Genomic DNA, 55718 nt, shown 5'->3' with positions numbered 1-55718 from the left:
GACGATGCGCTCGCCGCGCATGACCTTCAGATTGATATCGCGCAACACATGGAAGTCGCCGTACCACTTGTTCATGTTGATCATGTTAACCGCGACCTCGGTCTCGGAAACGGTCATTTTCTTCGATTGGGCTTCAGCCATTTTGTATTTCCCTCAATTCTTATCGCTTGTGGCCGGTGTCGAGATGGCGCTCCACAAAACCTGAATAGCGCGACATGCCGAAGCAGAACAGCCAAAAAATGAAGCCGGCGAAAATCAGACCCGTCACCGGCGTCACCGCCGAGGCCCAATTCGCATCCGAGAAGTTCTGGCGGACGATGCCGAGCAGATCGAACATCCCGATGATCGCCACCAGCGACGTGTCCTTGAACATGCCGATATAGGTGTTGACGATGCCGGGAATGACCAGCTTGATCGCCTGCGGCAAAATGATCAGCCGCATCTTCTGCCAGTAGCCAAGGCCGAGCGAGTCGGCTCCCTCGAACTGGCCCTTCGGTATTGCCTGAAGACCGCCGCGAATGACTTCGGCCATGTAGGCCGATGTGAAGATCGCAATACCGACCACGGCGCGCAGCAGCTTATCCACCGTCCAGCCCTGCGGCATGAACAGCGGCAGCATGTAGCTGGCCATGAACAGCACCGTGATCAATGGCACGCCGCGGATGATCTCGATGAAGATCACGCAGAGCATGCGGAGAACGGGCAATTTCGAGCGGCGCCCCAGCGCGAGCAGGATGCCGAATGGGAAGGAGACCGCGATTGCGACGAAGGCAATGACCAGCGTCACCATCAGGCCGCCCCATCTCTCCGTTTCCACGGTCTCGAGGCCGAAGCCGCCATGGAGCAGGAAGAACGAGATAACCGGCAATACGAAGAATGCGATGATCGCATTCAATCCCTTTCTGGGAACCGATGGCATCAGCAGCGGTGCGAAGCCAAGGACCATCAGGATGGCGACGAGGATAGGCCGCCAGCGTTCTTCCGGCGGATAAAGGCCGAACATGAAGACGACGAATTTCGCGCGAACGAAGGCCCAGCAGGCAGCGTTCCAGCCGTCCGGCTGCGTCCCGCCTTGTACCTTCGTGGCGCAGAATGTGCGGTCGGTCCCGTCCCAGACCGCCTGTATGAACAGCCAGTTGACCAGATGCGGGATCGCCCAGACGAGGAAGACGACCGCAAGCAAGGTCAGAACGATGTCCTTTGGCGTGGCAAAGAGGTTCTTCCGCATCCAATGCCACACGCCCTTTTCGCTGGCGGGAGCAGGTTGGGCGGAAAGAAGCGACTTGCTGACGAAGTGTTGATCTACGCTGGCCATCTTATCTCTCCACCAGAGCCATCTTGGCGTTGAACCAGTTCATGAACAGCGACGTTATGATGCTCAGGACGAGATAGATGATCATCCATATGATGACGACTTCGACGGCACGGCCGGACTGATTGAGAATCACGCCGCCGACGGCGACGAGATCGGCATAACCAATGGCGATGGCGAGCGAGGAGTTCTTGATGAGGTTGAGATATTGGCTCGTCAGCGGCGGAATGATGATCCGCATCGCCTGCGGGATGACGACAAGCCTGGTGATGACCGAGGCCCGAAGGCCAAGCGCGCCCGCCGCTTCCGACTGCCCCTTCGCGACACCGCGAATGCCGGCGCGCACGATCTCGGCGATATAAGTTGCGGTATAGAGGGAAAGGGCAAGGAGAAGCGCTATGAACTCCGGCCCCACGACCGTCCCGCCGGTCAGGTTGAACTTGCCGGCGACCGGATAGTCGAAGGAAAGCGGCATGCCCGTCACCAGGAAAACGATCAACGGCAGGCCGATCAATATGCCGATCGATACCCAGATCGTATGAAATTGCTGGCCGGTCGCCGCCTGGCGCTTGTGGGCCCAGCGCGCCACGAAAAACACCGCGGCTATGGCGATGAGAAAAGCAATCCCCACGGCCCACATGCCGGCGCCGAAAATCGGGCTGGGGAAGGCGAGGCCGCGATTGCTGAGGTAGCTCGAGAACGGCAGATGCACGGCATCGCGTGCCTGCGGCAGCAACACCAGAACGCCGCTGTACCAGAAGAAGATGACGAGCAGCGGCGGGATGTTGCGGAAGAGTTCGACATATGCCTGCGAAAGCTTCGCGATCAGCCAGTTGTTCGAAAGTCTGCCGATGCCGATGATGAAGCCGACGATCGTCGCTGCGACGATGCCCACGACCGAAATGAGGAGGGTGTTGAGGACGCCGACGATCAATGCGTCTAAATTGGTGGAGTCGCTGGAATAGGGAATGAGAGCCTGGCCCAGATTGAAGCCAGCGCGACCTTCGAGAAAGCCAAAACCGAAGGAGCGGTTCAAGTCGCTCAGATTGCGAGCGGTATTGCGGATGAGGAACCAGCCGATACCCGCAAGAATGAGAATGGTAAGGGCCTGATAGACGATGCCCCGGATTTTGGGGTCGTACAGCGCCGATATGGATGAGCGCTCGCCTTCAGGCGAATTCGTAGTGATTGCCATACAGAGTTTTTCCCCAATGTGCCTGTTTCAGGCTTGTTTTCTTGAGGTGAGAAAGGCGGTTCGCCGCCTTTCTCCGAAATTTGGGCGTGTCGCTTAGCGGACCGGAGGCGCGTACTGGATGCCGCCCTTGTTCCACAGCGCATTGATGCCGCGGGAGATCTTCAGCGGGCTGCCTGCGCCGATGTTGCGGTCGAAGACTTCGCCGTAGTTACCGACGCCCTTGATGATGTTGTAGGCCCAGTCGTTGGTCAGGCCCAGATCGGTACCGATGGTGGAGCCCTGTTCGGCGCCGAGGAAGCGCTTGATATCCGGGTTCGCAGAGTTCTTCATCTCATCGACGTTCTTCTGCGTGATGCCGAATTCTTCAGCGTCCACGAGTGCATAGGCTGCCCAGCTGACGATGTTGAACCACTGGTCGTCACCCTGGCGAACGGCCGGGCCAAGCGGCTCCTTCGAGATGATTTCGGGCAGAACAACGTTGTCGTCGGGGTTCTTCAGCGTCAGGCGCAGTGCGTAGAGGCCGGACTGGTCGGTCGTGTAAACGTCGCAACGGCCTGAATCATAGGCGGTGTTGACTTCCTCGAGCTTGTCGAAGACGACCGGATTGTACTGAAGGTTGTTGGTCTTGAAGTAGTCGGCGAGGTTGAGCTCGGTCGTCGTGCCGGACTGCACGCAGATGGCTGCGCCGGAAAGCTCGAGCGCCGACTTCACGTTCAGTTCCTTGCGAACCATGAAGCCCTGGCCGTCATAATAGGTGACGGGACGGAACTTGAGGCCGAGTGCGGTGTCACGGTTGATGGTCCAGGTGGTATTACGAGACAGCACGTCGATTTCACCCGACTGCAGCGCGGTGAAGCGGTCCTTGGCGCTGAGAGGGGTGTACTTCACCTTGGTCGGATCGCCGAATACGGCAGAAGCTACGGCCTTGCAAAAGTCGATGTCGAAACCGGCCCAGTTGCCGGAGGCATCTGGCTGTGCGAAGCCGAGAAGGCCCGTATTCACGCCGCACTGAACGAAGCCCTTGGCTTTTACATCGCTCAGCGTCGAGGCAGAGGCACCCGACGCGGTGTAAGCCAATGCTGCGACTCCGAGAAATGCGGAGAGAGCAAACTTTTTCATCTTTCCCAACCTTTTTCTATTTGTTTTATAGTTAAAATTTATCGCTCCCGAAGCAGGTTCCTGGAGAACCGCGCTCCTTCCCTTTCCCGGTGCGACTGGTCCTATCACAGTCGCAAATGGTGTAACGGTCAAGAGATCGCCCAGATTATTGCGGATTTATTCGGCATTTTTGCCCGACGCGGTCGAAAAATGGGCATTTGGCGTCGAAATGAGCGGTATTTTGCCAAAAAACTGCGCGAAAATGGGGTTTCTGTCGCTATTTTTGTTAGTTTAGCCTTCTAATAATATGTGATGTTGGGACGAGCGGGGTTGACCCCACTGGACTTGGCCGCCACAAATCCAGCTTCCTACAGCGCCAAAGGCATATCCGGACATGAAAGACAAAGACACATTCCTGCAGAACGCCGGCATCAACACGCGTTTGTCCCATATCGGCAATTCGCCCTTTGATTTCCACGGCTTCGTCAATCCCCCCGTAGTGCATGCCTCGACGGTGCTGTTTCCCAATGCGCGCGTGATGGAGACGCATGATCAGAAGTACACTTACGGCACGCGCGGCACGCCGACGACGGATGCGCTGTGCGAGGCGATGGACGCGCTGGAGGGATCGGCCGGAACGGTCATCGTGCCGTCCGGGCTTGCGGCGGTCACCGTGCCGTTTCTCGCCTATCTGTCCGCCGGCGATCACGCCTTGATCGTCGATTCGGTCTACGGGCCGACACGCTTCTTCTGCGACACCATGCTGAAGCGCCTCGGCATCGAGGTCGACTATTACGATCCGCTGGTCGGCGCCGGCATCGAACAGTTGTTCAAGCCGAACACCAGGCTGGTCCACACCGAGGCACCGGGTTCCAACACTTTCGAGATGCAGGATATTCCGGCAATCTCCGCGGCGGCTCACCGGCACGGCTGCGTCGTGACCATGGACAACACCTGGGCGACCCCGCTCTATTTCAAGCCGCTCGATCACGGCGTCGACGTTTCCATTCATGCGGTGACGAAATATCCGGCCGGCCATTCCGATATCGTGATGGGAACCGTTTCGGCCAATGAGGCGCACTGGGGGCGGTTGCTCGACGCGCACGGCCAGCTCGGCATCTGCGGCGCGCCGGACGATGCCTATCAGGTGCTGCGCGGTTTGCGCACCATGGGCATACGCCTGGAGCGCCATCAGGAGAGTGCGCTTGCCATCGCCCAATGGCTCGAGGGCAGGGAGGACGTCGCCCGGGTGCTGCATCCGGCCTTGCCGAGCTTCCCGAGCCACGCGATCTGGAAGCGCGACTTCAAGGGAGCGAGCGGGATCTTCTCGTTCGTCCTCGCCGTCGACGATCCGCAGAAGTTCAAGGCCAAGGCGCACGCCTTCCTCGATGCCTTGCGTATTTTCGGCCTCGGCTATTCCTGGGGCGGCTTTGAAAGCCTTGCCCTGCAGGTCAACCTCAACGACCGTCGCGTCACCAAGGCTCCGAAAGAGGGCCCTGTCATCCGCCTGCAGATCGGTCTGGAAGATGTCGCCGATATCAAGGCGGATATCGAAAAGGGCTTTGCTGCCGTCCGGCAGGCGTAATCAGCCGATCGCGCGATAGCCGTAAATCCAGTCCATATCCGCCGCGAGCCTTTGCGGCGGACGAAGGGAGAGAACGAGATTGCGCGCGATGCGGACCGGGCCGCGGGCGTGATAGGCGAATTGATTGAAGGCGGCGCGCTGCTTCAGGCGCGCAATCCGTGGTGCCCGGCGCTTTTCATAAAGCTCGAAGGCTTCGACAGGCGAGTGCGCCGCAAGCATCCCAGCAAGTTCGAAGGCGTCCTCGATCGCCATGGCTGCCCCTTGCGCGGCAAACGGCATCATCGCATGCGCGGCATCGCCGATCAGAATAGTATCGCTGCCGTTGTGCCATCGCCCGGCCTTCATCTCGTAGAGAGGCCAGAAGCTCGCCTGTTCTTGGGCTTCCAGCATTCGACGGATCGCACCGTTCCAGCCGGAAAAGCCGCGCAGCATCTGCTCGCGCTGCGCTTTGTTGCCGGCAACGCCCCAGTCACGGCTGGAACTGAATCCGGAAACGATAGCGACGATATTGAACGCCGCATTTTCCCGGATGGGATAGCAGACGAGATGGCTGGATGGGCCGAGGAACGCCGTTACGCTTGTCTTCTCCAGCATTGCCGGAGCCTGCGTTTCGGCAATGGAGAAGCGCCAGGCAATATTGCCGGAAAACAGCGGCGAGGGAGCTCCGGGCACCATGGCATGCGCCTTCGACCATACGCCGTCGGCCCCGATGACGATATCGAGCTTCCTTCCGGCAATCTCCTCCAGCGCCTGCTTGTTCTTGATGTCGATGTGTCGGCCGAGATGCAGCTTGCAGAGCGCGTTGGCTGTCACGGCATCGAGGAGCGCCTTCTGCAAGGTCGCGCGATGCGCGGTTCCATAGGGCGCGCCCCATCGCTGCAGGGCAAAAATTCCGCAGGGAACGGATGCGATCGGTCGTAGGGACGAGCCGGAGACAAGCCGGATTTCTTCGGGCTCCAGCCAGACCGGCCGAAGTGTATCGAGTACGCCGAGCGTGTCGAGGATACGGGAGGCGTTCGGTGAGATCTGCAGGCCGGCGCCGACTTCGGTCAGCACGTCCGCCTGCTCGAAAATCTCGGATGCGATGCCATGCCTCGCCAACGCCAGCGCCGCCGTCAATCCGGCTATTCCGGCGCCGATGATTGCGGCTGTTTTGATCGGCATTCTTTATGTCCGATCGGACGCTATGGCGTTACGCCGCCTTGAAGTGGAAGACGCAGCCGGCTGGGTTGGTCTGGTCCGCCTTCAGCGACGGATTGTAGCGGTAGAGCGTCGAGCAGTAGGAGCACACCTTCTCGCTCTCGTCGCCGATATCGATGAAGATATGCGGGTGATCGTAGGGGACCGAGGCGCCGGTGCACATGAATTCCTTCACGCCGATTTCGATGACGCGATGTCCGCCGTCGTTCTGGAAATGGGGAATATTGTGGCCGGCCATGATGATCTCCGAATGCGTCTTGCCGTAAGGGGCATGAATGTTGCGCCAGACTTGGTAGCCCCTCTTTATAATTCTTCTTGCTGATTGTGTAGTGCGAAAGTCCTGCTTGATGCAGAGATTTTCGCGGGCGTAGGGTTCATTTGATATCGCCGATAAAATATGGTCCGGCGCCAACAGGACCCGGTTTGTAAAGACGAAGCCATGAATTTGAATGCTCCCCCCATATCTCATTTTGTCAAAAACGGATTGAAGCTCGCCTTTTTCGATGACGGTGATCCGAGCGGCCCGCCGGTACTGCTGATTCACGGATTCGCGTCGACCGCGATTGCGAATTGGGTCAATCCGGGATGGCTCAAGACGCTCGGCGACGCGGGCTATCGCGTGATTGCCATCGATAACCGCGGCCACGGCTCCAGCGACAAGCTTTACGATGCCGATGTCTACCATCCCTGGATCATGGCCGAGGACGCCGTTGCTCTCCTCGACCATCTGGGCATAGCCGAAGCCCATGTCATGGGTTATTCCATGGGTGCGCGGGTTGCGACCTTCATGGCGATCGCGCATCCGGATCGCGTCCGCTCGCTGGTGCTGGGCGGCCTCGGCATCGGCATGGTCGAAGGTGTCGGCGACTGGGATCCGATTGCGGATGCGCTGGTTGCGCCGTCGCTCGACGATGTCACCCATGCCCGCGGGCGCATGTTCCGCGCCTTTGCCGAGCAGACGAAAAGCGACCGGCAGGCGCTGGCCGCCTGTATCCAGGGCTCGCGCGATCTGGCCTCGAGGGAGGATGTGGCGAGGATCGAAGCGCCGACTTTGATCGCCGTCGGCACCAAGGACGATATTGCCGGTTCGGGACAGGAACTCGCGGCGCTGATGCCGAATGCCAAGGCAATCGACATTCCGAACCGCGACCATATGCTCGCCGTCGGCGACAAGATCTTCAAGGCGGCGGTTCTTGAGTTCTATCAGCGGCTCGACAAGCGTTAGGCCGCGGGTCACTTACCGGTGAAAAGCGGCTTTCTCCGCTCGGCAAAGGCGGCGCGGCCCTCGATATAGTCGGCGCTGTCGAAGGTCTCGGCGCCGATCACCTCCGCCTCGCGCAATAGGTCGCGATCCTGCTCGATGACGGCGCGGATCGCGAGTTTCGAGGCATGCAGTGCGATCGGCGCGTTCACGGCGATCGCATGGGCGAGGGCGGATATCTCGTCCTCGAAAGCAGTCGCCTCGATTTCCTCCAGCAGAAAGCCGGCAGCAACCATCTTCTCGCTCGACATGGGCGCACCGGTAAACAAGGCGACCTTGGCCATCTGGGCTCCAAGCGCGTTGACGATATCCTGCACGGCGTCGGCCGGGTAGGCGATGCCGAGGCGAACGGCGGGCACGGAAAATCGCGCGCCCCGTTCGGCGATCCGCAGATCGCAGGCGGCCGCCAGCCCGAAGCCTCCACCATAGCAGATGCCGCGGATCGCCGCGATCGTCGGCACGCGGCAGTGGCGGATAGCCTCGAAAGCCTGGCTGTTCAGGGCTTCATAGACGACCGCCGTTTCGGAGTTCTTGCGCACGGTGTCGAATTCACGGATATCGGCGCCCGCCGAAAAATCCGCGTCGGTGCCGCGCAGGATGATCACATGGGCATGCGCTTCATCGGTCAGAATGCGCACGGCCTGCGGGATCGCGCGCCACATGGCGGCCGTCACGGCATTCTTTCGGTCGGGGTTGTTGATGGTGATCGTGCCGATCATATCTCGGCACGTCGCGCGAATGAGACCGCCGGCAAAGTCATGATCGAAATTCATGGGCGACCAACCATTTGTCTTGTGTGGCATTTATTCTATATAATGCACCCCTGACAGAAAATCGGGAGACCGCCAATGGTCGCAGCAACGGACATTCGCCCCTTGGAGGGCTTGGGCGCAGTTAAGGTCATGGACCCTATCTGGGACAGCATGCGCGAGGAGGCTCGCGCCGCTGCCGAGCGGGATCCGCTGCTTGCCGCCTTCCTCTATTCGACGATCATCAATCACCGTTCGCTGGAAGAGTGCGTCATCTATCGCATCTGCGAGCGTCTCGACCACCCCGACATGCAGGCCATTTTGTTGCGGCAGACCTTCGAGGAGATGCTTGGCGACTGGCCTGAATGGGGATCGATTCTCCGGGTCGACATCCAGGCGGTCTACGATCGCGATCCCGCCTGCCTGCGTTTCGTCGAGCCTGTGCTCTATTTCAAGGGCTTCCATGCGCTGCAGACGCATCGTCTCGCGCACTGGCTCTATAATCGCGGCCGCCGCGATTTCGCGCTCTATCTGCAGAGCCGTTCCTCCAGCGTCTTCCAGACGGATATCAATCCGGCCGCACGCATCGGCAAGGGGATCTTCCTCGATCACGCCACCGGCCTCGTCGTCGGTGAAACGGCCGTGATCGGCGACAACGTTTCGATCCTGCACGGGGTCACGCTTGGCGGCACCGGCAAGGAAGGCAGCGACCGCCATCCGAAGATCGCCCATGGCGTATTGATCGGCGCCGGAGCCAAGATTCTCGGCAATATCCAGATCGGCCATTGCTCGCGCATTGCCGCCGGCTCCGTCGTGCTGAAGGAAGTGCCTGCGAAGACGACCGTTGCCGGCGTGCCGGCCAAGGTCGTCGGCGAAGCTGGCTGTTCCGAGCCGTCCCGTTCGATGGACCAGCTCCTTGCCGAACAATTGGTCGTGGATCAGATCATGGGTGCCGGAATCTAGGGGAAACCAGCCTGACTTTCGGAGGCTTGCGCTGTCGCTGGGGAAGTATGCGCGGTTCCGGTCTTTACACTGCCGCTTTTCCTATGCAAGAAGCGGCCAACCGAGATCCTCACGGAGAAGCATTGTGAAGCCTGAAGAAATCAAGAAACTCGACGCCTATTTCAAACGCACGTTCAACCCGCAGATCGTGGTGAAAGCCCGCCCGCGCAAGAACGATTCGGCGGAAGTCTACCTTGGCGAAGAGTTTCTGGGCGTCGTCTATATAGACGACGAAGACGGCGACCGCTCCTATAATTTTTCGATGGCTATCCTGGACGTCGATCTTTAATTCCGCCGATCTCAATTCGCGATCGAATTGCCGGGCCGTGTTTCATTGAAATGCGGCCCTTTTCTTTGCCTTTGCCGCGGGTGAGCTGCGCCTCGCTTCGCGCCGTGCGGATCAGACCAGCGTTTTTCTGGGCTTATTGCCGATATTTTAGTCAAAGCCTGCGGTTGCAGGGGACATGATATATATTAGGAAAAACAGAATGATGCAGTGCACTCATTGCTGTTGACATTGCGCCGTCATTGAAAATGCAACCCAGGGAAGATATTGCGTCGCACAAGACTACTTGACTAATTGTGCGTCGCATTTAAGCTTTGGCCCTGAAAACCGGCCACCGGCCGGCCAACAAGGGACGGAGAAGCATGTTCAATTTCGATGACGCGAACAAGAAGGGCAAGGAAGCCATCGACACGGCGCTGAAGAGCTATTCCGATGTCACCAAGAGCTTTCAGGCGATTGCTGCCGAAGCCGCTGAATACTCCAAGAAGTCTTTCCAGGACGGCGTTGCACACTTCGAAACGCTCGCCGGCGTCAAAAGCTTCGAGGCCGCCTTTGAGCTTCAGAGCGGTTATGTGAAGTCTTCCTACGAAAACTTCGTTGCCGAAGCCACCAAGCTCGGCGAAATGTATGCCGACCTCGCCAAGGTTGCCTACAAGCCTTACGAAGCGCCTGTCGCGGCCGCAACGAAGGCCGCCAGCAAGGCAGCAGCAACGGCAACTGCCGCTTAAATTCTTGCCTGAGGGCAAAACTTCCTGAAGGACCGGCTGCGCGACGCGCGGCCGGTCCTTTGCGTTTTCGAGCGTCGATCCCCATCTAGGGATATGCAGCGACTTTTTTGGTCGCAGCCCCGTTTGTCAGCGAATTGTGATTGCAGTGTCCCGCAAGGGGCTTAAAATCGCGTCGATATGAACTAAGTTAGAGGTTCGGATATCTGGCCCGACCGAGTGAAGAAACAACCAGTGCCAAGTCGGAATGCGATAGCTTCTGCCGGATGATTTGAGGAATGAACGAAATGATCGCTGAGCCGATCCGGATGCAAAACAACAGCGAAAGGAACGGGGAAAACGGAAATCGCGGGACCTCGGTGATTACACGCACCAAGCCCAAAACCAAAAAGCCCAACCTATACCGCGTGCTGCTTCTGAATGACGACTATACGCCCATGGACTTCGTGATCCACATCCTGGAGCGTTTCTTTCAAAAGGATCTAGAAAGTGCCACCCGCATCATGCTTCATGTCCATAACCACGGCGTGGGCGAGTGCGGGATATATACATATGAAGTAGCCGAAACGAAGGTGAGCCAGGTGATGGATTTTGCCCGGCAGCACCAGCATCCGCTGCAATGTGTTATGGAAAAGAAGTGAGGATCTGAACGTGCCAACATTTTCGCCTAGTCTTGAGAAGGCGCTGCATCAGGCACTGACCTACGCGAACGAGCGGCATCACGAGTATGCCACGCTGGAACATCTGCTCTTGGCGCTGTTAGACGACGCCGATGCCGCAGCTGTCATGGGCGCGTGCAATGTTGATCTCGACGCGCTCCGTAAGACTCTGACTGAATACGTCGATAATGAACTCTCCAACCTGGTCACGGGCTATGATGAGGACTCGAAGCCGACTTCCGGCTTCCAGCGAGTCATCCAGCGCGCCGTGATCCATGTACAATCTTCCGGCCGCGAGGAAGTGACGGGCGCCAATGTTCTCGTCGCGATTTTCGCGGAACGTGAAAGTCATGCTGCCTTCTTCCTGCAGGAGCAGGAAATGACCCGCTACGACGCGGTCAACTACATTTCTCACGGCATCGGCAAGCGCCCGGGTTCCTCCCAGACTCGCACGCCGCGCGGTGCCGAGGATACCGAATCCGAAAGCAAGCCGACCTCCCGCGGCGAGCAGGAGGAAGGTAACAACAAGAAGCAGCAGGATGCCCTGAAGGCCTATTGCGTCAACCTCAACGAGAAGGCCAAGAACGGCAAGATCGATCCGTTGATCGGCCGTCACTCCGAGGTTAACCGCACCATCCAGGTACTGTGCCGCCGCTCGAAGAACAATCCGCTCTATGTCGGCGACCCCGGCGTGGGCAAGACGGCGATTGCCGAAGGCCTTGCCAAGCGCATCGTCGAGGGCAAGGTTCCCGAAGCCCTGGCCGATGCCACGATCTTTTCGCTCGATATGGGCACGCTGCTTGCCGGCACTCGTTATCGCGGCGATTTCGAAGAACGCCTGAAGCAGGTCGTCAAGGAGCTCGAAGAGTATCCGGGCGCCGTGCTGTTCATCGACGAGATCCACACCGTCATCGGTGCGGGCGCCACCTCCGGCGGCGCCATGGATGCATCGAACCTGCTGAAGCCGGCTCTTTCCTCGGGTGCGATCCGTTGCATCGGTTCGACCACCTACAAGGAATACCGTCAGTTCTTCGAGAAGGATCGGGCGCTCGTCCGCCGCTTCCAGAAGATCGACGTCAACGAGCCGAGCATCGAGGATGCCATCGAAATCATGAAGGGCCTCAAGCCCTATTTCGAAGAGTATCATCACCTGCGCTACTCGAACGACGCCATCAAGTCGGCTGTCGAACTGTCGGCTCGCTATATCTCCGACCGCAAGCTGCCGGACAAGGCGATCGACGTCATCGACGAAACCGGTGCCGCGCAAATGCTGCTGCCGCCGTCGAAGCGTCGCAAGCTGATAACCGAGCGTGAGATCGAGGTTACGATCGCGACCATGGCTCGCATTCCGCCGAAGACTGTTTCCAAGGACGACGAGATGGTTCTCGCCAACCTTGAGCAGGAACTTCGTTCGGTCGTCTACGGCCAGGATACGGCGATCGAAGCGCTCTCGACCTCGATCAAGCTGGCTCGTGCCGGCCTGCGCGAACCGAACAAGCCGATCGGCTGCTACGTCTTCTCCGGCCCCACGGGCGTCGGCAAGACGGAAGTCGCCAAGCAGCTTGCATCCTCGCTGGGTGTCGAGTTGCTGCGCTTCGACATGTCGGAATATATGGAGCGCCATACGGTCTCCCGCCTGCTCGGTGCACCTCCCGGCTATGTCGGCTTCGACCAGGGTGGCCTGCTGACCGACGGTGTCGACCAGCATCCGCACAGCGTCGTCCTGCTCGACGAAATCGAGAAGGCGCATCCGGATATCTTCAATATCCTGCTGCAGGTCATGGACCATGGCGCGCTGACCGACCACAACGGCAAGAAGATCGACTTCCGCAACGTCATCCTGATCATGACGACCAATGCGGGCGCTTCGGAAATGGCCAAGGCCGCTATCGGCTTCGGTTCGTCCAAGCGCACGGGCGAGGATGAAGAGGCTCTGAACCGCCTGTTCACGCCGGAATTCCGCAACCGTCTGGATGCGGTCATTCCCTTCGCGCCGCTGCCGACGACGGTCATCCACAAGGTCGTGCAGAAGTTCATCATGCAGCTGGAAGCGCAGCTTTCCGAACGGAACGTTACCTTCGACCTGCACGAGGACGCCATCGCCTGGCTGTCCGAGAAGGGCTACGACGACAAGATGGGCGCCCGTCCGCTGGCGCGCGTCATCCAGGAAAACATCAAGAAGCCGCTGGCGAACGAGATCCTCTTCGGCAAGCTGAAGAAGGGTGGCGTCGTCACAGTCACGGTCGGCAAGAAGGAAGACGGGTCGACCGGCATCCTGCTCGAGGCTATCGCGGACACGGCTCCGATCCGGCCCAAGCCGGAAGCCGAGGTCGGCGATGCGCCGTCCGAAGTGGACGTGGATGACGGCGATATCGTCAAGACCCGCAACCGTGTCGGCAAGGCCGCAACGGCAGCCGCTACCCGTCGCTCCGCCAAGGCTGCGGCATCAGGCGACGGCGACGACGCCGAAGCCAAGTCGCCACGCAAGGGCGGCGGCATCGTGCCGAAGGTTCCGCGCAAGTAGTCGCCGACTGGCACTTTGAGAAAAACGAAACGGCTGCATTGGAGACAATGCAGCCGTTTTCATATGCTTATGCTGATGAGCTAAGAAGGCGCTAGAGATTAGTATAGTCGATTTCGAGAAAGGACTCGACTTCGGGCATCCAGCGATCACGCACGAAGGCGACATGATCGGGATGGGCGTTATAGGCGTCGTAGCCCGCCTGGTCATCGAACTCCATCGAGAAGCCGAAGGTAAAGTCGTTCTTCGGGCTGGTCTGCCGAAGCTGCTCGAACTTGCGGACGCTCGCTATTTCCCTGAGAACGAGCGCATCTTTGAGAAATCCGGCCTCCTCGATCGAGCCGGCCTCATGTTTCAGGCGAAAGGCGACTGTGTGGCGAATCATGTGCCTCTCCGGTTCAGGCCAGCGCTTCGATGATCTTCCTGGCGTTTTCCGCCAGCACAGCACCATCCTCCATTTTGCCCGAATGCGGCTTCAGCGCGACGCCCTCGAGGCGTGGGATGACGTGGAAATGCAGGTGGAACACGGTTTGGCCTGCGGACGGCTCGTTGAACTGGGCGATATAGACGCCGTCGGCGTCGAAAGCTTCCTGAACCGCGACGGCAATCTTCTGGACGACCGTGATCGCATGCTGCAAGGCAGCCGGATCGGCGTCGAGAATGTTGCGGGAGGGCGACTTCGGCAGAACCAGCGTATGGCCCGGCGACTGCGGCATGACGTCCATGAAGGCGACGGTGTGCTCATCCTCGTAGACACGATAAGACGGGATCTCGCCTTTGAGGATCTTCGCGAAGATGTTGTTGCTGTCGTAGGCAGGGCTGGTCATCCGGTGTCTCCTCGTCTTCCGTTTTCGGTAGTGCTGAACGGCTAGATATCCTGCCGTTCGCCTTTGCGGAAGGGGCTGTGTTCGGTGAGGATTTCGCTCATTTCCTCCACCTGTTCCCGCTCATGCTGCAGATAGTCGGCAACGGCGCGCCGCAGGCCCTGATGACCGATATAGTGTGCGGAATGCGTGATGACGGGAAGATAGCCCCGCGCCAGCTTGTGCTCGCCCTGCGCGCCGGCCTCGACCCGCTTCAGCCCCTTGCTGAGCGCGAAATCGATCGCCTGATGATAGCAGACTTCGAAATGCAGGAAGGGATGATCCTCCACGCAGCCCCAATGGCGGCCGTACAGCGTCTCGCCGCCGATGAAATTGATGGCGCCCGCGATATAGCGGCCTTCGCGCTTGGCCATGACAAGCAGGATGTCATCCGGCATGCGCTCGCCGATCAGCGAATAGAATTTGCGGGTTAGATAGGGACGGCCCCACTTGCGGCTGCCCGTATCCATGTAGAAGGCGAAGAACTGGTCCCATATGCCTTCGGTGAGATCGCTGCCGGTCAGCCAGTCGATGCTGATGCCATGCTCGAGCGCTGCGCGTCGCTCCTTTTTCAACGCCTTGCGTTTGCGCGACGCCAGCGTCTCCAGGAACGCGTCGTGATCGGCATAGCCCTCATTGATGAAGTGAAACTGTTGGTCGGTGCGATGCAGATAGCCGTCGCCTTCGAAGACCGATGCTTCGTCTTCGGGCAGGAAGGTGATGTGCGCGGAGGAAACGCCGAGCTGTCGGGTGACTTCCTTCAGGCTCTCGGCAAGCGCCGGCTGCAGGACGCTTCGGTCCTGTCCCTCGGCCACGAGCAGCCGTGGCCCGGTGGCGGGCGTGAAGGGGATCGAGCATTGAAGCTTCGGATAATAGCGGCCGCCGGCGCGCTCGAAGGCGTCGGCCCAGCCGTGATCGAAGACATATTCGCCCTGGCTATGGCTCTTCAGATAGCCAATGATGGCGCCGACCAATTCGCCGCCCTCGGTCTCGAGCAACAAATGGTTGCCGAGCCATCCCGTCTTGTCGGTCGCGGAGCCTGATTCCTCCAGCGAGGACAGGAAGGCGTGCGAGACAAAGGGATTGTACGGCAACACGCTGCCGTCTCTGGACGCCCCGGCCAGCTTGGACCAGCTCTCCGGGGCGATGTTCTTGAAGGATCGTTCGACTCGAATGGATAATTCGTCTGTCATCAAGTTCTTGCGCTAAGAAGGAAGGGAGGGGCTCTCACCGCTGCGCCATAAGCCCCGACGGGCATGTGTTGCAGGCGCAACGGCAATTTGGGTTTGCGCAAAGCCTCTCCTTCAATCGATCCCGATTTATGAGGCCAGGCGCGGATCAAAACCTTCGAAGGTCATCTGGTCTGCATTGGCAAATGTATGTTTGCGGGCCGCTTCGTCGCGCACGGTCCAGGTGATGACTGGAATACCGCGCTGGCGCTGCGCCGTGATGAAGGGGTTCGGCAGGTGGCCATAGAAGTACGAGATGAAGTCTAGCCCAAGATGCATGGCTTCGTCATGCTGAAAAAACGTCTCGGGCTTGTCTCCTTCAGCCGTGAGGCCGACCGGGTAGGGTGCTTCCAGTGCCTTGAGATCCCGGAGCAGCCAATGGTCGAAGCTCATTAGCGCGACATGACCCTTGTAGCCTTCGAGCGCCTCGAGAACGGATTCCGCAAAGCCTTCGTCATCGCCTTCGCGTCCCTTGAGCTCCAATACGAGCGGCACCTTGCCGCCGCAGAGCTGCAGCAGCTGCTTCAGCGTCGGGATCTTGTCCTTGGTGCCGCCGATCGACAGCAGCCCGAGTTCAGCCGAGGTGCGCTCGCGCACTTCGCCGGGCAGGTTGCAGACCCGCTGCAGATCGTCGTCATGGAAAACGACCGGCACGCCGTCCGAGGCGTAGTGCAGGTCGCACTCGATGGCAAAGCCCGCCTCGATGGCACGGCTGAAGGCCGAGAGCGTATTCTCCCAGACCTGCCTGTTCATGTCATGGTAGCCGCGATGGGCGACGGGACGCTCGGTCAGCCAGGCAAGCTTGCTCATTATGCGATTTCCAGAATGGCATCGATTTCAACGGCGGCATTCAGCGGCAGCGCAGCCATGCCGACGGCGGCGCGGGCATGCTTGCCCGCTTCGCCCAATACATTTGCCAGAAGATTCGACGCGCCGTTGATCACAAGATGTTGTTCGACGAAATCCGGTGTCGAGGCGACGAAGCCGTTCAGCTTGATCAGCCGCTTGATCCGGCCGAGATCGCCGCCGAGCGCCGCTTTTGCCTGGGCGAGAATGTTGATGGCGCAGAGCTCGGCCGCACGCTGGCCGCCGGCGACGTCGACATCCTTGCCGAGATGGCCCGTCACGCCGATCTTGCCGTTTTCCATCGGCAGCTGCCCCGACAGATAGAGAAGATTGCCGCTGATGACATAGGGAACATAGTTGGCGGCCGGTGCTGCCGCCTGCGGCAGAACGATACCAAGTTCCTTCAGGCGACCTTCAATAGCGTCGGACATTTTCATCTCCCGTTTTGTTGTAAAAACTTCAAAAATCCGGCATCAAGACTAAATTCCGTCACTTAGGATCGGCAGCCTCGTTTCAGCCGAAAGCGTTCTTATAACATCGGATGCGAGTCCAACAGGAGATAATGAATGTTCCGCTCGAGTCTTGCTGCCGCCGTTGTTTCGGGGCTGGGCATTCTGTCACTGGGGACACCTGCGGCGCACGCAGCAGGTCCGAGTGGGCTGATCGCGCATCGTGCCGTCTATGATCTCGAGCTGAAGGATGCCTCCGATCGCTCCGGCATTTCCGGCATGGTCGGGCGCATGGTCTATGAATTCGAGGGCTCCGATTGCACGGGGTTTACCACCAATTTCCGCTTCGTGACGAAGATCGACACCGGTGATTCCACCCGCGTCAGCGACCAGCAGACGACAACCTTCGAGGATCTCAGCAAGCGCCTGTTTCGCTTCGAGACCAAGTCCTATACGGACAACCAGCTCGACAAGGATGTGCGCGGCGCTGCGAGCGACGACCAGAAAGGCATCAAGGTCGATCTGACGGAGCCGCACAACAAGCAGGTGGAACTCATCCAGAGCCGTTTTCCGACGGAGCACATGCTCGACATCATCCACAATGCCAAGCTCGGCAAGAATTTCTTCGAGGCGCAGGTCTTCGATGGTTCCGACGACGGCGACAAGCCTCTGATCGCAACCACCGTCGTCGGCAAAGAGCAGCCTCCCGCCACCGACGATCCCGATGCCGACAAGGCCGGCGCCTTCGCCAAGACGTCCTTCTGGCCTGTGACCGTCGCTTATTTCAACGAGAAGTCCGTCGGCGACGCCACGCCGGTCTATCGCATGTCGTTCAAGCTCTACGAGAATGGCATAACGCGCGACCTCACCATGGATTACGGCGACTTCGTGCTGACCGGCAAGCTTACCAAGCTCGAAGTTCTCGATACGAAGGCCTGCCAATAGGCCCCATGCAGGGTTGTGCCCTAAACATAAAGCTACCGTCATAAAACTGTGATCCAAGTTTCACTATCGTGTGAAACGATTGGCGCGTGTGGGTGAGTCTGTTTTCTGCCCGCGCCGATCTGGAATTGTAGTGGGGCGCGCGGGGGAGTGATCGTCTTGGGGGCGATTGGAAATATTTGCGGTCGGCTCCGTGTTTATGGACAGGAAAGCACGACCTATGAGCAATGCCGATATCTCCACCGGTTCCAATGGCACATTGCCGGTCGTCCCTGATCCGGCGGAAATCGCCCGCATCGGGGATAGAATCGATCTGAGCGACCGGGCCGGCATTTCGGTCTACGGCGATCGTGCCCAGCAAGCCGTTTCCGACTATTCCGACCGCATCCTGCGCGAGGTTCGTAATCGCGACCTCGGCGAAGTCGGCAAGCTGCTGACCGATATCATCGTCAAATCGAAGAAGCTCGATCCGGCCTCCCTGAAGGACGAGGGTTTCCTGTCGCGGATGTTTTCCTCGTTCAGGGCAAGGCTCGAGCGCTTCAAGGAGCAGTTCGAGGACGTGGCGGGCCAGATCGATCGCATCGGGCTCGAGCTCGATCGTCACAAGGACATCCTGCGCCGCGACATCGCTCTTCTGGATGACCTGCATGAAGAGACCAGGCAATCCATCGTGCAGCTCGACGCATACGTGCAGGCCGGCAAGGATTTTGCCGAACGTTTTCGCGCGACCGAGCTGCCCCGTCTGAAGAGCACCGCCGACGCGGCCTCCGCCGGACCCGGCGGCGGGATGCTGGAAGCGCAAGTCTATCAGGACAGTCTGCAGGCACTCGACCGGCTGGAAAAGCGGGTTTTCTATCTGCAGCAGGCCCGCCAGCTCGGCATCCAGCAATTGCCGCAGATCCGCATCGTGCAGGCAGGCGACGAAACCCTGATCGAAAACCTGCAGGCGACCTCGGCGCTGACCGTGCCGGCCTGGAAGCAGAAGATGGTGATCCTGCTCGGCCTGACCCAGCAGAAGTCCGCGCTCCATTTACAGAAGACTGTCACAGACGCCACCAACGACATGATCCGCCAGGCATCGAAAATGATGAAGGACCAGGCGATCGCCATCGAACAGCAGTCGCAGCGCGGCATCGTCGATATCGATACGCTCGCCGCCGCCAACCGCGACCTGATCGACACGATCAATGGCGTTCTGAAGGTGCAGGAGGATGGCCGCGCCAAGCGGGCGGAGGCCGAGCAGCGAATGCAGAAGATGACGATTGAGCTTAAGAAAGCGATGATCGAGGCGCGGTGAACTCATGAAGATCCGCACTTTCGTTACCGGGCTGACGCTGGCTGGAGCACTTGCGCTGAGCGGCTGCGATGTCGGCGGGCAGGGCCCGAAGTTCGCCATCGTTTCCGGCTCGGAAAACACCGTGCTGCAGCCGATCGTCGACGAGTTCTGCAAGGAAAAGAAGGCGACCTGCAGCTTCTCCTATGAGGGCACGCTGGATATCGGCCTCGCCCTGCAGAGCGAGCGGGGCGTCGAACAGGATGCCGTCTGGCCGGCATCGAGCGTCTGGGTCGACATGTTCGATGCCAAGCGCCGGGTGAAGTCGCTGACGTCGGTGGCGCAGATGCCGATCATCCTCGGCGTGCGCAAATCCAAGGCGGAGGCGCTCGGCTGGGTCGGCAAGCCGGTCTACATGAAGGACATATTGGCGGCGGTGAAGAGCGGCTCGCTGAAGTTTCTCATGACCTCGGCCACGCAATCCAATTCCGGCGCCAGCGCCTATCTCGCCATGCTGTCGAGCGCGCTCGGCAACAAGCCCGTCATCGAGCCCGGCGATCTCGACCAGCCGGAGGTTCAAGGCGCGGTGCGCTCGCTGCTTGCCGGTGTCGAGCGCTCCTCTGGCTCCTCGGGCTGGCTTGCGGATCTCTATACGGAGTCCGCCGGCAAGGGCGTGCTCTACGATGCCATGTGGAACTACGAGGCAGTGCTGAAGGAAACCAACGACAAGCTTGCGGGGATGGGCAGGGAACCCCTTTACGCCATTTATCCGGCCGATGGCGTCGTCGTTGCCGATTCGCCGATCGGCTTCGTCGATCACGGACGGGGACAGGAGGTCGAGAGCTTCTTCAATCAGCTCGTGGAATATCTGCGGTCCGCGCCGGTGCAAAAACGCATCGCCGATACCGGCCGCCGCATTCCTCTGGGAGATGTCGCCGCCAAACCGGATCCGACGTGGAATTTCGATCCGACGCGGCTGGTGACCGCCATCCGGATGCCGGAGCCCGCCGTGATCCGCCAGGCGCTCGATCTCTATCAGGTGGCCTTGCGCAAGCCGTCGCTGACCGCTCTCTGCCTCGATTTTTCGGGCTCGATGGCGGGCACGGGCGAAGAGCAGCTGCAGGCGGCCATGCAGTTCCTGTTCAATCCGGATGAGACCGGCAAGGTGCTGGCGCAGTGGACGCCGGCCGACCGCATCATGGTCATTCCCTTCGACGCCGATGTCCGCACGACCCTTGAGGCGACCGGAAGTCCCGAGCAGCAGAAAGCCCTGGTCGGCAAGGTTTCGCGCCAGCGCGCCGGCGGCGGCACGGATATGTATGCCTGCGCAAGCCGTGCTCTTGACTGGATGAGGACCACGCGGGACCTGTCATCCTATTTGCCGGCGATCGTCATCATGACCGACGGAAAGTCTGATGACGCCAACCATGATTTCATGAGCCGATGGGCATCCGTGAGCCCGCATGTGCCGGTGTTCGGGATCACCTTCGGCGACGCGGACAAGCGTCAGCTCGATGCCCTCGCGAAGGAGACCTCGGCACGAGTCTTCGATGGCCGCGGCGATCTGGTCAGCGCATTCCGGGCAGTGCGCGGCTATAACTAGGACGAGAATGCGCAACTGGTTCGGCAATGACTGGAATTGGATCGTGGCGGGGCTCGCCGCCGCGCTCGTCGTTCCTGCGCTCAGCTTCCTTGCCGGCATGCCGATATGGATGGCGGCGCTCATCGGTGTTTTGGTCTTCGTCGGTCTGATTTTCGGGCTCGCCCCCAAGCGCCTGTTCGAAGGGCTGGATGCGAAGGCTATCGGCAGGGGACGCCTGGAGTTTGCCCGCGACCTGTTGAGCACGGCCGCACCCGCAGCCCGGAGACTGGAGGCGTCGGCCGCCGAGATCGCCAGCAAGGAAACGGCGAAGCGGGTACGCCATCTGGCGGAAATCGCCGCCGACGTCTTTGCCAAGGTGGAAGCCAATCCGGAAAGCGCCGGCACGGTGAGGCGGTTCCTCAGCTACTATTTGCCGCGTGCGGCCGAGGTGGCCGAGGGATTCGCGGTCATCGAGGCGAAGCGCCTGCCGGATGCGGAGCGCCTGCAGGAGGTCGGCCTCGTTCTCGCCAAGCTGGAGGACGCCTTCGTGCATTATTCCGATAGCCTGGTCGAAGACAGGCTCGATACGCTTGATACGGAGCTGCGCCTCATACAGGCCTCGCTCAAAGAGGATATAGGACGCTGATGGCCATTTCCCGCCGCGCTTTTGGAGTAGGGCTTCTTGCCGCCGGGGTCGCCGGGACCGGAGGCTATTTCGCGGTCAAGGATCGGCCGGAACTGCAGGGGCTCCTTGGCAACCGGACGAGGCTCTTCGGCTTCATCGGCGGCGAGAAGGAGGCGTTCCTCGCCGACGAGGATGTGACTGCGGCCCTGCACGGTCACGGGCTCGAAATCAACAGCCGCGTTGCCGGCTCGGTCGAGATGGTGCGCGAACAGGCGCTTCTGTCGCAGAACCCGGCCTTCCTCTGGCCCTCCTCGTCGATCATGGTCGATATCGCCCGGCAAGGCGGCATCAAGATCCGCAACGACCGCGTCATCCTCAACACGCCGGTCGTCGTCTATTCCTGGCAGCCCGTCGTCGAAGGATTGACCAAGGCGGGTCTCGTTACCACGACGGCGGAGGGACAGCACCAGCTCGACCTCAGGGCGCTGCTGGATGCGGTGCTTGCCGGGACGAACTGGTCGAAACTGGGTGTCGGTTCGCTCTACGGCCAGGCACGCATCGTTTCGACCGATCCCAATCGTTCCAACTCCGGCTTCATGTTCGCCGGCCTGGTGCTGAGCCTGCTGAGCGGCAACGTGGCGAGCGCCGATGGCCTGGCGCAATTCGGAGACAAGACACAGGCCATCTTTCGCAACATGGGCTTCAAGTCGTCGTCGTCGGGCAAGCTCTTCGAGCAATATCTGGCCGGCGGCATCGGCGGGGAGCCGATGATCGTCGGCTATGAGAATCAGCTGGTGGAGTGGATCATCGCCGATCCGCAGCGTTGGAAGAGGATCCAGGCCGGCAACGGCGCCAAGCCCGTGGTGCTCTATCCGCACCCGACCGTCTATTCCGCCCATCCGCTCATCGCCATCGATGAGCAGGTAGACCGTATGATCGAGGCGCTGACCAGCCCGCGATTGCAGGAGCTGGCCTGGACCAAGCACGGTTTTCGCGGGCCGCTGGGCACGGCGACCGGTGATGCCGACAGCGCCATTGCCGGTCTGCTGCCGGCTGAAATCGACGCCGTATTGCCGATGCCGGATGCCAATGTCATGCTGGCGTTGCTCGATAAACTCGCTAGCTGAGGGCGCAGAGCGATTATTTTCGGCCCAAAAGCCTTGCATTCCAAGCGAATCGAATGTAAGGGCACCCGCATTCCACACGTAAGGCATGGGATTGTCCGGGAGAAATCCGGATTTTTCCGCCCGGTGGCATTCTCGAAGAGGGTGCTGTTCGCCTTGCGGAGGTTCAACCGGAAAAGGATACAAAGGCATGGCATTGCCCGATTTTTCTATGCGCCAGCTTCTCGAAGCAGGTGTTCACTTCGGCCACCAGACGCACCGCTGGAACCCGAAGATGAAGCCGTACATTTTCGGCGATCGTAACAACATCCACATCATCGACCTCGCGCAGACGGTTCCGCTGCTGAGCCGCGCCCTGCAGGTCGTCAGCGACACCGTTGCCCGTGGCGGCCGCGTTCTGTTCGTCGGCACCAAGCGTCAGGCTTCGGAACTGATCGCCGACAGCGCAAAGCGTTCGGCTCAGTACTACGTCAACGCCCGCTGGCTCGGCGGCATGATGACCAACTGGAAGACGATCTCCAACTCGATCCAGCGTCTGCGCAAGCTCGACGAAATCCTCTCCGGCGAAGCCCAGGGCTTCACCAAGAAGGAGCGTCTGAACCTCGAGCGCGAGCGCGAAAAGCTCGACAAGGCCCTCGGCGGTATCAAGGACATGGGCGGCACGCCGGACCTGATGTTCATCATCGACACCAACAAGGAAAAGATCGCGATCGACGAAGCCAAGCGCCTCGGCATCCCGGTCGTCGCCATCATCGACTCGAACTGCGATCCGGACCTGATCGACTATCCGATCCCGGGCAACGACGACGCCTCGCGCGCCATCGCTCTCTACTGCGACCTGATCTCGCGCGCTGCCATCGACGGCATCGCTCGCCAGCAGGGTGCATCCGGCCGTGACCTCGGTGCTTCCGAGGAAGCCCCGATCGAGCCGACCCTGGCGGACGGCACCGAAGCCTGATCGCGCCTGGCGGCGGGCAGTAGACTGTCCGCCCAAGCGCAATGACATCCGGGATAAGGCCGTTTGCGACTTCAACAAGTTCGAGCGGCCTTATCGCGTTTTGCACAACGCCTTGCCCGCTGCATAATTCCATAAATCGGAATCGATTTGAGGGTAGAATTATGCAGCAGATTTAAAGCGCTACAGCGACCTTTGTGCGTCACCCGTGACGCACGACGCTGTAGGCGGTAAATCCAGGCTTGTTCCAATCAAGAATTCCACAGTATGACGCAGCTTCATAACGCTGTCATACTTACGGGTACATTTCGTCCCTCAAATCGGTGCCGCTTCGGCTCAAAACCGCATGCCGCACCGTATGAACCGACAAAGAGGAAGCTTATGACCGAGATTACGGCTGCACTGGTGAAGGAACTGCGCGAAAAGTCTGGCGCAGGCATGATGGACTGCAAGAAGGCGCTGACCGAAACCAACGGCGACATCGAAGCCGCGATCGACTGGCTGCGCGCCAAGGGCATCTCCAAGGCCGACAAGAAGTCTGGCCGCACCGCCGCTGAAGGCTTGGTCGCCATTGCCGGCGCCGGTCACAAGGCCGTTGTCGTCGAACTCAACTCGGAAACCGACTTCGTTGCCCGCAACGATGCCTTCCAGGACCTCGCTCGCGGCATCGCTGAAGTTGCGCTGTCCACCAACGGCACCGTCGAAGCCATTTCGGCTGCGACCTATCCCGCATCCGGCAAGCCGGTCGCCGACACCATCAAGGATGCGATCGCAACCATCGGCGAGAACATGACGCTCCGTCGTGCGGCCAAGCTGGAAGTCGAGCACGGCGTCGTGGCGACCTACATCCACAACGCTGCCGGCGACGGCATCGGCAAGCTCGGCGTTCTGGTCGCCCTGAAGTCGCTCGGCGACAAGGCCGTTCTGACGTCGATCGGCCGCCAGGTTGCCATGCACATTGCTGCGACCAACCCGCTGGCCATCCGCGCCGAAGAAGTCGATGCTGCCGTCGCAGAGCGCGAACGCAACGTCTTCATCGAGCAGTCCCGCGAATCCGGCAAGCCGGAAGCTATCATCGAAAAGATGGTGGAAGGCCGCATGCGCAAGTTCTTCGAGGAAGTTGCTCTTCTCTCGCAGGCTTTCGTCATCAATCCGGACCTGACGGTCGCTGCTGCCCTCAAGGAAGCTGAAAAGACCGCCGGCGCACCGATCGAAGTCGTCGGCATGGCCCGTCTGCTCCTCGGCGAAGGCGTCGAGAAGGAAGAAACCGACTTCGCTGCCGAAGTTGCGGCTGTCGCCAAGGGCTGATCGCCGAAAAGAAACATATCCCGGATTGGTGAAACCATATCAGGGAAAACGTATGGGCATCGCGTGACAACGCGGTGCCCTTCGTGTATCCGGCTTTCACAATCATTCCCCGGTGATCACTTCAAGGAGCTACCATGACCCAGCCGATCTACAAGCGCGTGTTGCTCAAGGCCTCCGGTGAAGCTCTGATGGGCAGTCAGGGATTTGGCATCGACGTTACCGTCGCGGACCGCATTGCGTCCGACATCGCGGCGGCGCGCGCCATGGGGGTCGAGGTCGGTGTCGTGGTCGGCGGCGGCAACATATTCCGGGGTGTCGCCGTGGCCTCCAAGGGCGGAGACCGCGTGACCGGTGACCACATGGGAATGCTCGGAACCGTCATCAATGCGCTGGCGCTGGCAACCTCGCTGCGCAAGCTCGACATCGAGACCGTCGTGCTCTCGGCCATTTCCATGCCTGAGATCTGCGAAAGCTTCTCGCAGCGCGCCACGCTCTATCATCTCTCGCTGGGGCGTGTCGTGATCTTCGCCGGCGGCACGGGAAATCCGTTTTTCACCACCGATTCGGCGGCCGCGCTGCGCGCCGCGGAAATGGGCGCACAGGCCATATTCAAGGGCACACAGGTCGACGGGATCTATTCCGCCGATCCAAAGAAGTTCCCCGATGCGGAGCGCTTCGACCATCTGACCCACAGTCAGGTGCTCGAAAAGGGGCTGGCCGTCATGGACGTCGCCGCCGTTGCGCTTGCGCGGGAAAACTCGATTCCGATCATCGTCTTCTCCATCCACGAGAAAGGCGGGTTCGCGGAAATCTTGACCGGCGGCGGCCGCAAGACCATCGTATCAGACAACTGACATTCCTGTGGCGCCGGGTGAGACCGGCGTCGCCTTGTTACAGGGGAGCATAGACATGAGTGAAGCCACCGATCTCAAGGAACTGAAGCGTCGCATGGACGGCGCCATTGCGGCCTTCAAGAGCGACATCGCCTCGCTGCGCACCGGGCGCGCATCCGCCAATATTCTGGATCCGGTCACGATCGAAGCCTATGGCTCGCGCATGCCGCTGAACCAGGTTTCCAATATCACCGTGCCGGAACCGCGCATGCTGACCGTATCGGTATGGGACAAGGCGATGGTCGGCGCCGTCGAGCGCGCCATCCGCGAATCCAATCTCGGCCTCAACCCCATCATCGATGGCCAGAACCTGCGCATCCCGCTGCCGGAGCTCAACGAGGAGCGCCGCCGTTCGCTGGTGAAGGTTGCCCATGAATACGCGGAAAAAGCGAAAGTGGCGATTCGTCACGTCCGCCGCGATGGCATGGACGGCCTCAAAAAGGCCGAAAAGGACGGCGTAATCGGTCAGGACGAGAGCCGCTCTCTCTCCGAACGTGTGCAGAAGATGACGGATGAGACGATTTCGGAAATCGACCGCTTGCTAGCCGATAAAGAAAAGGAAATCATGCAGGTCTAATCGTATGCCGGGGAGTGTCGCGCTTTCGATTTGACAATATTGAAAGCGGCGATGGCGCCCTAGATTACGAGACCAGAGCATCCTTCCGCCGAACGAAACCGGACCCATATGTCAGATCCTACGTTCTCTGTCGTACCCGAACATGTTGCCATCATCATGGATGGCAACGGTCGCTGGGCCAATGCGCGCGGCCTGCCGCGCACCATGGGCCATCGCAAGGGCGTGGAGGCCGTTCGCGAGACGGTGCGGGCAGCCGGCGATATCGGCATAAAATATCTGACGCTTTTCGCCTTCTCCTCCGAGAACTGGCGCCGACCCGAAGCGGAGGTGAGCGATCTGCTCGGCCTCCTCAAGGCGTTCATCCGCCGCGATCTTGCCGAACTTCATCGGCAGAACGTGCGGATCCGCGTCATAGGCGATCGCAGCAGCCTGCGCGGCGACGTCCTGCCCTTGCTGCTCGAAGCGGAAGAGACCACCAGGAACAACACGGCCCTGACACTGGTCATAGCTTTCAACTATGGCTCGCGTGACGAGATCACGCGCGCCTTCGCAAGCCTCGCAAAAGACGTGGAGGCCGGGCGTTTGCGCCCGCAGGACATCACCCCGGACCTGGTCGATGCCCGCCTGGACACCGCCGGAATTCCCGATCCCGACCTCATTATCCGCACGAGCGGCGAGGAGCGGCTCTCGAATTTTCTGTTGTGGCAGGCAGCCTATTCCGAATTCATGTTCGTGCCGGACTACTGGCCGGACTTCAGCCGTGATCTCTTCTTTTCCGCGCTTGAGAAATATGCTGCGCGCGACCGGCGCTTTGGCGGCCTTTCCGCCAAGCAGGCGGCGGCCGTGGGGTCCTGATGAGTCGTGAACTCAGGCTGCGCATTGTTTCCGGCATAGTCCTTGCCGTCATCGTTCTCGCCGCCACCTGGTTCGGAGGCCTCGGCTTTCGCTTTCTGGCGGCGGCCATCGGTCTTCTCGTCTACTACGAATGGTCGACGATAACCGACCTGCACGGTCGCGATCCGCAAGGCAACGCCCTCGGATGGCTCGGGCTTGTCCTGATCGCCGGCGCGACGGTCCTGAGCGAATCCGTCTATTCCATCGAAGTCCTGGCCGCCTTTGTCGTCGTAACGGCGGTCATGGTCGGCGTTCGCGGTAAAAGCTGGTGGCTGCCGGGCGGCATATTCTATGCCGGATTGACGGCGATCGCACTTGCCGAGATTCGGGATGACGATCTGCGCGGCTTCGTGCTGATGCTGTTTGTCTTCGCCACGGTATGGGCAACCGATATTTTCGCCTATTTTGTCGGCCGCGCCATCGGGGGACCGAAGCTTGCCCCGCGCATATCGCCGGGCAAGACATGGTCGGGTGCGATCGGCGGCGCCATCGCGGCTGTCATCGCGGGAACGGCTGTCGTCTGGAGCTTCTTTTCTGCCGATGATCTGAGGATTCCCGTCCTTGCCCTGGTGCTGTCCGTATGCAGCCAGATCGGCGATTTGTTCGAGTCGTTCATCAAGCGCAAGTTTGGTGTGAAAGACTCCAGTCATCTGATTCCCGGCCATGGCGGCGTGATGGATCGGGTCGACGGACTAATTTTTGCTTGTTTTGCAGCGTTTTTGTTGGCTATCGTAATATCGCTGACAATGAGCGGCGAGACCTTTTCATTGGGCGGCGTTCTGCTCGGGGTCTGAAATTAACACGAACAGGATCGTTGCATGGGTAGCGCGGCTGGCTTCATCGGTTTCTTGACGAACAACGTCATCACGTTTGTCTTCGTCCTGTCGCTGCTCGTTTTCGTGCACGAGATGGGTCATTATCTGATCGGCCGTTGGTCTGGTATCCGGGTCATGGCCTTCTCGATCGGCTTCGGCCCGGAGATTGTCGGATTTACCGACAGCCACGGCACGCGCTGGAAGCTTTCCCTCATCCCGCTTGGCGGTTACGTGCGATTCTTCGGCGACGAGGATGCCTCCAGCAAGACCGATGTGGATCAGCTCTTGGCCATGACGGACGAGGAGCGCGCCCAGTCCTTCGCCGGAGCCAAGCTCTGGAAGCGGGCTGCAACGGTCGCCGCCGGTCCGATTGCCAATTTCCTTCTCGCCATTGCCATCTTTGCGGTGCTTTTCAGCATCTACGGCCGCACCGTCGCCGATCCCGTCGTTGCGATGGTGACGCGCGACGGCGCAGCCGCCGAGGCCGGTATCGAACCGGGCGACCGCCTCGTTGCCATCGACGGCTCCAAGGTATCCACGTTCGACGAAGTGCAGCGCTATGTCGGTTTGCGGCCCGGCCGCACGATCGTGCTGACCGTCGAGCGCGACGGTCAGAATCGCGACTTCCGGATCGTACCGAAGCTCATCGAGGACACCGATCAGTTCGGCAACAAGATGGAAATGGGCCGCATCGGTATTGCGCTCGTCGATCCGGTCGTGACTGCGGTAGAGCAGGGTGGTCCGGCGGCAAAGGCCGGCGTGCAGGCCGGGGATCGCCTGATCGCGGTCGATGGCAACAATGTTGCCACCTACTACGATATCGGTCGTTACGTGGCCGAGCGCCCAGGCAAAAGCATCGTGCTGACGATACAGCGCGACGGCGTGATCCGCGATTTCCCGATTGTGGCCGAGACGCTGGTCGATACGGATGCATCCGGCGACAAGAAGGATGTCGGCAGCATCGGCATTGCGCCGATCGATCCGCTGGTTGCGTCGATCGCGTCCGACAGCCCGGCTCAGGCGGCGGGTCTGGAAATCGGTGAACGCGTTCTTTCTGTGGATGGACGGGATATCGGTTCCATCGGCGAGGTGCAGCGCCTGGCCGCGGCGCACGCCGATAAATCCATGACGCTGACGGTCAAACGCGACGGCCAGACGCGCGATGTCACGGTGACGCCGAGGAAGTCCGAGGAGACGGATGTCTTTGGTGCGCAGACGGAGATTGCCTCTATCGGCATCACGGATGGCCAGACGCCGATCAAGCTGCGTTACGAAGCATACGGGCCGTTCAGGGCGCTTGCCGAAGGCGTGAAGCAGACCGGCAGCATCGTCTCCGGCACTTTCGAATATATCGGCAACGTCATCGGCGGATACATGAAGGCCGATCAGCTCGGCGGTCCGATTCGGGTTGCGCAGTTGTCCGGGCAAATGGCAACCCTGGGTTTCTCCGCGGTGCTACAATTTGCAGCCATACTTTCTGTTTCAATAGGGTTATTAAATTTGATGCCGGTGCCGGTACTTGATGGCGGGCATCTGATGTTCTATGCGATTGAAGCCGTAAGGGGAAAACCTCTGGGTGCACGGGCACAGGATATCGCTTTCCGGATTGGATTTGCGATGGTGCTCTCGCTCATGGTGTTTGCGACCTGGAACGATATTAGTTCCCGGATAGGCTAGTGGGGCAACGAGAGAGGAAATTACGATTTATTTACGATGTTTCAAAGCTGTAGTGGCGAATGAGCCACGCTTTGAAATGAAGTAAACAGAAATTAACGTGCTCCCTTGCTTGTATGTCAAAAGCGGGTAAAACGACACACGTGGCCGGAATCGGGTTCGCTCGGGGCTGGGGACGATTGAAAAAAGGTAAGAAGTGAAATGAAGGCTGGTTCAAGATTTTTGAACGCAGTGTCGGCGGTAGCGCTGTCTGCTAGTGTTGTTGCGTCGGGCGCTGGTGTTGTCACCCTTGCCTCTGCCTCAGTCGCGGAAGCAGCTGTCATTCAGCGGGTTGACGTTCGTGGTGCTGAACGTGTCGGCGAGGCTGCTGTTCGGGACAATATCACGATCAAGCCCGGTAAGAGCTTCTCCCCCGGTGACATCGATGCTTCGGTAAAGCAGCTCTACGCGACCGGATATTTCTCCGATGTCCACATTACCGTTTCGGGCAGCTCCCTGGTCATCTCGGTCAAGGAAAACAAGCTGATCAACGCCGTTGTCTTCAACGGCAACCGCAAGATCAAGGACGACAAGCTCGAAGGTATCGTTCAGACCCATTCCGCGGGTCCGTACAACGAAGCGACCGTCCAGGCCGATATCAAGACCATCAAGGATGCCTACGCCTCCATCGGTCGTAACGACGTGCAGGTGACGACGCAGACCGCCGAGGTTTCGCCGGGCCGCCTCAACGTGGCTTTCGTCATCAACGAAGGCGATCGCACCAAGATCGACAAGATCAATTTTTCGGGCAATCAGGCCTATGGCAGCGGTCGCCTCGCTTCGGTCATCAGCACCAAGAAGAGCAACTTCCTGTCGTTTCTGACCCGTAAGGACGTTTACAGCCCTGATCGTCAGCAGGCCGACCAGGATGCCCTGCGTCAGTTCTACTACAACCATGGCTATGCCGACTTCCGCATCGTCAGCGCCGACGCGACGCTCAACGAGCAGAACAACGAATACACGCTGAACTTCAATGTCGATGAAGGTCCGCGCTACACCTACGGCGACATCAACGTCATCTCGACGGTCGACGGCGTCAATGCCGACGAGCTGAAGGGTCTTGTTATCACCCACAAGGGTGACGTCTACAGCGCCAAGGACATCCAGACCTCGATTGAGAATATTTCCAAGCGCGTGGCATCCGCGGGCTATCCGTTCGCTCGCATTACGCCGCGTGGCAACCGTGATCTGTCCGGTCACACCATCGGTATCGAATACCTGGTCGATCAGGGCGAGCGCGCCTATGTCGAGCGTATCGAAATCCGCGGCAACACCCGCACGCGCGATTACGTCATCCGCCGCGAATTCGACCTCAACGAAGGCGATGCCTTCAATCAGGAAATGATCACGCGTGCCAAGCGTCGCCTTGATGCGCTGGGTTACTTCACCAAGGTCGACATCACCACGGCGCAGGGCAGTGCTCCGGATCGCGTGGTCGTTATCGTCAACGTCGAAGACCAGCCGACCGGCTCGTTCGGTATCGGTGCCGGTTACGCCGTCGGTAACAATGGCGGCCTGCTGCTCGAAGCATCGGTCGAGGAAAAGAACTTCCTCGGTCGCGGCCAGTACATCCGTATCGCCGCTGGTGCCGGTACGGAAGGTAACCGTACCTACAACATCTCGTTCACCGAGCCTTACTTCCTCGGTTATCGCCTGGCTGCCGGTTTCGATATCTTCAAGAACCAGACGTCGAGCGACGATTATTACGACTATTCGGAAGAAGGTTTCTCGCTGCGCGTTACCGCGCCGATCACCGAGAACCTGGCAACGACGCTGCGTTATAACTACAAGCGCCTGACCTATGACGGCACGAATGATTGGCAGGACAATCTTTCGGCTCCGTACCTCAACCTCGTTGAGAACGGTCCATGGGTGCAGTCGACGATCTCGCAGACGTTCACCTACAACACGCTGGACGATCAGAATCTGCCGCGTGAAGGTCTGATTGCCAAGTTCACGCATGAATATGCGGGTCTCGGCGGCGACTCCGATTTCTACAAGCTGAGCGGCAAGGCCCGTTACTACCAGATGATCAGCGACGAAGCCGATATCATCGGCTCGCTGACGGTCGGTGCCGGTTACGTGATGCCGACGGATGGCAAGCTGAACGTCTTCGATCAGTTCACCCTCGGTGGCCGTGAAATCCGTGGCTTCGAGAATGCCGGTATCGGCCCCCGTTCGTCGCATGGCGACCCGCTCGGTGGTACGACCTACGTGACCGCTTCGGCTGAAGCGAGCATGCCGATGCCGGGTGTTCCGCAGGATATCGGTCTGCGTATCGCAGCCTTTGCCGATGCGGGCACTCTCTACGGCAACAAGGCGGATCTCTTCGGCGATACGCTTCATAACGACAGCTCGATCCGCGCCTCGCTTGGCGCGGGCCTGATCTGGTCGTCGCCGTTCGGTGTCATCCGCGTTGACTATGCTGTGCCGGTTCTCAAGGAAGACTACGATAAGGTTGAGAATTTCCGGTTTGGCATCGCCAACCAGTTCTGATATCGGCAGTCCAGAACTGCGGGCTTAAACACCGTTTCTGGAGCTGGTGCTTATGGAACATATTGATTTTTTCCCGCCCCATGCTGGCGTCAGTTTAAAGCAACTGGCTGAGCATCTTGGGGCGGAACTTGCCGATGCGGCCTCTTCGGAGGTCGTCATCAGGTCTATCGCCCCCGTATACCGGGCAGGCGAGGGTGATATCTGTTATATCCTTTCCCGGAAGAATCGTGCTGAGCTGGAGACGTGCAAGGCTTCGGCCATCATCTGCCTGCCGGCACTGAAGTCTTTCGTTCCCGAACATATCCCGGTGCTTCTGTCCAGGAAGCCGCATACGGATTTTGCCATTGTCGGCGGCTTGCTGCACCCGGAAGCCATGCGCCCGGTGGTGTTTACGCCGAACCCGGGAACGATTTCGCCTGCTGCGACTATCGATGCCACGGCAAAGCTTGAGGCCAATATAAGTGTCGAGCCGGGTGCGGTTATCGGCGCAGGCGCCGACATCGGCGAGGGTACGTATATCGGCGCCAATGCCCTCATCGGGCCGGGCGTGAAGATCGGGCGTAATTGCAGCATTGGCGGCGGCGCGAGCGTGCTCTGTGCCTATCTCGGCAATGGCGTCATCATTCACAACGGCGCGCGCATCGGACAGGACGGCTTCGGATATGCTCCGGGTCCGCGCGGCATGGTGAAGATCGTGCAGATCGGCCGGGTTATCATCCAGGATAATGTCGAGATCGGCGCCAACACCACGATCGATCGCGGTACGATGGACGATACCGTGATCGGTGAAGGCACCAAGATCGACAATCAGGTCCAGATCGGACATAACGTTCGCATTGGACGCCATTGCGCCATCGTCAGCCAGGTCGGCATCGCCGGCAGCACGGTGATCGGCGACGGTGTGCAGATCGGCGGTCAGGCGGGTTTGAATGGTCATATCCACATCGGCGATGGCGTGCAGATCGGCGCCAAGAGCGGTGTGATGAACAGTATTCCGGCGGGCGAGCGTTACGCTGGTCTTCCAGCACGGCCCCTATGGGATTTTCTAAGGGAATCGGCGGAGATCGCGAAGCGGTCAGGAGCCAGGGACAAGAAAGACGGGAGTGCTGAGCATGACTGAGGAAGCCAAGGCGTCGTTGTCGTCGGCTGACGTTCTGGAAATTATGAAGCTTTTGCCGCATCGCTATCCGTTCTTGATGGTCGACAAGATCATCGAGATCGATAGTGACAATTCCGCGATCGGCATCAAGAATGTGACGGCCAACGAGCCGCAGTTCACGGGGCATTTTCCGGGTTCCCCGATCATGCCGGGCGTTCTGCTTATCGAAGGCATGGCGCAGACGGCAGGCGCGATTTGCGCGCGGAAGGACGGCATCGGCGGCAACCTCGTCTATTTCATGACGATCGATAACGCCCGCTTTCGCAAGCCGGTCGTTCCGGGCGACCGTGTCGAATTCCATGTCGTCAAGCTCAAGCAGCGCGGTACGATCTGGAAGTTCCATTGCGATGCCAAGGTCGATGGCTCTCTGGTCGCTGAAGCCGATATCGGTGCGATGATCGTGAGGAAGGATCAGGACGAGGCATGAGCAGCATCGCAAAAAGCGCGAGCATTCATAAGTTCGCGGTCGTTGAGGATGGTGCCATCATCGGCGAAAACGTCGTGGTCGGACCTTTCTGCCATGTCGGTCCCAAGGTCGTATTGCATGAGAATGTCCATCTGCTGACGCATGCTGTCGTTACCGGCCGCACGACGATCGGCAAGGGAACGAAGATATTCCCGATGGCCGTTGTCGGTGGCGACCCGCAGAGCGTTCATCACGGTGGCGAGGAGACGACGCTTGATGTCGGCGAGAACTGCACGATCCGCGAAGGCGTGACGATCAACACCGGCACGGCGGACTACGGCGGCAAGACGATTGTCGGCAACAACAATCTGTTCCTCGCCAATTCCCATGTCGCTCACGATTGCCGCGTCGGCAATAACGTCATCATGTCCAACAACGTCATGCTGGCGGGGCATGTGGTTGTCGAGGATCGCGCCATTCTGGGCGGCGGCTGCGCGGTGCATCAGTTCACCCGTATCGGACGGCAGGCTTTCATCGGCGGCCTTTCGGCTGCGAGCTACGACGTCATCCCTTACGGCATGTTGAACGGCAATCCGGGTGTGCTTTCCGGCCTCAATATTGTCGGCATGTCGCGTGCAGGCATAGACCGCGCGGTTATTCACAGGGTTCGACGTGCCTACAAGACCATCTTCGAAGGCGAAGGCTCGATCCGTGACAACGCTGCCGCGATCCGCGACGAATATGCCGATTGCAAGGAAGTGATCGAGATCCTGGATTTCATCGCAGCCGATAGCGATCGCGCGCTGTCGTCGCCCAATCGCGGCAAGAGCTGACGTGGTTTCGGCCGGCCAAAACGGCAAAGGCAGGCTGGCGATCATCGCAGGCAGTGGCTTCTTGCCTGTCTATGTCGCCGAGGCCGCCCGTCAGGCCGGCGAGAATCCGGTTATTATCGCACTGACGAACGAAGCGGACCGCGATTGGTCCGCTTTCGATCACGCCAATCTCGGTGTCGGCAATTTTGCCGGCCTTGAAGCGACATTCCGGCGCCATGGCGTTGACCGCGTCGTCATGTCTGGCGGCGTCGCCCGCCGTCCGCCCTGGCGCGAGATTCATCCGACATGGCGCGTGATCAAGGAATTGCCCCTGACCATTCGCACGCTTCTTTCCGGCGGTGACAACGCCGTGCTGCAGATGGTCATCCGTCTGATCGAAGCCGGCGGTGTCCGCGTCGTTGGAGCGCATGAGATCGCGCCCGATCTGCTGGCGACCACGGGACCGCTCGGCAGGCTGTCGCCGTCCTCTGAGGACTTGCGTGATATCGCGCAAGGGGCGAAGGCTGCCGATGCGCTGGGATTGCTCGATGTCGGGCAGGGTGCCGTCAGCGTCGGCGGCCGTGTCGTCGCACTGGAAGGCGCGGAAGGCACGGACAAGATGATCGAGCGTGTTGCCGGCCTGCGCGAAGAGGGCCGTATATCGACCCGTCGGCGCGGCGTGCTGGTGAAGCTCTGCAAACCGCAGCAGGATGTGCGCGCCGATCTGCCTTCTATCGGCGTCTCGACCGTGCTGAACGCCAAGAAGGCCGGCCTTGCCGGCGTCGCGGTGGAGGCGGGCCGGGCGCTGATCCTCGACCGTGAGGCTGTGATTAAAGCCGCCGATGACGCTGAAATTTTCGTCTGCGGCATCGATCGTGGCCTCAGCGCGGAGGGCTTCATGTGAGCAGCGCCGCCTTGAAGCTTGCCGTCGTTGCGGGAGAGGTTTCCGGCGATCTTTTGGGCGGCGATCTCGTCGCTTCCCTGAAGCGGCGCCATGATGGGCCTGTCGAGCTGGTGGGCGTCGGCGGCGAGGCGTTGGAAGCGCAAGGCTTGCGCTCGCTTTTCGACTACTCCGAACTCTCGATCATGGGTTTCATCCAGGTCATCAAGCGGCTGCCGAAGCTGCTTGCCCGCATCCGGCAGACGGCTGACGCCATTATCTCCGCCAAGCCCGACGTACTTCTGATCATCGATAGCCCCGATTTTACCCATCGCGTAGCGAAGCGGGTGCGCAAGGCGCTGCCTGGCCTCCCGATCGTCAACTATGTCTGCCCCAGCGTCTGGGCATGGAAGGAATATCGCGCGCAGAAGATGCTCGCCTATGTCGATCATGTGCTGGCCGTACTCCCTTTCGAGCCGGAAGCCATGCAGCGTTTGGGTGGTCCGGCAACGACCTATGTCGGCCATCGCCTGACGGTGGATACAGATCTGCTGGAGACGCGCCGACAGCGCGCTTTGCGCGGTGAAAGGGCGGTCGATGCCCAGATGACAGTTCTTCTTCTCCCAGGCTCGCGCGCTTCGGAGATCCGCCAGCTTCTACCGGTTTTTGAGCAGGCTACCAAAGAACTTAGTCGGCGAAATGACAATGTTCGCTACATGCTGCCGACCGTGCCGAAGCAGGAAGCCCTGGTACGCTCGCTTCTCGAAAACTGGGGCGTCAAGCCTGAAATCCTGGTCGGCCAGAATGCAAAGTGGAATGCCTTCGCGCAGGCGGATGCTGCCATGGCTGCGTCGGGCACGGTGATCCTGGAACTGGGTCTTGCCGGTGTTCCCGTGGTTTCAACCTACAAGACGGAGTGGTTGGCCAGATTCGTGATGTCGCGCATCAAGGTATGGTCGGCGGCCCTGCCGAACCTGATTGCCGACTATGCCGTTGTGCCGGAACTCATCAACGATGTGTTGCGGCCCGGCCTGCTCGCCCGCTACATGGAGCGCCTGTCGAGCGACACTCCCGAGCGCAGGGCAATGCTGACGGGCTATGATCTGGTCTGGCAGCGAATGCAGACCGAGGAACCGCCCGGCGACAAGGCGGCGCAAATTGTTCTGGATGTTCTCGCTCATAAAAAAACCGGTCATCTCTGACCGGTTTTTTGTTTCGATACCAAAGCTTAGCGCTTGGAAACCGGCACGTATTCGCGCAGCGGTGCGCCCGTGTAGAGCTGGCGCGGACGGCCGATGCGCTGATGCGGATCTTCGATCATCTCGTTCCACTGAGCGATCCAGCCGACGGTGCGGGCGAGAGCGAACAGAACGGTGAACATGGTCGTGGGGAAGCCCAGCGCCTTCAACGTGATGCCGGAGTAGAAGTCGACGTTCGGGTAGAGCTTCTTCTCGATGAAATATTCATCGGTCAGAGCGATGCGCTCCAGCTCGATTGCGATGTCGAGCAACGGATCGTCCTTGATGCCGAGTTCGCCGAGAACCTCGTGCGCCGTCTTCTGCATGATCTTGGCGCGCGGATCGTAGTTCTTGTAGACGCGGTGACCGAAGCCCATCAGGCGGAACGGGTCGTTCTTGTCCTTGGCGCGGGCGATGAATTCCGGGATGCGGTCGACGGTGCCGATTTCGTTCAGCATGTTGAGCGCCGCTTCGTTCGCGCCGCCGTGAGCCGGGCCCCAGAGGCAGGCGATGCCTGCAGCGATACAGGCGAACGGATTGGCGCCCGAAGAGCCTGCCAGACGAACCGTCGAGGTCGACGCATTCTGCTCGTGATCGGCATGCAGGATGAAGATGCGGTCCATGGCGCGGGCAAGCACCGGGTTCACCACATAATCCTCGCACGGAACGGCAAAGCACATGCGCAGGAAGTTCGACGCGTAGTCCAGATCGTTCTTTGGATAAACGAAGGGCTGGCCGATATGGTACTTGTAGGCCATGGCGGCGAGCGTCGGCATCTTGGCGATCATGCGCAGGCTTGCGACCATGCGCTGGTGCGGATCGGTGATGTCGGTCGAGTCGTGATAGAAAGCCGAGAGTGCGCCGACGCAGCCGCACATGACGGCCATCGGATGCGCGTCGCGACGGAAGCCTGTGAAGAAGCGCGACATCTGCTCATGCACCATCGTGTGGTGGGTCACGCGGTGATCGAAGTCCTTCTTCTGCGCTGCCGTCGGCAGTTCGCCGTAGAGAAGGAGGTAGCATACTTCGAGGAAATCGCCGTGTTCGGCCAGCTGATCGATCGGATAGCCGCGATGCAGCAGAACGCCTTCGTCGCCATCAATATAAGTGATGCTGGACTCACAGGACGCGGTCGAGGTGAAGCCAGGATCGTAAGTGAAAGTGGAGGTGTTCTTATAAAGGGCACCAATATCAATGACACTTGGGCCGATGGTTCCGGTCTTCACCGGCAGGTCCACCGTCTTTTCACCCCAAGTTAGTTTCGCGCTTTGTTCCGTCATGCTGATCCTCCAAGATTTGGCGGGATTGACGCCATAAAAAGCGCCAAAAGGTTAAGCGACTACCGACTAGCTATATGATCCAGAGCCTAATGCCAAGTTATCCTAATGCCGAATTGTGCATTGCAGTATCAACTTTTGGGCACTGCATCAGTGTCGCTAAACATGGTGCGCCAGGAAACCGGCCCAATTTAGCCGTGCTCATGCCGATTTCGGTTGAAATCACTGTGCGGTGACGGCAAAAATCGCGCGAAAGCTGTAGTTTTGCGCGGGGGCGGCAGTGAGTGCCTAATTTAGAGGCATCGGAGCAGCAGGAGGGCCGGGATGTTGCTGCACCTCCGCAGCCTCGCCCCGCTATTGCCACGATCGTCTTGCGTACCAAAGCGCGACATCGGGAGCGGACGCAGGATCGGGTACCGCTGACATCGCGCCTGCTTTTGATCCTGAACCGCAGTCGACTCGGCGTCCTCAGCCTGGTCGAAGAAGAGGCCGCGTATGGGCGTGCCATACTGTTCGCTCCGATCTATATGGGCCTCGGGGCGATCTTCTGGTTCAAGGCTGGCAGCGATCCGCCGCCGCAAGCAGTCGCCGCGGGCTTTCTCGTCTTTGCCGGCGGCTTAGTATTCGGACGGGAAAGCGGCAGGCTGCTTCGCCATCTGCTCTTTGCGGCAACGCTCATTTGCCTGGGCATGGCTTTGGCGCAATGGGAATGCTGGCGGGCTTCCACCACAATGCTCGACTCGGCCGTGACGACGACCGTTACCGGCCAGGTCGAGCGACGTGAATCCTATGACGATGGCCGCTGGCGCTATGTCGTCCGCGTCGAGGCGACGGAAAAACCCACCATTCGCCGCTCACCGGAAAGGGTCACGATCTTCGTACGCAAACAGGCGGAGCCGTTCGAACTCGGAGACCGAATCCAGGGCAGGGCGCGCCTGACGCCTCCGGCCGGGCCCGCCTTGCCCGGCCTCAACGATTTCGCCTTCAGCTCCTATTTCAACGGTATCGGCGCAAACGGCTTTGCCTATGGCGCACCGAAATTGCTGTCGCCACTTGATGACAAAGTGCGGGAGTCGATGCTCGACGCCGCTGATATCTGGCTTGCGGGGCTGCGCAATAGCATAGGCGACAGGATCAGGGCGACCTTGCCAGGCGATACGGGTGCTTTTGCCGCCGCACTTGTCACCGATGAGAGACGTGCGATCTCGAAGGATACGACCGAGGCGTTGAGAATTGCCGGCCTCACCCATATCGTCGCCATTTCCGGTCTGAACATGGCGCTGTCGGCCGGGATCTTCTATGTCGGCCTGCGCTATTTGTTCAGCCTGTTTCCCGGCGTCGTACAGGCCTGGCCGACAAAGAAGTTTGCGGCCCTCGGTGCGCTTGTGACAGTGACGGCCTATTACCTCGTTTCCGGTTTCGGCGTATCCGCCGAGCGCGCATTCATCATGATGGCGATCATGCTGGTTGCCGTACTGCTCGATCGACCGTCGATCAGCCTTCGCAACGTGGCGCTATCCGCGATCGTCATTCTCATACTCTCGCCGTCTCAGGTGCTCGGCCCGAGCTTTCAGATGTCCTACGCCGCAACGCTGGCGCTGGTATCGGGCTATTCGCTATGGAAGCGGCGGCGGCATCGCGAAACCATCTTCTCCCGCATCCGCCTGTTAAGCCCGCTGTTGTTCGTCTCCCGCTTCTTCGGCGGCGTGTTGTCGACGTCATTCATCGGCGGCGCATCGACAGCCATATTCTCGATCGAGCATTTTCACCGGTTGGCGACATATGGTCTTGCCGCCAACCTCGCGGCCATGCCGGTCGTCTCCTTCGTCGTCATGCCGTTTGGTATGGCGGCGATGCTGCTCATGCCTCTCGGTCTTGATGGTCCCTTCTGGAAGGTCACCGGGGAGGGACTGGAGCTCGTCATAGCGATCGCCAAAACCGTGGCCGGCTGGGGAGGTGACATCACCTTCGGCCGCCAGCCTGCATGGCTGATGCCGACATTCATTGCCGGCTTCCTGATCATGAGCATGTTGCGAACCCGGCTTCGCCACCTGGGCCTACTATTGTCGCTCTTATCCGTTGGCGCGGCGGCATTCGGTCCCGGCGTGCCGAAGCCGGATCTGACGATCTCGGAGGATGGGGTTCTGGTCGCTCTGCGACAGGATGACATACTGGCGACCAATCGCGAACGGCCGCAGGCCTTCATCTTCGAACAATGGCAAAAGGCACTGGTTGCAACCGAACATCAGCCGCCCACCATCCTTCCTCGCGACAGCCGGCTTCCACAAATCAGCAAGACCGATCGTCATCGGCGATTAAGCACCGAGGAGCAGAACGCGGTCCGCAAGGCAATGGAAGACGCGCTTGACCAGACGATGCAGGGAAGCTTCGCCTGCCAGAAAGGCGCATGGTGCGTGGCGATGCTCGAAGACGGCGCCATGCTCGTCACCATAGAAAACGCGGCCTATTTGCCGCCGGCTTGCGATACGGCAAACATCGTCGTGACACCGATCCGCTTGCGGCTGGATCATTGCCGCTCCGGGGCGATGCTGATAACCGGCGCGACATTGCGGCAAACCGGATCCATCGAAATGGCATTCACAGGCGACAAACCCGTCGTTTCCGTGGCGTTCGAGAACCCGCAACGACCATGGACGCGGCATCGAACCTACGATTGGCGCACCGACAAATTCGGCGCGCCGATCCAGCCGGCGTCACCGCTCAGTGATAGCGCCGAATGAGGCCGACGAGCTTACCTTGCACCTTGACGCGGTCCGGCCCGAAAATGCGGGTTTCATAGGCCGGGTTGGCGGCTTCCAGTGCGATGGACGCACCCTTGCGGCGGAAGCGCTTCAGCGTCGCTTCCTCGTCGTCGACGAGAGCAACCACGATGTCGCCGGGGCTGGCTGTCGTCGAATTGCGAATGATGACGGTGTCGCCGTCGAAAATACCGGCGTCGATCATCGAATCCCCCCTGACTTCAAGCGCGTAGTGCTCGCCTGAGCCGAGCATATCGGCGGGAACGGTAATATCATGGGTATTGTTCTGGATGGCGGAAATCGGAACACCGGCGGCGATGCGCCCCATGACTGGAACCGATGCCGAACCGTTGTGATCGTCATTGGCGATCTTTGCCGGGGCGGGCGGTGCGACCGGCTGAGGCTTGCCGAGGCTGCCTTCGATGATACTGGGCGAGAAGCCGCGTCGCGGCTGCAGGCTCGGATTATAGGCCTCCGGCAGCTTTATCACCTCCAGCGCTCTCGCCCGATTCGGCAGCCGGCGGATGAAGCCTCGCTCCTCCAGTGCCGTAATCAGACGGTGAATACCGGACTTGGATGCCAGATCCAGCGCATCCTTCATCTCGTCGAAAGATGGCGGAACGCCGGATTCCTTCATGCGTTCGTGAATGAAGAGAAGCAGTTCCTGCTGCTTGCGCGTCAACATCGTCTTGGAACCCCAGAATCAAGAAAAAGTCGTGAAACAAATCCAGAACGGACACTATATGTTCCATATGTGTTCCGCAAGTACTTAAATTTCGGTAAAGCCTTGTTCGGACGATTAAATAATTACCACTGTCGAATGAACCGACTGAAAGCGCCAATGGATTGTTTCAGTTTTAATGTATTGATAAATATTGATAATTTTGAATTTGCGCCGTTTAGGACACTTTCGCTTGACCAAGGTGTCTCCCGCGTCGACGAACGGGATATTACGCCGGGTAAGCCAGCTACAGAATAGAATCAGCAATCACGTTTGCGAGATTGCGTTCCATCGGTGTCGCCCTATCTCCCGGTCTCTTGCTTCCATCTTGAATTCGATGATGGATGGGCGCAAATCTGCTCCCGTAGGGAAAAGGAGAAAGCATGGCGCCGTTGCCGCATCCGCTGGATCATCTCGTGCTGCCGACCGTCAACATCGCTCTGGCGCGCGAACGTCTCGGCAAGCTCGGTTTTACGGTCGCTCCGGACGCACGCCATCCTTTCGGCACGGAGAATGCCTGCGTCTTCCTGGCCGACAAGACCTATCTCGAACCTTTGGGCGTGGCGTCGCAGGAGCAGTGCGAGACGAGCGTCGCCGACGGGAATGTCTTCGTTGCGCGCGATCAGGCCTATCGTTTCCGAGTCGGCGAAGATGGCTTTTCCGCCATGGTCTTCGGCACGGACGATGCCGTTGCGGATGACGCGCGCTTCAAGGCGGGCGCGATCTCCGCCGGGCGGATGCTGGATTTCTCCCGGCCCATGAAGATGCCGGACGGAACCGAAACGACGGCCGGCTTTCGCCTCGCCTTCGCGGCCGATCTGCGCGCGCCGGATTTTCTGGCTTTCTGCTGCCAGCGCATCAATCCGTTGCCGGCGGACCGCAGCGTGCTCGAGCGTCATGAAAACGGTGTGAGCGGCATCGCGCGGGTGGCGCTTTCCGCATCGAAACCGGAGGCGTATCGCGCCTTTTTCGAGGAGGTCGTCGGCGGCCCGCGAATTTCGGAGCATTCCTTCGGCTTGACGATCGAAACCGCCAATGCCGAGCTCGAGATCCTGACGCCGGAAGGAATGGAAGCATTCTACGATTTGCCTGTTCGCGCTAGCGATCCTGGGCTCAGGGCGCGCGCAATCCTTTTCAAAACGCGCGATCTTTCCGTGACATCGTCGCATTTCGCTGCTAACGGCGTCACCTACACGCGTAAGAACAATCGTCTATTGGCGAGGCTGGCGCCCGGGCAGGGCGCACTGTTCGCCTTCGAGGAGATAGCATGAGCACGAATTCCGAAGTGACCGTCGGCGAGGGTGCCTCCAAGGTCCTCTTTTCCAACACCGCCAAGCTGTCGCTGATCGCCGGCCCCTGCCAGATGGAAAGCCGCGACCACGCTTTCATGATCGCCGGCGTCCTGAAGGAGCTTTGCGGCAAGCTCGGCATCGGCCTTGTGTACAAATCCTCCTTCGACAAGGCCAACCGCACGTCGCTGTCCGGCAAGCGTGGCATCGGCCTGGAAACGGCGCTGGAAGTCTTTGCCGACCTCAAGAAGGAATACGGCTTTCCGGTTTTGACCGACATTCATACCGAAGAGCAGTGCGCCATCGTTTCCAAGACGGTCGATATCCTGCAGATCCCGGCCTTCCTGTCGCGCCAGACCGACCTGCTGGTCGCCGCCGCCAAGACCGGCCGCGTCGTCAACGTCAAGAAGGGGCAGTTCCTTGCGCCCTGGGACATGAAGAACGTCCTTGCCAAGCTCAATGACAGCGGCAATCCGAACATTCTCCTGTGCGAGCGCGGCGCCTCCTTCGGCTACAACACCCTGGTCTCCGACATGCGTTCGCTGCCGATCATGGCGGCCATGGGCGCGCCGGTCATTTTCGATGCGACGCATTCCGTGCAGCAGCCGGGCGGACAGGGCGGTTCCTCCGGTGGCGATCGCCGATTCGTCGAGACGCTGGCGCGCGCTGCCGTCGCCGTTGGCGTTGCCGGTGTTTTTGTCGAGACCCACGAAGACCCCGACAATGCGCCGTCGGATGGCCCGAACATGGTCTATCTGAAGGACATGCCGCGCCTTCTGGAGAAGCTTCTGGCCTTCGACGCTATCGCCAAGGGCTGATAAATATCAGGCATTCAACAGGCTGACATGAATTTGCGCTACGCGGCCTGCTGGAGTGCCCTACCTCGGGGGCGTGGATCGCCATTGTAATTTCCACGCCTTCGATTAAGACGATTTAAATCGATTTATAAACCAGCGAGCAGGAAGCTATCATGACCGCAATCACCGACATTATCGCCCGCGAGATTCTCGACAGCCGTGGCAATCCGACTGTCGAAGTCGATGTCTACCTCGAAGACGGCAGCATGGGCCGCGCGGCGGTTCCGTCGGGCGCGTCGACCGGCGCGCATGAAGCCGTCGAGCTTCGCGATGGCGGCAAGCGCTACCATGGCAAGGGCGTCGAGAAGGCTGTCGAAGCCGTCAACTCGGAAATCTTCGATGCGATCGGCGGCATGGACGCCGAAAACCAGATCCAGCTCGACAACATCATGATCGAGCTGGACGGCACGCCGAACAAGTCGCGCCTCGGTGCCAACGCCATCCTCGGCGTCTCGCTTGCCGTCGCCAAGGCCGCTGCCCAGAGCGCCAACCTGCCGCTCTACCGCTATGTCGGCGGCGCTCATGCCCGCCTCCTGCCGGTCCCGATGATGAACATCATCAACGGCGGCGCCCATGCCGACAACCCGATCGACTTCCAGGAATTCATGATCCTGCCGATCGGCGCAGATTCGATCCGCGAAGCCGTCCGCATGGGTTCTGAAGTCTTCCACGTCCTCAAGAAGGAACTGGCTTCGCAGGGCCACAACACCAACGTCGGCGACGAGGGTGGCTTTGCACCAGGCCTCTCCAGCGCCCCGGCCGCTCTCGACTTCATCATGAAGTCGATCGAAAAGGCTGGCTACAAGCCGGGCGAAGAAATCGCTCTCGGCCTTGATTGCGCTTCCACCGAATTCTTCAAGGACGGTAAGTACGTGCTGGAAGGCGAAGGCCGCACGCTCGAATCCGGCGCAATGGCTGAATACCTCGCCGAACTCGCCGCCAAGTACCCGATCGTTTCGATCGAGGACGGCATGGCCGAAGACGATTGGGAAGGCTGGAAGATACTGACCGATCTGATCGGCAAGAAGACCCAGCTTGTCGGCGACGACTTGTTCGTCACCAACTCCGCTCGTCTGCGCGACGGTATCCGCATGGGCGTTGCCAACTCGATCCTCGTCAAGGTCAACCAGATCGGCTCGCTGACGGAAACGCTGGATGCGGTGGAAACCGCGCACAAGGCGAACTACACGGCCGTCATGTCGCACCGCTCGGGCGAAACGGAAGATTCCACGATCGCCGATCTCGCCGTTGCCACCAACTGCGGCCAGATCAAGACCGGCTCGCTGTCGCGCTCCGACCGTCTTGCCAAGTACAACCAGCTCATCCGCATCGAGGAAGCGCTTGGCCCGCAGGCAAAATATGCCGGCCGCTCCATCCTGCGCGCCTGATGCCTGATCCGTGGGATCCCATTGGATCTGCGGACATATTCGTCGCTGAAATCGAACCGCGCCTCAGGGCGCGGTTTTTTGTTGGGCCGCGCAGTTAGAGTCAACGGACGGTTAATCTCTGCCGGTTAAGTTGGTCCTAGGTGTTTGATTTGACGCGATCTTCTTCGAAGCGACATTGGCTTTGGGGCGAGGTTGCCTAAGCCAGGGCGTTTCGAGCGAGTATGTGGACAAAGTATCATAAGAAGAGAAGGTTCGGCCGTCTCGTTCTTCCCGCCATTACCATCGCTTTTGTGAGTTACTTCGGCTATCATTGCATTCATGGCGACTACGGCCTGAAGGCGACCGAGGTTTTCGAACAGCGCCGCATCGACCGTAGCAAGGAGCTGGCCGATCTCGTGGCAAAGCGCGAGCACCTTGAAAAGGAGGTCGCTTTGCTGAGCGATGGTTCTTTGGACAAGGATATGCTCGACCAATATGCGCGCTATCAGCTGACCTATTCCAAGGCGAACGAAATCGTCATATTCAACAAATAGTCACAATTAACCGAATTTTGGTTAATCGATTTTTCTTAAGTTATTTCAGTAGCTTGCAAAGAATATGAGCCATGCAATTATAGCATTGCTGTGGCGAACAATCTTGCCTATGTTAGGTCTCATCGTAAAACGAGGCTACTCACATAGGGAGGGTTGAATGGCGCCGCGAAAAAACGCGACCGTTTCCAGCCGTAAGACAGCATCAAGGCCTGCCAAGGAAACCAATGGCGGTCCGATCGCAGATTTCGATCGTGATGCGGAGCTGAAGGCTTATCGTGAGATGCTTCTCATCCGCCGCTTCGAAGAAAAGGCCGGCCAGCTTTACGGCATGGGCTTCATCGGCGGCTTCTGTCATCTCTACATCGGCCAGGAAGCTGTCGTCGTCGGCATGCAGCTGGCGCTGAAGGACGGCGATCAGATCATCACCGGCTATCGCGACCACGGACACATGCTGGCAACCGGCATGAGCGCGCGCGGCGTCATGGCCGAGCTGACCGGACGCCAGGGCGGCTATTCCCGAGGGAAGGGCGGCTCCATGCACATGTTCTCCAAGGAAAAGAATTTCTACGGCGGCCATGGCATCGTCGGCGCGCAGGTCTCTCTCGGCACCGGTCTCGGCTTTGCCAACTGGTATCGCGGCAATGACAATGTCAGTGTCGCCTATTTCGGCGACGGCGCTGCCAACCAGGGCCAGGTCTACGAAAGCTTCAACATGGCGCAGCTGTGGAAGCTGCCGGTCATCTTCGTGATCGAGAACAACCGCTATGCCATGGGCACCTCGACCGCGCGCGCCACCGCGCAGGCCGATTTCTCCAAGCGCGGCGCTTCTTTCGGCATTCCCGGCATCCAGGTGGATGGCATGGACGTTCGCGCCGTCAAGGCCGCGGCCGATGAAGCCGTTGCGCACTGCCGTTCCGGCAAGGGCCCGATCATCCTGGAAATGCTGACCTACCGTTATCGCGGTCACTCCATGTCCGACCCGGCCAAGTACCGTTCCAAGGACGAAGTGCAGAAGATGCGCTCCGAGCATGACCCGATCGAGCAGGTTCGTGTTCGCCTTCTCGAAAAGGGCTGGGCGACCGAGGACGATCTGAAGGATATCGACAAGGATGTCCGCGACATCGTCGCCGACAGCGCCGATTTCGCCCAGAACGATCCGGAGCCGGATGCATCCGAGCTCTACACCGACATTCTGCTCTAAATCGGGGAGGGACGATCAATGCCCATCGACATTCTCATGCCCGCCCTTTCTCCGACCATGGAAGAGGGTACACTTTCGAAATGGCTCAAGAAGGAAGGCGACAAGGTCGTTTCCGGTGATGTCATTGCCGAAATCGAAACCGACAAGGCCACCATGGAAGTGGAAGCCGTCGACGAAGGCGTCATCGGCAAGCTGCTGGTCGAGGCCGGTACTGAAGGCGTAAAGGTCAACGCCAAGATCGCCATCCTGCTGCAGGACGGCGAATCGGCCGACGCCATTTCGTCCGCCAAGGCAGCGCCCGCTGCCGAGCCGGCAAAGGCCGAGGCCCCTGCCGCCGCTCCGGCACCCGCGGCCGCGCCGGTTCCGGCCCAGCCGAAGGTTGCGGCTCCCGCCGATCCGGAAATTCCGGCCGGTACGGAAATGGTGTCGATGACGGTGCGTGAAGCGCTGCGCGACGCCATGGCCGAGGAAATGCGCGCCAACCCGGACGTCTTCGTCATGGGTGAGGAAGTGGCCGAATATCAGGGCGCCTACAAGGTGACCCAGGGCCTGCTGCAGGAATTCGGCGCCCGCCGCGTCGTCGATACCCCGATCACCGAGCATGGTTTTGCCGGTATCGGCGTCGGCGCCGCCATGGCCGGTCTTCGCCCGATCGTCGAATTCATGACCTTCAACTTCGCCATGCAGGCGATCGACCAGATCATCAACTCCGCCGCCAAGACGCTCTATATGTCCGGCGGCCAGATGGGTGCTCCGATCGTCTTCCGCGGTCCGAACGGTGCTGCTGCCCGCGTCGGCGCTCAGCACAGCCAGGACTATGCCGCCTGGTACAGCCAGATCCCCGGCCTCAAGGTCGTCATGCCTTACACGGCAGCCGACGCCAAGGGCCTGCTGAAGTCGGCTATCCGCGATCCGAACCCGGTCATCTTCCTCGAGAACGAAATTCTCTACGGCCAGCACTTCGACGTGCCGAAGCTCGATAATTTCACGGTGCCGATCGGCAAGGCCCGCATCCATCGTCCGGGCAAGGACGTTACGGTCGTCTCCTTCGGCATCGGCATGACCTATGCCACCAAGGCGGTCGCCGAGCTCGAAGCCCAGGGCATCGATGTCGAACTTATCGACCTGCGCACCATCCGCCCGATGGATCTTCCGGCGGTGATCGAATCCGTCAAGAAGACCGGCCGTCTGGTGACCGTCGAGGAAGGCTATCCGCAGTCCTCTGTCGGCACGGAAATCGCCACGCGCGTCATGCAGCAGGCCTTCGACTATCTCGATGCGCCGATCCTGACGATTGCCGGCAAGGACGTACCGATGCCATACGCCGCCAACCTCGAAAAGCTGGCGCTTCCAAGCGTCGCCGAAGTGGTCGATGCGGTGAAGGCCGTTTGCTACAAATAAGGGGAGGGCTCATCGATGCCTATCAACATCACTATGCCTGCCCTCTCGCCGACCATGGAAGAGGGCAACCTCGCCAAGTGGCTGGTCAAGGAAGGCGACAAGATCAAGTCCGGCGATGTGATCGCTGAGATCGAGACTGACAAGGCAACGATGGAAGTCGAGGCCGTCGATGAAGGCACCGTTGCCAAGATCGTCATTCCGGCCGGCACCGAAGGCGTCAAGGTCAATGCCTTGATCGCGGTGCTCGCTGCCGATGGCGAAGATGTTGCCGCTGCTGCTTCCAGCGCTGGCGGCGGCGCTGCTCCGGCTGCGAAGGAAGCTCCAAAGGCGGAAGCGGCTCCGGCGGCGGCCCCTGCTGCAGCGCCTGCTCCGGCAAGCGTTTCGGCTCCTGCCGCACCAGCCCCGGCGCCGGCTGCATCGGCTCCGGCAGCAAATGATGGTCATCGCACCTTCGCTTCGCCGCTCGCACGCCGCCTTGCCAAGGAAGCCGGCATCGACGTGACTGCCGTCTCCGGCACCGGCCCGCATGGCCGCGTGGTCAAGAAGGACATCGAGGCTGCGGTTTCCGGCGGCACGGCCAAGGCTGCTCCCGCAGCAGCATCGGCTGCACAGCCGGCCGCTGCTCCCGCCGCCGCGCCGAAGGGCATGTCCGACGACGCCGTCCTCAAGCTGTTCGAGCAGGGTTCCTACGAGCTCGTTCCGCATGACGGCATGCGCAAGACCATCGCCAAGCGCCTGCAGGAATCCAAGCAGACGATCCCGCACTTCTACGTCTCGGTCGATTGCGAACTCGACGCGCTGCTGGCACTGCGCACGCAGCTCAACGATTCCGCTCCGAAGTCGAAGGACGGCGTGCCGGCCTACAAGCTCTCGGTCAACGACATGGTCATCAAGGCCCTGGCGCTGGCACTGCGTGATGTTCCGGATGCCAACGTCTCCTGGACCGACAGCAACATGGTCAAGCACAAGCATGCCGATGTCGGTGTTGCCGTCTCCATTCCTGGCGGCCTGATCACGCCGATCATCCGCAGCGCCGAGCAGAAGACGCTCTCGACCATCTCCAACGAGATGAAGGACTACGGCAAGCGCGCCAAGGAGCGCAAGCTGAAGCCTGAGGAGTATCAGGGCGGTACGACTGCCGTGTCGAACATGGGCATGATGGGCGTCAAGAACTTCGCCGCCGTCGTCAACCCGCCGCATGCGACCATTCTGGCCGTCGGCGCGGGCGAACAGCGCGTCATCGTCAAGAAGGGCGAAATGGCGATTGCCACCGTGATGACCGTCACGCTGTCGACCGATCATCGTGCCGTCGATGGGGCGCTCGGTGCCGAACTCCTGGCCGCCTTCAAGGGCTACATCGAAAACCCGATGGGGATGCTCGTCTGAGCCTGGAGCCGGATGATTTTAGGTCGAATAGACCTAAAATCTGAATCCGTTCCGGAATTAACTAGGGAGAGCGTGATGTCGCCCGAAAACCGCTTACACTTTTCGGCATCACGCTCTGGTCACGACACGGAGGCATGAATGACCAAGACCGTTCTGTGTTATGGCGACTCGCTGACATGGGGTTATAGCGCCGAGACGATCGGCCGTCATGCCTATGAAGACCGGTGGCCGAGCGTGCTGCAAAATGCGCTCGGCAATCAGGTCCACGTCATTCCGGAAGGATTGAACGGCCGCACCACCGCCTTCGACGATCATCTCGCCGATTGCGATCGCAACGGCGCGCGGATTTTGCCGACGATCCTGCAGACCCACAACCCGCTCGATCTCGTCGTCATCATGCTGGGCACCAACGACATGAAGCCGGTCGTCGCCGGCTCGGCCTTTGCCGCTCTGCAAGGTCTCAGCCGGCTGATCCAGCTCGTGCGCAATCACGCCTGGGGATTCGACTACGAGGTGCCCGACATCCTCATCGTCGCCCCGCCGGCGATCTCTGAGACCGCCAATCCCGCGTTCGCCGCGAGCTTCCTCGGCGCCGTCAAGGAATCGGCCAAGCTGCCGACGCTCTACAGCGATCTGGCCGATGAGTTGGGCTGCGGCTTCTTCGATGCGAATTCCGTTGCCGTCACCACACCGCTCGATGGCGTGCATCTCGATGCGGAAAACACCCGGGCGCTCGGTCGCGGCCTAGAGCCGATCGTGCGGATGATGCTCGGTCTCTGATAAATTCAAGGCGCCGGCTCTGATCCGCCGCCACCAATAAGGCAGGAAACACATGGCTGAGAATTACGACGTCATCATCATCGGATCCGGTCCCGGCGGTTACGTCGCTGCCGTGCGCGCCGGCCAGCTGGGCCTGAAGACCGCGATCGTCGAGCGCGAGCATCTGGGCGGCATCTGCCTCAACTGGGGCTGCATACCGACAAAGGCGCTGCTCCGTTCGGCCGAAATTCTCGATCATTCCAACCATCTGAAGGATTACGGCCTTGTTCTCGAAGGCAAGGTAAGCCCCGATGTGAAGGCAGTCGTCGCCCGTTCGCGCGGCGTGTCTGCCCGCCTCAATACCGGCGTCGGCTTCCTCATGAAGAAGAACAAGGTCGATGTCATCTGGGGTGAAGCCAAGATCACCAAGGCTGCGACCGGCGCTCAGCCAGGCGAGATCGTCGTCAGCAAGTCGACCAAGCCGGTCGTCGAGCCGCAGCATCCGGTGCCGAAGAACGTCAAGGGCGAGGGCACTTACACTGCCAAGCACATTATCATCGCCACGGGTGCTCGTCCGCGCGCTCTGCCCGGCATCGAGCCGGACGGCAAGCTGATCTGGACCTATTTCGAAGCGCTGAAGCCGGACTTCCTGCCGAAGTCGCTGCTCGTCATGGGCTCCGGCGCCATCGGCATCGAGTTCGCGAGCTTCTATCGCTCGATGGGTGTCGACGTCACCGTCGTCGAGGTCATGCCGACGATCATGCCGGTCGAGGATGCCGAAATTTCCGGCATCGCCCGCAAGCAGCTCGAAAAGCGCGGCCTGAAGATCTTCACCAAGGCCAAGGTCACGAAGGTTGACAAGGCTGCCAACAGCATCACCGCCCATGTCGAAACCGAAGACGGCAAGGTGCAGCAGATCGTCGCCGATCGCATGATTTCCGCCGTCGGCGTACAGGGCAACATCGAGAATCTCGGTCTCGAGGCGCTTGGCGTAAAGACTGACCGCGGCTGCGTCGTCATCGATGGCTACGGCAAGACCAACGTGCCGGGCATCTACGCGATCGGCGACGTCGCCGGCCCGCCGATGCTGGCGCACAAGGCCGAGCACGAAGGCGTCGTCTGCATCGAGAAGATCGCCGGCCTGCCGAATGTCCATCCGACCGACAAGAGCAAGGTTCCGGGCTGCACCTATTGCCAGCCGCAGGTTGCCTCCGTCGGCCTGACCGAAGCCAAGGCCAAGGAACTCGGCCGCGACATCCGCGTCGGCCGCTTCTCCTTCGCCTTCAACGGCAAGGCGATCGCGCTTGGCGAAGACCAGGGCCTCTGCAAGGTCATCTTCGACAAGAAGACCGGCGAGCTGCTCGGTGCGCACATGGTCGGCGCCGAGGTGACGGAACTTATCCAGGGCTTCGTTGTCGCCATGAACCTGGAGACGACGGAAGAAGAGCTGATGCACACGATCTTCCCGCATCCGACCGTTTCGGAAACGATGAAGGAAGCCGTGCTGGACGCCTACGGCCGGGTGCTGAACGCTTGATAATTTCCTGCCCCGCCCTTTATCCGAGGGGTGGAAAACAGGAAAGGAAATCAACATGTCTATCACTACGGAAGGTTGGGTCGTCTTTCTTCTTATCGGGCTGGTCGCGGGTTTTCTCGCGAGCCTGGTTGTTGGCGGCGGTGGGCTCATCAGTTGCCTGGTGAGCGGCGTGATCGGAGCTTTCGTGGGCGGTTTCCTCTTCCATTGGTTCGGGATATCGCTCGGTATAGAAAATGCGCTGGTGGTGGAAATCATCCATGCCACCGTCGGCGCGATCGTTGTGGTGCTGTTGGCGAGATTGATCGCCTAGAGCAATTCCAGGAAAATTGCATAGCGGTTTTCCGTCCGGAATTGCGTAAAAACAAAAGGATAGAGCGTTTTTGCGATTCGAGGAAAAGCGGAAAAGCTCTAGAGCACCTTGGTAGTACGCCTGGAACGAGGGATTGATGGAAAGCGTAGGTTGGCTGGGTCTGATCATCATCGGCGGTCTTGCGGGTTGGCTCGCAGGCAAGTTGATGGATGCACGCTATGGGGTCATTCTCAACATCATCCTCGGTATTGCCGGCTCGGTCGTGGCTGCGGCGCTGATGGTGGCCCTGCATGTCGGCGTGCCCGGCGGCCGGCTTGGCTTTTTCATCACCGGTTTCATCGGTGCATGCATTCTGATATTCCTCGCCAAATTCGCGCGGCGATGAAGGGCCGCATCTAGGCGGCGGAAAGTAGACGTTTCATGGTCACGATACTCGACAGGATCACCCCCGATGCAAAGCGCGTCAGGCATCCGGAGAAGGCGCACAAGCCGGACACGGAAGTCCTGCGCAAGCCGGACTGGATTCGCGTGAAGGCGCCGACGTCGAAGGGCTATGCCGAAACACGCTCGATCGTGAAGGAGCACAAGCTCGTCACGGTCTGCGAGGAAGCCGGCTGCCCGAATATCGGCGAATGTTGGGACAAGAAGCACGCCACCTTCATGATCATGGGTGAGATCTGCACGCGTGCCTGCGCCTTCTGCAACGTCGCGACCGGCAAGCCGAACGCGCTCGACATGGCAGAGCCGGAAAACGTCGCCAAGGCCGTCAAGGAGATGGGCCTCAGCCACGTCGTCATCACCTCGGTCGACCGCGACGACCTGGCAGACGGTGGCGCCGAGCACTTCGAGAAGGTGATCTGGGCGATCCGCGCCGCTTCGCCGACGACCACGATCGAGATCCTGACGCCTGACTTCCTGAAGAAGCCGGGTGCGCTCGAGCGTGTGGTCGCCGCCAAGCCAGATGTCTTCAACCACAACATGGAAACCGTACCGGGCAATTATCTGACGGTTCGTCCCGGCGCGCGCTATTTCCATTCCGTTCGCCTGCTGCAGCGCGTCAAGGAGCTGGATCCGACCATGTTCACCAAGTCCGGCATCATGGTCGGCCTTGGTGAGGAGCGTAATGAAGTCCTTCAGCTGATGGACGACCTGCGCACCGCCGATGTCGACTTCCTGACCATCGGCCAGTATCTGCAGCCGACGCGCAAGCACCATCAGGTCATGAGCTTCGTGACGCCGGATGAGTTCAAGTCCTATGAGACCGTGGCCTATACCAAGGGCTTCCTCATGGTGTCCTCGAGCCCGCTGACCCGCTCGTCGCATCATGCCGGCGACGATTTCGAGCGGCTGCGCGCTGCTCGCGCCAAGAAGCTGCTGCTGGCGGCCGAATAAGCCGAACAGGATCGAGGCTTGTCTTTTGAACGAACCGCGGCACAATCGCCGCGGTTTTTGTGTGGGCTGTTATTTGTTCGTCATATCGGCGGAATAGGGAGCACGCCGCCGTTTGTTGCCGGTGTCGGTGTCTTAGAGGCGATTGTGGAGCTGGACCGTGGAGCAGATCGTCGCGCCGCAGGCGCTTGCCTATGCCGTTAATATCGATCAAGCGACCGGCCTTATCAGAAAGGCGAATCGCATCCTGGTCATGGGGTGCTCCGGCGGCGGCAAGTCGACCCTGTCGCTGGAGATCGCTGCCCGCTTCGGCTTTCCCTATATCTCCATCGATCGCGACGTTCTGTGGTTGCCGGGCTGGGTCGAGCGCGGCAGGGAGGAGCAGCGCGCCATCATCGTTGCCAAGGTGCAGGGCGAGCGATGGATCATGGATGGCACCAATCCCTCGACATTCGATGCGCGCCTGCCACGCATCGATCTCGTCATCTGGGTGCGGATGCCGCGCCTGCTTTGCATCTGGGGCGTCGTCTCGCGCTGGATAAAGTGGATGGGTCGCACACGCCCGGAAATGGCGCCGGGCTGCATCGAGAAGGTCGATTGGGAATTCCTGCGCTTCATCTGGACATTCGAGGAGAAGTTTACGCCGCGCGTTCTTGCGGGTCTTGCCGAACATGGCCCGGAAGTGCCTGTTTTGCAGCTGAAATCCCGCGGCGAAATGCGTCAGCTTCTTGATCTTCTTGGCCGTCCTGCTTAATTGCGGCTCATGCCTCAATTCGAAACCCATCGCCCCGTTCCGCATTCACCCGATCAGATGTTCGACCTCGTCGCCGACGTGGAGCGTTATCCGGAGTTCCTGCCGCTTTGCGACGCGCTTGTGGTCCGCAGCCGCAAGGAGCGAGACGGCAAGATCCTGCTGATTGCCGATATGACCGTCGGCTACAAGGCGATCCGCGAGACCTTCACGACGCAGGTACTGCTGAACAAGGCGGAACGCGCGATCGACGTGAAATACATCGACGGCCCCTTCAAGTATCTCGACAATCGCTGGCGCTTCACGCCCTCGGAGAATGGCGGCTGCGTGATCGATTTCTTCATCGATTATGAGTTCAAGAGCCGCATTCTCGGGGCCTTGATGGGATCGATGTTCGATAGGGCCTTCCGCATGTTCACCGACGCCTTCGAGACGCGTGCGAACAAGATATACGCGTGAAGCTGCGTGCGGTCACCGACCGAGTGCGACGAGCATCTCCAATGCCGTCGTCAAGGTGGCGAGCCGGACATTGTCGCGGCCGATATCGCCGTAGCGCATTTCACGATGGATAAGCGTGCCGTTGCGCGCCTTGGCCGCCAGATGGACGAGGCCGACAGGTTTTTCCGCGGAGCCGCCGCCGGGACCGGCGACGCCGGTAACGGCCACGGCAAAATCGGCCCGGGAGCGGAAGAGGGCACCGTGCACCATCTGCAGCGCCGTTTCCTTTGATACCGCGCCGAATTGCGCGAGCGTCTGTTCCTGGACGCCGAGCATCTCCATCTTGGCGGTATTGGTGTAGGTCACGAAGCCGCGATCGATCACGGCGGAGGAGCCGGGAATCTCCGTCAACGCGCCGGCGATCAGGCCGCCGGTGCAGGATTCTGCCGTGGCGACCATCCAGCCCTTTGCCGTGAAATCCGTGACGATTGTTTGCGCAAGCGCGAGAATTTCATCCGGGAAATGCATTATGCCTTGCCTCCGCGATAGACGACTGTCGCCGTCGCGATGGCGGCAATGCCCTCGCGCCGGCCGATGAAGCCGATTTTCTCGTTTGTCGTTGCCTTCACCGAGCAGCGATCGATGCTGATGTTCAGAAACTCCGAAAGCCTGGCGCGCATGGTGTCGCGATGCGGCCCGACCTTGGGCGCTTCGGCGATCAGCGAGACGTCCGCATTCATGATGGTGCCGCCGCGCTCGCGCACGATTTTGGCCGCATGCTCGATGAAGATGCGGGACGGCGCGCCTTTCCATTGCGGATCGGAAGGAGGGAAATGGTCGCCGATGTCGCCGGCGCCGCATGTGGCGAGCAGGGCATCCGTCAGGGCATGCAGGGCCACATCGGCATCGGAATGTCCCTTCAGCCTTTGGTCATGCGGTATGAACACGCCGCAGAGAACCACGCCGTCGCCGGGCTCCAGCTGGTGCACGTCATAGCCGTTGCCGGTACGCACGTCCGGCAGCAGGCCGGCATTGAGCTTTTCATCGGCC

General features: G+C 60.1%; 55 protein-coding genes and 1 pseudogene (1 of these 56 running past the window's edge). 40 read left to right on the top strand and 16 right to left on the bottom strand.

Features of this window, described 5'->3' with window-relative positions:
• From ACQZ6J_RS26460 to ACQZ6J_RS26445, 4 genes and pseudogenes are all read right to left on the bottom strand, one after another.
• Positions 1 to 141, bottom strand: a pseudogene (locus ACQZ6J_RS26460) (amino acid ABC transporter ATP-binding protein); the annotation flags it as partial.
• Between the two features lie 19 nt (positions 142 to 160).
• Positions 161 to 1315 (bottom strand): amino acid ABC transporter permease, encoded by a 1155-nt coding sequence (locus ACQZ6J_RS26455; protein ID WP_163985893.1) that lies wholly within the window; start codon positions 1313 to 1315, stop codon positions 161 to 163.
• A 1-nt stretch (position 1316) separates the two neighbouring features.
• Positions 1317 to 2507 carry an amino acid ABC transporter permease gene (locus tag ACQZ6J_RS26450; protein ID WP_449086295.1) on the bottom strand — a complete coding sequence of 397 codons (1191 nt, stop codon included), beginning with the start codon at positions 2505 to 2507 and terminating at the stop codon, positions 1317 to 1319.
• Between the two features lie 93 nt (positions 2508 to 2600).
• Positions 2601 to 3626 carry an amino acid ABC transporter substrate-binding protein gene (locus tag ACQZ6J_RS26445; protein WP_163985891.1) on the bottom strand — a complete coding sequence of 342 codons (1026 nt, stop codon included), beginning with the start codon at positions 3624 to 3626 and terminating at the stop codon, positions 2601 to 2603.
• Positions 3627 to 3999: 373 nt separating this feature from the next.
• Between ACQZ6J_RS26445 and ACQZ6J_RS26440 the strand changes: the two genes are divergently transcribed.
• Positions 4000 to 5190, top strand: coding sequence for a cystathionine beta-lyase (locus ACQZ6J_RS26440; RefSeq protein ID WP_449086294.1), 1191 nt, complete (start codon positions 4000 to 4002; stop codon positions 5188 to 5190).
• Here the strand turns inward: ACQZ6J_RS26440 and ACQZ6J_RS26435 are convergent, their stop codons facing one another.
• Together ACQZ6J_RS26435 and ACQZ6J_RS26430 are read right to left on the bottom strand one after the other, a co-directional pair.
• Positions 5191 to 6354: an FAD-dependent monooxygenase gene (locus ACQZ6J_RS26435; RefSeq protein ID WP_449086293.1), complete on the bottom strand. Its 1164-nt coding sequence runs from the start codon at positions 6352 to 6354 to the stop codon at positions 5191 to 5193.
• 28 nt (positions 6355 to 6382) lie between these two features.
• Positions 6383 to 6628 (bottom strand): zinc-finger domain-containing protein, encoded by a 246-nt coding sequence (locus tag ACQZ6J_RS26430; protein WP_047633459.1) that lies wholly within the window; start codon positions 6626 to 6628, stop codon positions 6383 to 6385.
• A gap of 201 nt (positions 6629 to 6829) precedes the next feature.
• Here ACQZ6J_RS26430 and ACQZ6J_RS26425 point away from each other — a divergent pair, with 201 nt between their 5' ends.
• Complete coding sequence (locus ACQZ6J_RS26425; RefSeq protein ID WP_163985888.1) at positions 6830 to 7615, top strand: alpha/beta fold hydrolase; 786 nt, start codon at positions 6830 to 6832, stop codon at positions 7613 to 7615.
• An 8-nt stretch (positions 7616 to 7623) separates the two neighbouring features.
• Here the strand turns inward: ACQZ6J_RS26425 and ACQZ6J_RS26420 are convergent, their stop codons facing one another.
• Positions 7624 to 8424 carry an enoyl-CoA hydratase-related protein gene (locus ACQZ6J_RS26420; RefSeq protein ID WP_449086292.1) on the bottom strand — a complete coding sequence of 267 codons (801 nt, stop codon included), beginning with the start codon at positions 8422 to 8424 and terminating at the stop codon, positions 7624 to 7626.
• A gap of 75 nt (positions 8425 to 8499) precedes the next feature.
• Between ACQZ6J_RS26420 and cysE the strand changes: the two genes are divergently transcribed.
• The 5 genes from cysE to clpA all read left to right on the top strand — a co-directional run bounded on the left by cysE (position 8500) and on the right by clpA (position 13596).
• Positions 8500 to 9363, top strand: a complete 864-nt coding sequence (gene cysE, locus ACQZ6J_RS26415; protein WP_163985886.1) for a serine O-acetyltransferase — start codon at positions 8500 to 8502, stop codon at positions 9361 to 9363.
• 124 nt (positions 9364 to 9487) lie between these two features.
• The gene (locus tag ACQZ6J_RS26410; protein WP_047633271.1) at positions 9488 to 9691 is read left to right on the top strand and encodes a DUF3126 family protein; all 204 of its coding nucleotides are present in this window, start codon (positions 9488 to 9490) and stop codon (positions 9689 to 9691) included.
• 359 nt (positions 9692 to 10050) lie between these two features.
• Entirely contained in the window at positions 10051 to 10416 is a 366-nt protein-coding gene (locus tag ACQZ6J_RS26405) for a phasin family protein (protein WP_163985885.1), read from the top strand.
• Positions 10417 to 10700: 284 nt separating this feature from the next.
• A complete protein-coding gene (gene clpS, locus ACQZ6J_RS26400) occupies positions 10701 to 11054 on the top strand; it encodes an ATP-dependent Clp protease adapter ClpS (RefSeq protein ID WP_113358042.1) in 354 nt (117 codons plus the stop codon).
• A 10-nt stretch (positions 11055 to 11064) separates the two neighbouring features.
• The gene (gene clpA / locus ACQZ6J_RS26395; RefSeq protein WP_163985884.1) at positions 11065 to 13596 is read left to right on the top strand and encodes an ATP-dependent Clp protease ATP-binding subunit ClpA; all 2532 of its coding nucleotides are present in this window, start codon (positions 11065 to 11067) and stop codon (positions 13594 to 13596) included.
• A 91-nt stretch (positions 13597 to 13687) separates the two neighbouring features.
• Here clpA and ACQZ6J_RS26390 read toward each other — a convergent pair whose 3' ends face one another.
• The 5 genes from ACQZ6J_RS26390 to ACQZ6J_RS26370 form a co-directional block, all read right to left on the bottom strand.
• Positions 13688 to 13978: a Dabb family protein gene (locus tag ACQZ6J_RS26390; RefSeq protein WP_449086291.1), complete on the bottom strand. Its 291-nt coding sequence runs from the start codon at positions 13976 to 13978 to the stop codon at positions 13688 to 13690.
• A 13-nt stretch (positions 13979 to 13991) separates the two neighbouring features.
• The gene (locus tag ACQZ6J_RS26385) at positions 13992 to 14420 is read right to left on the bottom strand and encodes an HIT family protein (RefSeq protein ID WP_163985882.1); all 429 of its coding nucleotides are present in this window, start codon (positions 14418 to 14420) and stop codon (positions 13992 to 13994) included.
• 41 nt (positions 14421 to 14461) lie between these two features.
• A complete protein-coding gene (locus ACQZ6J_RS26380) occupies positions 14462 to 15649 on the bottom strand; it encodes a GNAT family N-acetyltransferase (protein WP_449086290.1) in 1188 nt (395 codons plus the stop codon).
• Between the two features lie 126 nt (positions 15650 to 15775).
• Complete coding sequence (locus ACQZ6J_RS26375; protein ID WP_449086289.1) at positions 15776 to 16495, bottom strand: glycerophosphodiester phosphodiesterase; 720 nt, start codon at positions 16493 to 16495, stop codon at positions 15776 to 15778.
• A complete protein-coding gene (locus tag ACQZ6J_RS26370; RefSeq protein ID WP_092715564.1) occupies positions 16495 to 16962 on the bottom strand; it encodes a RidA family protein in 468 nt (155 codons plus the stop codon). Before ACQZ6J_RS26370 ends, ACQZ6J_RS26375 begins: the two co-directional genes overlap by 1 nt.
• Before the next feature lie 135 nt (positions 16963 to 17097).
• On the opposite strand from ACQZ6J_RS26370, the gene ACQZ6J_RS26365 reads away from it, so the two are divergent.
• From ACQZ6J_RS26365 to lpxB, 18 genes are all read left to right on the top strand, one after another.
• Positions 17098 to 17925 carry a cell envelope integrity EipB family protein gene (locus ACQZ6J_RS26365; RefSeq protein ID WP_449086288.1) on the top strand — a complete coding sequence of 276 codons (828 nt, stop codon included), beginning with the start codon at positions 17098 to 17100 and terminating at the stop codon, positions 17923 to 17925.
• A gap of 217 nt (positions 17926 to 18142) precedes the next feature.
• Entirely contained in the window at positions 18143 to 19219 is a 1077-nt protein-coding gene (locus ACQZ6J_RS26360; RefSeq protein ID WP_449086287.1) for a toxic anion resistance protein, read from the top strand.
• A gap of 4 nt (positions 19220 to 19223) precedes the next feature.
• Positions 19224 to 20798 (top strand): substrate-binding domain-containing protein, encoded by a 1575-nt coding sequence (locus tag ACQZ6J_RS26355; protein ID WP_449086286.1) that lies wholly within the window; start codon positions 19224 to 19226, stop codon positions 20796 to 20798.
• A 7-nt stretch (positions 20799 to 20805) separates the two neighbouring features.
• On the top strand, positions 20806 to 21423 hold the full coding sequence (locus ACQZ6J_RS26350; protein ID WP_449086285.1) for a 5-bromo-4-chloroindolyl phosphate hydrolysis family protein: 618 nt from the start codon (positions 20806 to 20808) through the stop codon (positions 21421 to 21423).
• Complete coding sequence (locus ACQZ6J_RS26345) at positions 21423 to 22529, top strand: hypothetical protein (protein WP_449086284.1); 1107 nt, start codon at positions 21423 to 21425, stop codon at positions 22527 to 22529. Before ACQZ6J_RS26350 ends, ACQZ6J_RS26345 begins: the two co-directional genes overlap by 1 nt.
• Before the next feature lie 187 nt (positions 22530 to 22716).
• A complete protein-coding gene (rpsB, locus tag ACQZ6J_RS26340) occupies positions 22717 to 23484 on the top strand; it encodes a 30S ribosomal protein S2 (protein ID WP_092845161.1) in 768 nt (255 codons plus the stop codon).
• 378 nt (positions 23485 to 23862) lie between these two features.
• The gene (gene tsf, locus ACQZ6J_RS26335) at positions 23863 to 24789 is read left to right on the top strand and encodes a translation elongation factor Ts (protein WP_163985874.1); all 927 of its coding nucleotides are present in this window, start codon (positions 23863 to 23865) and stop codon (positions 24787 to 24789) included.
• Positions 24790 to 24923: 134 nt separating this feature from the next.
• Positions 24924 to 25643 carry a UMP kinase gene (pyrH, locus tag ACQZ6J_RS26330; protein WP_163985873.1) on the top strand — a complete coding sequence of 240 codons (720 nt, stop codon included), beginning with the start codon at positions 24924 to 24926 and terminating at the stop codon, positions 25641 to 25643.
• A 55-nt stretch (positions 25644 to 25698) separates the two neighbouring features.
• Positions 25699 to 26259 (top strand): ribosome recycling factor, encoded by a 561-nt coding sequence (frr, locus tag ACQZ6J_RS26325; RefSeq protein WP_449086283.1) that lies wholly within the window; start codon positions 25699 to 25701, stop codon positions 26257 to 26259.
• 108 nt (positions 26260 to 26367) lie between these two features.
• Positions 26368 to 27114 carry an isoprenyl transferase gene (locus ACQZ6J_RS26320; protein ID WP_449086282.1) on the top strand — a complete coding sequence of 249 codons (747 nt, stop codon included), beginning with the start codon at positions 26368 to 26370 and terminating at the stop codon, positions 27112 to 27114.
• On the top strand, positions 27114 to 27947 hold the full coding sequence (locus ACQZ6J_RS26315) for a phosphatidate cytidylyltransferase (protein WP_449086281.1): 834 nt from the start codon (positions 27114 to 27116) through the stop codon (positions 27945 to 27947). Before ACQZ6J_RS26320 ends, ACQZ6J_RS26315 begins: the two co-directional genes overlap by 1 nt.
• A gap of 24 nt (positions 27948 to 27971) precedes the next feature.
• Complete coding sequence (gene rseP, locus ACQZ6J_RS26310) at positions 27972 to 29645, top strand: RIP metalloprotease RseP (RefSeq protein WP_449086280.1); 1674 nt, start codon at positions 27972 to 27974, stop codon at positions 29643 to 29645.
• A 198-nt stretch (positions 29646 to 29843) separates the two neighbouring features.
• Positions 29844 to 32177 carry an outer membrane protein assembly factor BamA gene (bamA, locus tag ACQZ6J_RS26305; RefSeq protein ID WP_163985868.1) on the top strand — a complete coding sequence of 778 codons (2334 nt, stop codon included), beginning with the start codon at positions 29844 to 29846 and terminating at the stop codon, positions 32175 to 32177.
• Positions 32178 to 32229: 52 nt separating this feature from the next.
• Complete coding sequence (gene lpxD, locus ACQZ6J_RS26300) at positions 32230 to 33297, top strand: UDP-3-O-(3-hydroxymyristoyl)glucosamine N-acyltransferase (RefSeq protein ID WP_449086279.1); 1068 nt, start codon at positions 32230 to 32232, stop codon at positions 33295 to 33297.
• The gene (fabZ, locus tag ACQZ6J_RS26295) at positions 33290 to 33763 is read left to right on the top strand and encodes a 3-hydroxyacyl-ACP dehydratase FabZ (protein ID WP_163985866.1); all 474 of its coding nucleotides are present in this window, start codon (positions 33290 to 33292) and stop codon (positions 33761 to 33763) included. The genes lpxD and fabZ overlap by 8 nt, the downstream gene beginning before the upstream one ends.
• Entirely contained in the window at positions 33760 to 34575 is an 816-nt protein-coding gene (lpxA, locus tag ACQZ6J_RS26290) for an acyl-ACP--UDP-N-acetylglucosamine O-acyltransferase (protein ID WP_163985865.1), read from the top strand. Before fabZ ends, lpxA begins: the two co-directional genes overlap by 4 nt.
• Before the next feature lies 1 nt (position 34576).
• Complete coding sequence (locus ACQZ6J_RS26285) at positions 34577 to 35458, top strand: LpxI family protein (protein ID WP_449086278.1); 882 nt, start codon at positions 34577 to 34579, stop codon at positions 35456 to 35458.
• Positions 35455 to 36636 carry a lipid-A-disaccharide synthase gene (lpxB, locus tag ACQZ6J_RS26280; RefSeq protein ID WP_449086277.1) on the top strand — a complete coding sequence of 394 codons (1182 nt, stop codon included), beginning with the start codon at positions 35455 to 35457 and terminating at the stop codon, positions 36634 to 36636. The genes ACQZ6J_RS26285 and lpxB overlap by 4 nt, the downstream gene beginning before the upstream one ends.
• A gap of 26 nt (positions 36637 to 36662) precedes the next feature.
• Here lpxB and gltA read toward each other — a convergent pair whose 3' ends face one another.
• A complete protein-coding gene (gene gltA / locus ACQZ6J_RS26275) occupies positions 36663 to 37952 on the bottom strand; it encodes a citrate synthase (protein ID WP_163985862.1) in 1290 nt (429 codons plus the stop codon).
• Between the two features lie 524 nt (positions 37953 to 38476).
• On the opposite strand from gltA, the gene ACQZ6J_RS26270 reads away from it, so the two are divergent.
• Positions 38477 to 40690, top strand: a complete 2214-nt coding sequence (locus tag ACQZ6J_RS26270) for a ComEC/Rec2 family competence protein (protein WP_449086301.1) — start codon at positions 38477 to 38479, stop codon at positions 40688 to 40690.
• Here the strand turns inward: ACQZ6J_RS26270 and lexA are convergent.
• Positions 40671 to 41393 (bottom strand): transcriptional repressor LexA, encoded by a 723-nt coding sequence (gene lexA / locus ACQZ6J_RS26265; protein ID WP_163985861.1) that lies wholly within the window; start codon positions 41391 to 41393, stop codon positions 40671 to 40673. The two genes, ACQZ6J_RS26270 and lexA, sit on opposite strands and share 20 nt — an antisense overlap.
• A gap of 419 nt (positions 41394 to 41812) precedes the next feature.
• Here lexA and ACQZ6J_RS26260 point away from each other — a divergent pair, with 419 nt between their 5' ends.
• From ACQZ6J_RS26260 to ACQZ6J_RS26195, 14 genes are all read left to right on the top strand, one after another.
• A complete protein-coding gene (locus ACQZ6J_RS26260) occupies positions 41813 to 42700 on the top strand; it encodes a VOC family protein (RefSeq protein ID WP_449086276.1) in 888 nt (295 codons plus the stop codon).
• On the top strand, positions 42697 to 43536 hold the full coding sequence (kdsA, locus tag ACQZ6J_RS26255; protein ID WP_163985859.1) for a 3-deoxy-8-phosphooctulonate synthase: 840 nt from the start codon (positions 42697 to 42699) through the stop codon (positions 43534 to 43536). Before ACQZ6J_RS26260 ends, kdsA begins: the two co-directional genes overlap by 4 nt.
• Before the next feature lie 152 nt (positions 43537 to 43688).
• On the top strand, positions 43689 to 44963 hold the full coding sequence (gene eno / locus ACQZ6J_RS26250; RefSeq protein WP_163985858.1) for a phosphopyruvate hydratase: 1275 nt from the start codon (positions 43689 to 43691) through the stop codon (positions 44961 to 44963).
• 221 nt (positions 44964 to 45184) lie between these two features.
• Positions 45185 to 45496: an FtsB family cell division protein gene (locus tag ACQZ6J_RS26245; RefSeq protein WP_163985857.1), complete on the top strand. Its 312-nt coding sequence runs from the start codon at positions 45185 to 45187 to the stop codon at positions 45494 to 45496.
• Positions 45497 to 45653: 157 nt separating this feature from the next.
• Positions 45654 to 46697 (top strand): pyruvate dehydrogenase (acetyl-transferring) E1 component subunit alpha, encoded by a 1044-nt coding sequence (gene pdhA, locus ACQZ6J_RS26240; protein WP_163985856.1) that lies wholly within the window; start codon positions 45654 to 45656, stop codon positions 46695 to 46697.
• 18 nt (positions 46698 to 46715) lie between these two features.
• Positions 46716 to 48098, top strand: a complete 1383-nt coding sequence (locus tag ACQZ6J_RS26235) for a pyruvate dehydrogenase complex E1 component subunit beta (RefSeq protein ID WP_449086275.1) — start codon at positions 46716 to 46718, stop codon at positions 48096 to 48098.
• 15 nt (positions 48099 to 48113) lie between these two features.
• On the top strand, positions 48114 to 49484 hold the full coding sequence (locus tag ACQZ6J_RS26230; protein WP_449086274.1) for a pyruvate dehydrogenase complex dihydrolipoamide acetyltransferase: 1371 nt from the start codon (positions 48114 to 48116) through the stop codon (positions 49482 to 49484).
• 138 nt (positions 49485 to 49622) lie between these two features.
• Positions 49623 to 50264 carry an SGNH/GDSL hydrolase family protein gene (locus ACQZ6J_RS26225; RefSeq protein ID WP_449086273.1) on the top strand — a complete coding sequence of 214 codons (642 nt, stop codon included), beginning with the start codon at positions 49623 to 49625 and terminating at the stop codon, positions 50262 to 50264.
• 52 nt (positions 50265 to 50316) lie between these two features.
• Positions 50317 to 51780, top strand: a complete 1464-nt coding sequence (gene lpdA, locus ACQZ6J_RS26220; protein WP_163985852.1) for a dihydrolipoyl dehydrogenase — start codon at positions 50317 to 50319, stop codon at positions 51778 to 51780.
• Positions 51781 to 51835: 55 nt separating this feature from the next.
• Positions 51836 to 52090 (top strand): GlsB/YeaQ/YmgE family stress response membrane protein, encoded by a 255-nt coding sequence (locus ACQZ6J_RS26215; protein WP_163985851.1) that lies wholly within the window; start codon positions 51836 to 51838, stop codon positions 52088 to 52090.
• Positions 52091 to 52226: 136 nt separating this feature from the next.
• Positions 52227 to 52475: a GlsB/YeaQ/YmgE family stress response membrane protein gene (locus ACQZ6J_RS26210; protein WP_015339819.1), complete on the top strand. Its 249-nt coding sequence runs from the start codon at positions 52227 to 52229 to the stop codon at positions 52473 to 52475.
• 35 nt (positions 52476 to 52510) lie between these two features.
• Positions 52511 to 53482 carry a lipoyl synthase gene (gene lipA, locus ACQZ6J_RS26205; RefSeq protein WP_163985849.1) on the top strand — a complete coding sequence of 324 codons (972 nt, stop codon included), beginning with the start codon at positions 52511 to 52513 and terminating at the stop codon, positions 53480 to 53482.
• Positions 53483 to 53639: 157 nt separating this feature from the next.
• The gene (locus tag ACQZ6J_RS26200) at positions 53640 to 54233 is read left to right on the top strand and encodes an AAA family ATPase (RefSeq protein WP_449086272.1); all 594 of its coding nucleotides are present in this window, start codon (positions 53640 to 53642) and stop codon (positions 54231 to 54233) included.
• 9 nt (positions 54234 to 54242) lie between these two features.
• Positions 54243 to 54689 (top strand): type II toxin-antitoxin system RatA family toxin, encoded by a 447-nt coding sequence (locus tag ACQZ6J_RS26195; RefSeq protein ID WP_163985847.1) that lies wholly within the window; start codon positions 54243 to 54245, stop codon positions 54687 to 54689.
• Between the two features lie 12 nt (positions 54690 to 54701).
• On the opposite strand, the gene ACQZ6J_RS26190 is transcribed toward ACQZ6J_RS26195, so the two are convergent.
• Both ACQZ6J_RS26190 and ACQZ6J_RS26185 read right to left on the bottom strand, forming a co-directional pair.
• On the bottom strand, positions 54702 to 55196 hold the full coding sequence (locus ACQZ6J_RS26190) for a CinA family protein (protein ID WP_449086271.1): 495 nt from the start codon (positions 55194 to 55196) through the stop codon (positions 54702 to 54704).
• On the bottom strand, positions 55196 to 55718 hold the 3' portion of the coding sequence (locus tag ACQZ6J_RS26185) for a bifunctional 2-C-methyl-D-erythritol 4-phosphate cytidylyltransferase/2-C-methyl-D-erythritol 2,4-cyclodiphosphate synthase (RefSeq protein ID WP_449086270.1). 698 nt of this gene lie beyond the right edge of the window; only the last 523 of its 1221 coding nucleotides appear in the window; its start codon lies beyond the right edge, outside the window; its stop codon occupies positions 55196 to 55198. The genes ACQZ6J_RS26190 and ACQZ6J_RS26185 overlap by 1 nt, the downstream gene beginning before the upstream one ends.

Source organism: Rhizobium sp. A37_96, assembly GCF_053521765.1.
The sequence above is the reverse complement of the archived record's forward strand: the minus strand, read 5'-3'. Positions and strand labels throughout refer to the sequence as shown.

Coding starts and splice junctions, on each gene's coding strand:
- gltA (WP_163985862.1), bottom strand. CDS start 37,952: ATGACGGAACAAAGCGCGAAACTAACTTGGGGTGAAAAGACGGTGGAC.
- ACQZ6J_RS26355 (WP_449086286.1), top strand. CDS start 19,224: ATGAAGATCCGCACTTTCGTTACCGGGCTGACGCTGGCTGGAGCACTT.
- ACQZ6J_RS26315 (WP_449086281.1), top strand. CDS start 27,114: ATGAGTCGTGAACTCAGGCTGCGCATTGTTTCCGGCATAGTCCTTGCC.
- pdhA (WP_163985856.1), top strand. CDS start 45,654: ATGGCGCCGCGAAAAAACGCGACCGTTTCCAGCCGTAAGACAGCATCA.
- ACQZ6J_RS26385 (WP_163985882.1), bottom strand. CDS start 14,420: ATGACCAGCCCTGCCTACGACAGCAACAACATCTTCGCGAAGATCCTC.
- ACQZ6J_RS26440 (WP_449086294.1), top strand. CDS start 4,000: ATGAAAGACAAAGACACATTCCTGCAGAACGCCGGCATCAACACGCGT.
- ACQZ6J_RS26345 (WP_449086284.1), top strand. CDS start 21,423: ATGGCCATTTCCCGCCGCGCTTTTGGAGTAGGGCTTCTTGCCGCCGGG.
- pyrH (WP_163985873.1), top strand. CDS start 24,924: ATGACCCAGCCGATCTACAAGCGCGTGTTGCTCAAGGCCTCCGGTGAA.
- ACQZ6J_RS26210 (WP_015339819.1), top strand. CDS start 52,227: ATGGAAAGCGTAGGTTGGCTGGGTCTGATCATCATCGGCGGTCTTGCG.
- lpdA (WP_163985852.1), top strand. CDS start 50,317: ATGGCTGAGAATTACGACGTCATCATCATCGGATCCGGTCCCGGCGGT.
- rpsB (WP_092845161.1), top strand. CDS start 22,717: ATGGCATTGCCCGATTTTTCTATGCGCCAGCTTCTCGAAGCAGGTGTT.
- fabZ (WP_163985866.1), top strand. CDS start 33,290: ATGACTGAGGAAGCCAAGGCGTCGTTGTCGTCGGCTGACGTTCTGGAA.
- ACQZ6J_RS26435 (WP_449086293.1), bottom strand. CDS start 6,354: ATGCCGATCAAAACAGCCGCAATCATCGGCGCCGGAATAGCCGGATTG.
- frr (WP_449086283.1), top strand. CDS start 25,699: ATGAGTGAAGCCACCGATCTCAAGGAACTGAAGCGTCGCATGGACGGC.
- ACQZ6J_RS26405 (WP_163985885.1), top strand. CDS start 10,051: ATGTTCAATTTCGATGACGCGAACAAGAAGGGCAAGGAAGCCATCGAC.
- ACQZ6J_RS26380 (WP_449086290.1), bottom strand. CDS start 15,649: ATGACAGACGAATTATCCATTCGAGTCGAACGATCCTTCAAGAACATC.
- ACQZ6J_RS26445 (WP_163985891.1), bottom strand. CDS start 3,626: ATGAAAAAGTTTGCTCTCTCCGCATTTCTCGGAGTCGCAGCATTGGCT.
- ACQZ6J_RS26225 (WP_449086273.1), top strand. CDS start 49,623: ATGACCAAGACCGTTCTGTGTTATGGCGACTCGCTGACATGGGGTTAT.
- ACQZ6J_RS26235 (WP_449086275.1), top strand. CDS start 46,716: ATGCCCATCGACATTCTCATGCCCGCCCTTTCTCCGACCATGGAAGAG.
- ACQZ6J_RS26190 (WP_449086271.1), bottom strand. CDS start 55,196: ATGCATTTCCCGGATGAAATTCTCGCGCTTGCGCAAACAATCGTCACG.
- ACQZ6J_RS26245 (WP_163985857.1), top strand. CDS start 45,185: ATGTGGACAAAGTATCATAAGAAGAGAAGGTTCGGCCGTCTCGTTCTT.
- rseP (WP_449086280.1), top strand. CDS start 27,972: ATGGGTAGCGCGGCTGGCTTCATCGGTTTCTTGACGAACAACGTCATC.
- lexA (WP_163985861.1), bottom strand. CDS start 41,393: ATGTTGACGCGCAAGCAGCAGGAACTGCTTCTCTTCATTCACGAACGC.
- ACQZ6J_RS26450 (WP_449086295.1), bottom strand. CDS start 2,507: ATGGCAATCACTACGAATTCGCCTGAAGGCGAGCGCTCATCCATATCG.
- ACQZ6J_RS26430 (WP_047633459.1), bottom strand. CDS start 6,628: ATGGCCGGCCACAATATTCCCCATTTCCAGAACGACGGCGGACATCGC.
- ACQZ6J_RS26390 (WP_449086291.1), bottom strand. CDS start 13,978: ATGATTCGCCACACAGTCGCCTTTCGCCTGAAACATGAGGCCGGCTCG.
- ACQZ6J_RS26375 (WP_449086289.1), bottom strand. CDS start 16,495: ATGAGCAAGCTTGCCTGGCTGACCGAGCGTCCCGTCGCCCATCGCGGC.
- ACQZ6J_RS26360 (WP_449086287.1), top strand. CDS start 18,143: ATGAGCAATGCCGATATCTCCACCGGTTCCAATGGCACATTGCCGGTC.
- ACQZ6J_RS26215 (WP_163985851.1), top strand. CDS start 51,836: ATGTCTATCACTACGGAAGGTTGGGTCGTCTTTCTTCTTATCGGGCTG.
- bamA (WP_163985868.1), top strand. CDS start 29,844: ATGAAGGCTGGTTCAAGATTTTTGAACGCAGTGTCGGCGGTAGCGCTG.
- ACQZ6J_RS26270 (WP_449086301.1), top strand. CDS start 38,477: ATGGGCCTCGGGGCGATCTTCTGGTTCAAGGCTGGCAGCGATCCGCCG.
- ACQZ6J_RS26455 (WP_163985893.1), bottom strand. CDS start 1,315: ATGGCCAGCGTAGATCAACACTTCGTCAGCAAGTCGCTTCTTTCCGCC.
- ACQZ6J_RS26195 (WP_163985847.1), top strand. CDS start 54,243: ATGCCTCAATTCGAAACCCATCGCCCCGTTCCGCATTCACCCGATCAG.
- ACQZ6J_RS26320 (WP_449086282.1), top strand. CDS start 26,368: ATGTCAGATCCTACGTTCTCTGTCGTACCCGAACATGTTGCCATCATC.
- kdsA (WP_163985859.1), top strand. CDS start 42,697: ATGAGCACGAATTCCGAAGTGACCGTCGGCGAGGGTGCCTCCAAGGTC.
- cysE (WP_163985886.1), top strand. CDS start 8,500: ATGGTCGCAGCAACGGACATTCGCCCCTTGGAGGGCTTGGGCGCAGTT.
- eno (WP_163985858.1), top strand. CDS start 43,689: ATGACCGCAATCACCGACATTATCGCCCGCGAGATTCTCGACAGCCGT.
- ACQZ6J_RS26350 (WP_449086285.1), top strand. CDS start 20,806: ATGCGCAACTGGTTCGGCAATGACTGGAATTGGATCGTGGCGGGGCTC.
- ACQZ6J_RS26420 (WP_449086292.1), bottom strand. CDS start 8,424: ATGAATTTCGATCATGACTTTGCCGGCGGTCTCATTCGCGCGACGTGC.
- ACQZ6J_RS26230 (WP_449086274.1), top strand. CDS start 48,114: ATGCCTATCAACATCACTATGCCTGCCCTCTCGCCGACCATGGAAGAG.
- lpxA (WP_163985865.1), top strand. CDS start 33,760: ATGAGCAGCATCGCAAAAAGCGCGAGCATTCATAAGTTCGCGGTCGTT.
- lpxD (WP_449086279.1), top strand. CDS start 32,230: ATGGAACATATTGATTTTTTCCCGCCCCATGCTGGCGTCAGTTTAAAG.
- lipA (WP_163985849.1), top strand. CDS start 52,511: ATGGTCACGATACTCGACAGGATCACCCCCGATGCAAAGCGCGTCAGG.
- ACQZ6J_RS26370 (WP_092715564.1), bottom strand. CDS start 16,962: ATGTCCGACGCTATTGAAGGTCGCCTGAAGGAACTTGGTATCGTTCTG.
- ACQZ6J_RS26260 (WP_449086276.1), top strand. CDS start 41,813: ATGGCGCCGTTGCCGCATCCGCTGGATCATCTCGTGCTGCCGACCGTC.
- clpS (WP_113358042.1), top strand. CDS start 10,701: ATGATCGCTGAGCCGATCCGGATGCAAAACAACAGCGAAAGGAACGGG.
- tsf (WP_163985874.1), top strand. CDS start 23,863: ATGACCGAGATTACGGCTGCACTGGTGAAGGAACTGCGCGAAAAGTCT.
- ACQZ6J_RS26365 (WP_449086288.1), top strand. CDS start 17,098: ATGTTCCGCTCGAGTCTTGCTGCCGCCGTTGTTTCGGGGCTGGGCATT.
- ACQZ6J_RS26425 (WP_163985888.1), top strand. CDS start 6,830: ATGAATTTGAATGCTCCCCCCATATCTCATTTTGTCAAAAACGGATTG.